This is a genomic window from Sphingobacteriales bacterium, from assembly GCA_016700115.1.
GTDB lineage: Bacteria > Bacteroidota > Bacteroidia > Chitinophagales > UBA2359 > UBA2359.
The window spans coordinates 1,153,427-1,211,097 of the sequence record CP064999.1 but is presented as its reverse complement, the minus strand read 5'-3'; the positions used below and the strand labels follow the sequence as shown (position 1 = coordinate 1,211,097).

Below are 57,671 nucleotides of genomic sequence, written 5' to 3'. Positions count from 1 at the left end.
GATAGATGCGGATAAAGATACCAACACCTCCCGCACCAAAAAAGCAGATCCGGTTATAAAAGAATAATTCCTTTTTTTGATGGAAACCCTTAGTGAGTTGCAGAAAACTATTCGGGCAAAGTGGTTTTTTGTGCTAATCGTTTAAGATTTACCCCCCAATTTAGATAATAGCCGGTCTTTAGCTATTGATACGGGCTTAATGTGGTAATAATTTTAATCTGCCTATCTAAAAACAGATTGGGTTGCCTATTTTTACCGCATAAATCCGTTTTTATGCTTATCTCTTCTCCCATAACCACCGATAACAACTGGGATACTCTGTTTGAGGACAAGGCTTTGGTTGCCCATCTCAACGAAATTGTATTTCCGGCCTATTTGCAGGAACGCCGTTGGTTTGCTGCCAAAACCAGTACTTTAAAACAAGTAGGAATAGATAAGTTGTTGCCTTTTCCTTTTCCTGAAGCTAAAGAGGTTTATTTGTTGGTGATTGAAGTAATACCGGATACCGGTTTGGCGCAACAATATTTTCTCCCTATCATGTTTGTTTATAAACAAGACGAAGCGCAACAAGACCCCCAGTCCCTTATTACGCCGATTATAGTAAATGGCGAAAATGGATGGCTTGCAGATGCCTTGTATTCTGATGCTTTCCGGCAGCAATTGTTCTTCCACCTGCTACACAACGATGAAGTCAATGTAGGAAACGGTGCGTTAAAATTTTTAAAAGGCTCTGTTCTAAAGCAGTTAGATGATGTCTCCGACTATCGCCCGACTTCAAAACTGCTGGGAGTTGACCAAAGCAATACCTCTATTGTCTATGACAACCGGTTTTTTCTCAAAATCTACCGCCGTTTGTTTCGCGACCCGAACCCCGACTCAGAAATCACCTATTTCCTTACCGAACGGGCAGGGTTTAAATATTCCCCCCGTTTTGCAGGCAGCATTACCTGGAAACGTAAAAAAACTTACGATGTGTCGGTCGCTTTGATGCAGGAACGAATTGAAAACAAGGGCGATGCTTGGCCCTTTATGCTCAACCATATTTTGAGCTTCTTTAAGCGGTTAGAAGAAAAGCAGATTGACCCCGAATCAATAGAGCAGATAAAGTTGTTGCGCCCGCTGAAAATAAGCCGGTTTAGTGAAAACCTGATTGAACTGATAGGCTTTGATGTGCTAAAAAGCATTCAACTGCTTTCCCTTCGCACTGCACAAATGCACATTGCGCTTTCGTCCGATATGCAGGATGTCCGGTTTACCCCTTCAGACTTTAATGGAGATTATACAGTTTGGCTTAAAAACAGATTGCTTTATCAATTTGATACCCGTTGCACCTTGGTCGAACAAAGTCTGAGCCGTTTGAGTGGTTTGGCATTAGAGCATGCCCGCGAATTTTTACGACTTAAAACAGATATTATAAACCGTATCCTCAGCTTTGACGAACTGTATCTGACAAGTCGCCGCATTCGCATTCATGGCGATTATCACCTTGGTCAAGTGTTGGTAACGCCTGACAACGATTTTTGTATTCTTGACTTTGAAGGAGAACCTGAAAATACCATTCACGACCGAAAGGTTAAACAATCCCCTCTAAAAGATGTGGCCGGAATGTTGCGCTCTTTCCACTATGCCATATACGCCACTATTTTTAATGAACAAAGCGGTTTAACCTACCCTCGCAAACAACTATTTGCTGCCGGCGAAAAATACTATGCCGCATTGGTAGCTGTTTTTATGAACACATACCTCCATACAGCCCATAAAAACCGACTTGACATTGGATATCTTCCCGAAGTAAAATACCTGTTAGAATATTGCCTGCTCGAAAAAGCAGTTTATGAACTGGGCTATGAACTTAATTTCCGTCCTACCTGGGCTATTATTCCCTTGCAGGGTGTGATGCAGTTGCTTAAAAAGTAGCGGATAACACTGACAGCCTTGCAATTATATCGTACTATATTGCCCGCTTTGTCTTTTAATATTTAATCAACCTCATTTCTACCCTTCTGTTTTTTGCCCGGTTGGTTTCAGTGTCATTTGGGGCTACCGGCCTGTCAGGGCCATAACCTATGGCAACGATTCTGCCCGAATCTATTCCATTTGATACGATGTAATCTTTACAGGCTTTTACCCTTCGATATGACAGAGAGCGGTTATATTCAGCCTCACCTTCAGAAGAGGTATGGCCCGAAAGTTCTATTTCGGCAGTGGGGTTTGCTTTAAGTAGTGCGACAACTTTGTCTAACTCAGGTTTTGACGCAGGTTTAATATCGGCTTTAGCTAAATCGAACATAATATTTTTTAAACTTACCGCTTCGCCGATTGCTATTTTTTGATTGTCAAACAGAATGGTGGTTCCTCCTTTTTGCAAATAAATAGTTACTTCTGCGTTGTCATCTCCTTCGCCGATATCTGCCATTCCAGTACCGTCTGCGTAACCATTGGCAGAGGCAGTGAGTATCTCAAATCCGGCGGGTATGTCTTTCAACTCAAAATTGCCGTTTGAATTGGTGGTCGAAGCCGTATAGTTGCTGCTCCATACTTTTGCGCCTGCCACCGGGTTGCCGGATTCCTGGTCCAATACAACACCACGAACGTTTCCTTTACAGGTATTTTCATACTTTCGATTGACCAACAACCGAATAAAATCAAGAGCAAAGCCATCGCCTGCTCCGTTGATTTCGTCAATTAAAAACCTCAGTGATTTGCCCTCTGTTATTAAAGCGTAAAAATCTTCAGGAACAGGTATGCTGATTAACTTTCCGACAGGTCCGGTCTGATCAATGGCGTTGATGATTTTTTCAGCTTCATTAAAGCGGTTGCCGTTTATGGTTACCTGAAAGCGGGAACAAAAAGAGGGCGACTGAAAATCGTCAATAAACAACTGAACCCATGCGTTTTTAACGACCGTTCCTTTGGCTATATCTGTGGGCAGATTAAATACAACCGGTTTTGAGGTGTTGGAATCATACGAAATAGTATAGCCGTCGGTGCCGCAAGTCTGTTCTTTAGATGGGTTAAACTTTGAAGACAATAATATACGGTCAAATCCCGGTAAGTCATTTGGGTTTATTTCCCAGGGATAGCTATGTGCTTCGGTCATGCGTCCGCAAAAAGGGTCAAACCCTTCCGGCCATCCAAAACCAAGATTGTCCACATCTCCTATCCGAATAATGATTTCAGCTTCGTAGGAACCGGACAGAAATGCTTGTTGTTTTTCCCAATCCGTGTCTGATGAAACGGTGCTGACCTGAGCAATCAAAGGAATAAATACAATGAAAAATAATACAATAGAGACAAACACTTTTCTCATTTGGTTAAATTTGGTTGATTACTTCTCAAACAGAAAGCATATAAGAAAAGTTGTACTGTTTGAATAAAACGGAGGACTGTTAATTGGGGCAAAACGCTTATCTTGCACTACTCAAACGGGAAATATAGCCCATTCTTCCATAGTTTGGATACTAAATTCCGGTTAAGACATTGAGTATTATATCTTTTGTTCAACCCAAAACCAACTATTTCATCTATGCGAAACAAAGATATTGCCGCTAAATTTAAGTTGCTTGCCGGACTGATGGAGCTTCACGGGGACAACCCGTTTAAAATCAGGTCTTATGAAAACGCCGCCCGAACCATTGAACAGCAACCGGCTACATTAAACAGCATGTCCGAAGCCGAGTTAGAAGACATCCCCGGAATCGGCAAAGCAATAGCCTCCAAAATTATAAGCCTGCTTCATACCGGAAGTTTCGATTTGATGGACAAACTGTTGCAGACTACCCCGGCGGGCGTTGTCGAGATGTTGCGCATCAAAGGTCTTGGCCCCAAGAAAGTAAAATCTATTTGGAAAGAACTTGAGGTTGATACCGTAGGAGAATTGCTCTATGCCTGTGAAGAAAACAGGCTGCTCCGGTTAAAGGGCTTTGGTGAAAAAGTACAGGAAACCATCAGGAAAAGCATTGAATATTATTTAGCCAATGCAAAACGGTACCGTTATGGGGATATTGAGACAGAAGCCATGCAAATTTGCGAATCCTTTGCCAAACTGCCCGAAGTTGGACAAGTCATGCTGACCGGTCAGTTTCGCAGGCGTTGCGAGGTGATTGATCAGGTGGAACTGCTGATAGAAGGTAATTGGAACCGACTCGAAGATTGGTGTCAAACACTCGGGTTAACCTTGATTTCGGAAGATGAAAACGCGGCTCATCTACAAACTGCTGCGGGGATTCCACTCATTCTGTACCGGATGAATTCGAAAGAGAGCGCTTCATACCAGTTATTGAAAACTACGGCTACGCACACCCATTGGGAACAACTTGTCGCTATTGGTCCTCCCAACAAAAAGGCAACCACCGAATTTGGCGTGTATCAAAGCCTTGGATTGCAATATATAGAAACTGAACTGAGAGAGGGATTAGGTGAAGTAGAAAAGGCCAAAAATGGCCGAATTCCGGAATTGTTGAGTATTGAAGACATTACCGGCATTATTCACGCCCATAGTACCTACTCTGACGGACGAGATTCGTTGGAAGTGATGGCACAAGCCTGTAAAGATTTGGGCTACCGTTATTTGGGCATTACCGACCATTCAAAAGCAGCCTTTTATGCCAACGGACTTTCGGAACAAGACATCATCAGACAACACGAGGAGATTGACCAACTAAACTTAACGCTTGCCCCGTTTAAAATTTTTAAAGGAATTGAGGCTGATATTTTGAGCGATGGCAGCCTCGATTATAACGATGATGTGCTTAACTCTTTCGATTTTGTCATAGCTTCTGTTCATTCAAACCTGAACATGGACGAAGAAAAAGCCAACCGAAGGCTATTAAAAGCAATCGAAAACCCGCATACCGTTATTTTAGGACACATGACCGGACGCTTATTGCTGACAAGAGCAGGGTATCCGGTCAATCACCATAAAATTATTGATGCCTGTGCTGCCAATAAAGTCGTCATAGAAATCAATGCCAACCCTTATCGTTTGGATATAGACTGGCGATGGATTCCGTATTGTCTCGAAAAAGGGGTATTACTTTCGGTAAATCCCGATGCACACAACACCCAAGGGTTAGGGCATGTGAAATATGGGGTGTATGCTGCCCGTAAAGGGGGATTGCACAAAACCTTTACCCTCAACACCCGAAATGTTGAGCAAGTAGCACTTGCACTGTCGAAAAAATGGTAGGTTATGGATAATCAGTTGTATGAAAAATTGGGCAAGTATCATTACAATTGTGAAACCTGCCCTACCCGTTGTGACGGAAAAAGCAAAGAGCAATATCTGTTTGAAAACGACAGCAGGTTATCGGAAAAATACGAACAAGCACTGATTAGACATATCAACCGGCATAACCGTTACTTTGCTCAAAAAAGCACAACCTCGGGTTATCCCGATTTGGAATTGTATCATCCTAACAATCCGGATACCGGGGCAGTTACCGGTTTTATAGAGGTTAAAGTGCAGCAACGCACTTTTATGTCGGTCAGAAGTTCTTTGCCAAACGGTGATTTATATGCCTCTGAAACTGTTGCCCTCAACCTGAGCGATTTGTTGCGTTATTTTGAAGTGAAAAACACCACCAATCTTCCGCTTTACATTGTTTGGGCTTTATTGAACAGGCCTTGCGTGTTGGGAAAAAGCAATTTCCGTTTGTTTTATCAGGAAATTGATGTCTTGCAAGTTATATATGACAAGTATCTGAACAAAAGAAGGTTCAGACGAAAATCAGGCCTCGGCGATATTGTTGATGGCGAACATAAAGGAGTAGTTGTCAACTATCATTTTAGTTTAGCCGAGTTGATTCCCGGATTGCCCTTTGATTTGCCCGAAGCCGGTTAACCACCCTTTGAAACAATAAATTTAAAAGGCAAAACATCCTTTGAGAAAACTGCCCATTAAAAGCCTATTTTGACTAAAGCAAACAACAAGGTTAGTATTATGGATAAATCGTGCTTAAATTTGCACTTCTAACTTAATCTTTCTTTACTCATCACAGTCAGTAGTCTCATCAGAAAACAAATCGGAATCATCATCATGGCTAAAATAACCCCTGTCATTTCCCTGTCTCTTTTAATCGTCTTTCTCTTGTTGGGTATTGGCGCTACAAACAAATCGAGTTGGCAACTTGCCAAAGAAAAAGATGCCATCAAAGTATTTACCCGCCCCTCGTCGCTTGGCAACCTTAAAGATTCTAAAGGAGTCGTTCAAGTAAAAGCCTCAGTGGACGATGTCGTTGAGTTACTCCGCAAGTTTGACGGCTACACCAAATGGATGTATAAATGTTCGGAAAGCAAGTTATTAAAACAAGTTTCTGAAACGGAATACTATGTTTATACCGTTACCGATGCTCCTTGGCCGGTAAGCGATCGAGATTTAATCAGCAAGGTAATTGCCGAAAAAAAGGCAGATGGTACTGTATCTTTTAAACTAACCGGCGTAAAAGATTTTATTCCGGAAAAATCGGACAAAGTTCGGGTTCCGAGATTTAGCGGGTTGTGGCAGGCAAGCCCTAAGCCCAACGGAATGGTAGAAATTATTTACCAGTTAGAATCCGATCCGGGAGGCTCCCTTCCCGATTGGTTGGCAAACTCCACCGCTACCGATATTCCTTATTATACCTTGCTTGAAATGAAAAAACTGTTGGCAAAATAACCACCCAACAACCTCCCGTTTTCAGTATCTGTATGGATGGTTGGGTCAAAACATACCGTTTTCGTTAACACAATCAGCCGGAACTTCCTGCCCAAAATCCCACGCTTCGACTATTTTGTTGTTTTCGTCAAACCGCAAAATGTGCATGACCGCATAACCCAATTCGCCGGGTTGCTGCACTATATGAGAATGAACAGCAACCAGATCCCCGTCTTCCAAAGCCCTTAACATGGTAAATATTTTATCGGGATTTGTGTTTGCCGATTCTTCCATTGCCACCATCAAAGTTTCGGCATCACCTTTAAAGTAAACATTGTGATGCTTAAAATCCTGACTGACATAAAGCCCGAATGCCTTGCGAGAATCTCCCTTTGCACATAGAGATAAAAAATGCTGTGCTATTTCTTTTTTAGTTGCCATACTGATTAAGTTTTGTTGTGCGAATTGCTAAATGAATTTTGCGCTAAATCAATTTTTAGCTAAAAAGCTAACCCGACTTTGCTGTCAACCGGAATTCTTGTGCAATTATGATAACTGCCAAACAGCGGTTCAATCATTTTCCTTATTACCGGAATCCAACCCGCAGACTTCCTCATCAATTTCCGTTTCGATGGTATAATGCTCGAATGGATATTTCCGCATAATTGTTTTCAATTGATTTTTGACTGCAAGCAAGTCTTTGAAACTCTCGATAATCCCTAATTTTACGTGGGTGGTAAAGACATGATGTTCACCGTCGAGCGACCAAATATGTGTATGATGCACAGACTGAACATGTTTGATACTGAGAATTTCCTTTTCGACTTCTTCCCGGCTGACATCTTTCGGATGCCCCTGTAAAAACAGAAACAGCGTTTCCTTTAACCGTTTCATCACATTCCATAAAATAAACAAGGTGATGAGCAGAGACAACACCGGGTCGAGATATAGATTATCGGTAAAATACAGAACCACCGACACCACCAAAATTGCCGCCCATCCCAGCACATCTTCCATCAAATGCCAGGTGATAACCCGTTCATTCAGGGTTTTACCCGTACTTGTTTTCCATGCTGCATACCCATTAACCAAAACACCGACAATGGCAAATACAAACATTCCTTTTGCATCCGAAATTTCAGGTTCGATTATTCTTCCAATGGCTGAATGGATGACAAACACAGCACCTACTATCAGCACAATACTGTTGATTAAAGCCCCAAGCAAAGAAAATCGTTTATACCCAAAAGAAAAAGACCGGTCAGCAGCTTGTTTGGATTTGACTTCTAAATACCAAGCCGTACCCAATGAAAGACTATCGCCGAGATCGTGAATAGCATCTGAAATAATGGCAATGCTGTTGGTATAAATTCCGCCGATTAATTCAAAAACAGTAAAAAAAGCATTGAGAAAAAAAGCCGTTCTCAAATTTTTACCGGAGTGGTGGTCGTGATGATGATGATGGTGATGGTTTGTCATGGATTAACGATTGCCCCAAGATATTCTTTTGGTGTTGCTAAAGTAGCAATATCTTTTTACTGAAAGGGAGAGATGGCTTTCAGCTCTACCTGTATGGTATTATGAACGAAAGAATAAGGAGGAACGCTTTTTGTCAGCCAAACATTACCTCCGATCACCGAATGGTGTCCTACTAAAGTTTCACCGCCCAAAACGGTCGAGCCGGCATAAATAATCACATGGTCTTCGATAGTCGGATGCCGTTTTGTGTTGGCCTTGTCTTTGCTTACCGACAATGCACCGAGGGTAACCCCTTGATAAATCTTCACATGGTTACCGATAATGGTTGTTTCGCCAATGACCACTCCGGTACCGTGGTCTATAAAAAAAGATTCACCGATTGAAGCGGCAGGGTGAATGTCAATCCCTGTTTTGCGGTGGGCGAGTTCTGTAAATATTCGGGGTAGCCATTTTATTTTTTGTTGTAACAGGTGGTGGGCAATGCGGTAAACAGCAATTGCATAAAAACCCGGATAGGCCACAATAACTTCTTCAATAGAGTTGGCAGCGGGGTCAAACAACAAGATGGCCTGTGCATCTTTCAATAAGAATTCATAAATTGAAGGTAAGCCGGAAAAAAAACGATGAACCGTTTCCTCCACTTCGTTTTCAGTCAATGTGTCGAGGTCTTTTAAAAGGTCAAACAAATTGGCTTCCAACTGTTTTTGCCTCGCTTCGAGTTGTATGAACGAGATGTTTGCATCTTCCCTGCTCGGAAACAACAGGTGAAACATGTCTTCAATAAACTGTTCCGATTTGATTTTTGATGGAAAAAAAGCAAACCTCGTTTGGTACTGATGATGCAGATGTTTCAAAAAAGTATGGTAGCGCATCGGGTTTTTGTTTGTTTATGGGATTACTTCAAAAGAATGGGTAATTTCGACAGAATGTCGCAACATGGCAGTTACAGAACAATATTTGTCTATCGAAAGAGCGATGGCGCGGCTCACCTTATTGAGCGGCAACTCCCCTTTTATCACAAAGTGAACATGAATTTTTTTAAACACTGACGGAATTTCGTCTGGTACTCTTTCTGCCTTAACCTTGATGTCAATATCTTCCATTTCGAGTTTTTGTTTTCTCAAAATCTGGATCACATCAATGGCGCTGCATCCGGCTAAACCCATCAGGATAAGTTCCATCGGACGAGCACCGGCTTCGTGTCCGCCAATGTTAGACGAAGCGTCAATATTAACCAAAACCCCCGAAGAGCCTTTGGCCTGAAAATGAAAATCTGAATCTATCCGGCTCATTTCGACTTGCATTACTGAAAACTGAACTTTTAACGATTAAAGAATAAAGGTATAACCACAAAAAAATTATCCGAAAAGGGTGCCCGAAAGGTAGCGGTCACCCCGGTCGCAAATAATACAAACCACTGTTCCTTCTTCAAGTTGCTCTATGAGTTTTAAGGCAACCGCTACTGCTCCTCCGCTGCTCATGCCGCAGAATATGCCTTCTTCTTTAGCCAACCGGCGGGTGGTTTTTACAGCTTCTTCTTCCGACACATCAATGATATGATCAACACGATGAGGTTCAAAAATTTTAGGCAGGTATTCAATTGGCCAACGGCGAATGCCGGGAATTCTTGACCCGTCGGTGGGCTGTGCGCCGACTATCTGAATGTCCGGATTTTTTTCTTTCAAAAACCGCGAAACCCCCATAATCGTACCGGTTGTTCCCATCGAAGAAACAAAGTGGGTAATATTGCCGCTTGTGTCGTTCCAGATTTCCGGCCCGGTATGGCGGTAATGGGCAAGATAGTTGTCGGGATTGGCAAACTGATTGAGCATGAGATATCCCCCGCTTGCAACCTGATTGTGCGCATAATCAATAGCTGCTTCCATCGAACCCTGCGCCGAAGTCAGGGTAACTGCTGCGCCAAAAGCTTTCATGGTAAGTATCCGCTCTTGAGTAGAATTTTCGGGCATGACCAGTTCTATGTTTACGCCGCAAAGATTGGCAATCATAGCCAGTGCGATTCCGGTATTTCCGCTTGTTGCTTCAATCAGTTTCATGCCCGGCTTTAATTCCCCGCGGTCAAGTGCGCCTTTGATCATGCTGTAGGCGGGCCGGTCTTTCACGCTTCCACCCGGGTTGTGACCTTCCAGTTTTCCAACCAATTTTACCCTTTTGTTTGGGTTAAGGTTGTTCAGGGCGACAAGCGGGGTGTTTCCAATGAGGGAGAGTAAAGAAGACATGGAAAGTGAAAAGTTAAAAGTGAAAAACTAAAAGTGAAAAACTAAAAGTGAAAAGTTTATTTAGATTTCAAGGTTTTTACCGGATAACTCATAACTGAGTGATTTTGGTTTAAAACAGACTCATTTGTTCTAAATGGTCTTTGGCATATTCTCCCGGAAACGGGGGAATATTGCCGACTGGAAAAGAGACTATCTGTTTGGAAAGCAACTGATGAAAAAGCCGGCATGTTTGCGGAGCAAGTTCATCACCGGGGGTATGAATAAACAGATAGGGTTGTTTTCCTTCAGAAATCCAATTGGCCACAATACCGGCAATTAACGTGAGCCTTTCTTGATTTTCAGGTGGAAGTGAATGTCCGCAAAAACGCAGAAAAGGATGACCGGCAGTGGCGACAAACCTTTCGGGCATTTTGGGTTTTTTCCGTTGTGCTTCTTTGGTGATGTCGTCTTTGGCCTCGATATTGTGCAAAGAGGAGGTATCAAATATGGCCCGGTTGATGTTGTTGTCTTCTAAAAGCCGGTTAAAATGAAGCTCGGTTTCATCGTTCATAAAAAAATCGGGATGTCGAACTTCTGCAGCGTAGGTAAATTCTTTGGGCAGTTGTTGAATGAATGTTTTTAGTGCCGGCAGTCCTTTTCTGTTAAAAGACGGGGGCAACTGTATAAAATAAGTGCCGATAAGGGATTGAAGGGGTTCCATGGTTTTGAAAAACCGGGTAACCTCTTCCTGTGTGCGATGAAGTTTATGAATGTGTGTGATGGTTTGCGGGAACTTAAAACTGAACCTGAACCCGGAAGGCGTATCAGAATACCAGCGCAATACCTGCTCTTTGTTGGGAAGGGCATAAAAAGTATTACTGCCTTCAACGGAGTTGAAAACTTGTGCGTATTGACGCAAATAGTCTTTGGGTTTGGCTTTGGCAGTGAACAATGAGCCGACCCAATCTTTATTTGCCCATATCGGGCAGCCGAGATAATAGTTTTGAATTTGCGACATAACAACAGATAAACTTCCTGCTAAGAAGGTAAACTTAAAGTTCTAATTCCTTCCGGGCATTGAAAAACTTTTGATTGATGCTGTTGTATTGGTTTTGCAAGTGGGTAAACTTTTGTTGCTGTCCGCTGATAAAAGAATCAAATTCGAGAAAATTGTTGTCAATTTTGGTTCTGATTTCTTTGATATAGGTATCGAGTTTCTCGGCAACCTGCTCTTTGAGTTTGTTGCGGCCTTTATCTATTTCGGCGGCAAATTCTGAAATAATTTTACCGCGTTGTGTAAGGGTTACTACCCCTGCACCTAATATGCCGACCGCCGAAAGTATGCCGCCGGTTATGTCAAACACAGCACCGTGAGTAACGGTCATCAGAATAACCCCAATGACCGCAATACTTCCGCCGGTTGCCAAGCCCGGAACGAGGGCTGAGCTTTTTTGAAACATATCGTTGCTCACATATTCTTCGGTTTCTGTAACTAATGCTTCGATTCCGCTATGCAGTTTTTCTAACTTGTCCTGCCGCTTGTTTGCAATATCAGTGAAGACTTCGTTGTTGCTTTTTATGCTTGCTTTATTCTTTCGTATTTCGGCATCAATAATTTCGGCCATCTGCCTCACACTGTCTGCAATATTCAGCACTCCTTCGCGCATTCTCCTTTCGAGCGCAGGTTTCAGGGCATATTCTAACTGTTGTACCAATTCTTTAATCCATGCCTTCAGCCCTTCTTTTTCATTGAATATGGACAGGAAAGATTTGCGCAGCAGGGTAAACAGCCCGAGTCCTTCTTCAAACTGACGCTGTATGTCTCCCGTAACTTTGTCGTATTCTTTGATGAGCAGGTCAATCATGTTTTGAATTTGATTGTCTGTTTTTGTTTCAGCACTGTCTAACAGTGAATTTACCTTTACCCTGAATTCGGTATCAGCATCTAATTGTTGTTTGGTAGTGTCTATTCCTTCTTCAATACTGCTCATTACGTTTTTAGACGTGTTCAACAAACTTTGCAGTTTTAAACGGAGGTTGTTTTTTCCGGTGATTGAATCGTAAATATAATTTCGGATTTCATCAAACCCGCTGCCCGGAAGCCCGTTTTGTTCTAATTTGGCAGACACACAAAATACTTGAGGGTTGGTAATTCCGTATTTATTGGCATATTGAATAACTCCATTTTTGTTGACTTCCAAATCGGCAGGCTCTATTAAATCGGATTGTTGGAGTACGAAAATGACTTTTTTGCGCCATTCATTGCTGATAAAATCCAAAAATTGCCATGCCGACTGACGGTAAGGGTTTTTGGCTTCAAACACAAATACAATCAAATCGCTGACCGGAATAAACTTTTCGGTAATTTCGTTATGATGACTGATGATGGTATTGGTGCCGGGAGTATCAACAATGGCTATTTTTTGCAAAATATCAATGGGAAGTATCAATTTTGTGAGATGCTCGTTGATGTGGATGGTTTGTTCCTCTTCTCCGTAAACAATTTGTTGGATGACATCGGTACAGGGGTCAGGGGCAACCCGACAAACATCTTTTTCGGTTTGCAGCAAGGCATTGACAAAACTGCTTTTCCCAACCTTTACTTCTCCGACAATCACAAACAAAAATGGCTCATGCAGCCGTCCACGGATATTACTCACCGTTTCCGACATTTTTTTGTTGTTCAACTCCACCGTAAGCCCGTGCAGGTCGCTGAAAATATCGTCTATTAAGGTGATGTAGTGGTCAAAGTTTTTGTCTATGATGTTTGCCATACCGACATGAAATTTGGTTGATAAAACCCTGTAAACAGAGGTTGTTGTATATTTAGGATGGTAAAGATACGATTGTGAGGGATATATATAGTAAAACTTGGGGGAGAAATTATCTGTCTGTAAAAGCTAAGCCGGAACAAAATGGGGAAATAGCCGGACAGCAACATTTTCAAGCGAATCGATTTTCACCCACCCCTAACCCTCCGAGGAGGGGAATTTCTATCGTCGGAGTTTGCATGCAACTCCTCTCTGAGGTAGCGAATTACATTCATCAGTGTTTGGAACAATTCCACTTCTCGCCAGAGACTATCAAATCACTCAAAACCGGCAGGTTTTACTCCCCCCTTCGAACAGAGATAGTCAATTCATCCCAAACCGGCAGGTCTTATTCCCCTCCTCGGAGGGGCGAGGGGCAGGGAAAACGCATCTGGAAAAATTTATTGTTAAATAGTTGTAATTTAAGTATTTTGGACTTAAAACTTTGTTTTACAGCCAATCAAGACGATTTTGGATTTTCGAGTTTTCAAATGCATCAACAGCTATGATAAAACGCCAATCAGGCATAGTGTATTTATCTCCCGGGTTGAGTTAAGGAACATGAAAACCGGATAATTTTTCGGACAATTTTCATTTTACGACTACTTTTTTAGGTGCTTTTTTGGTATTTTGTTCTTTACTTTGCGGTTGCAGTTCTTTTGAAGAGATATCCGACTTTGGTCAGCTTAAGTTGGATTGGCTCCGCAAACACTTACCATACAAGAAAGGTATTCCCAGTCACGACACGATCAATCGTTTGTTGAGCATCTTGAATACCAAGCAATTAGAAAAAGTGTTATCCGGTATATGTCAATATTCTATTCATCTGACAAATGGCTCGATAGTGAATATAGACGGTAAAAGGTTGTCGGGAAGTGCAACGATAAAGGAGCAGCAAACCAAGAATACGGAGGGCGGTCGTCATGCTGTCGTGATGGTAAATGTCTATTGTGATGCCGTTAAAGCCTGTTTGGCGAGTATCGAGGTATCGGGTAAGGCAGGAGAGAAGAACGCAATAACGGAGATATTGGAAGTGTTGGATTTAAGCAATTGCATTTTAACTTTAGATGCGGGCTATTGCTACACTGATGTAGCCAAGGAGATTATTGAAGCACAAGCCGACTATGTGATGGGAGTAAAAAGAATCAACCAAAATTGCTTGCAGCAGCAGAGCAACTTCTTTCACAAGACAGTAATACCGAAACTTATGCAGGGAAAGAAGAAGACAGTCATGGTCGTTTGGAGCAGCGAACCTGCAAAGTGGTCAATTTATCAAAAATTGACCAATCCCTAATTGAGCCGCACAAGGCGGTATTGGATAAATGGGAAGGGTTGATGTGTTTAATCATGATATGCAGCTTCAGAAAAGTAAAAGCAACCGGCAAAAGCACTTCGGAAAAGCGTTATTACATAGCAAGTATAGAGATGATTCCGAGCGGGCATGCAGGATAACACGAGAACATTGGGGGATAGAAAACAAACTGCATTGGGTTTTAGATGCCGTTATGGGAGAGGATAAGAGTAAAAAACGTGCCGGAAATACCGGTGCCAATTTTTCTGTTCTACAAAAAATAGCTCTCAACATCATTAAAAATCACGATGACCCAAAAGCCAACACAAAACGAAAATTCAGAAAATGCCTGTTTAGTGATGCATATCTCGAAAGCACATTAAAGATTTCCTGATGCGTTTTCCCTGGGGGGAAGGGGGATTTTGATTTCATCAAGCATATATCTTGTTACCTGATTAATCATTGTATTTTCGCCACCGCTAATCTGTTTTTTAAATTCGTCAGTTTTGAAAAACCATAATAAGTAAGGTGAAAACTCACTTCTAATTATCATCATAAAAGTGCCAAAAGTCATCGGCTTTGGTAAATTCAAAATTGGAGCAGTTTTACCAACAAGCCGTTGACTTCCATTTCGACTACACATCAAAATGTCACCTTCTTTTAAAAACAATTTTTCTTTTATATCAACATTTACTCTAACTATATCTGAAAAATCTAATTCATCATTTTGTATGTTAGAGGAACGCAATACAATTGTTCCATTATCGCTGACATCTTTTGGCGAGTATGTTAATCCATTAAAGTATTCAGCTACTTCCCCCAACTTCCTTATTTCCCAACCCTTCGGCAGGCTCAGTGTATCACCTTTCTTCATATCAGTTCCAAAATTGAGTTAAGGATTTCGGCACTTTCTTCATCCAATGCTTTCATTTCTTCCAATATGGCTTGCGGTTGGCGTAGTGCGGTTTCTTCTTTTTTGTTTGGGTTCTTTACGCTGAGGTCGTAGGTGGTGGTTGTGTCTTGGGACTTGGGGGACGAGTTTGTTAGCCAATGACTGACATCAACTGACCAGGAGTTGGGGCTGTCGGCTTTTGTTTTCTGGAGTTCTACGAACTCGGCAAGGTCTGCTTCGTTGAGTGGGTTGGTCTTGCCCAGATTGCGGTCGAGGTTCAACTGGTAAAACCAAACCTTTTGTGTGGGTTTGCCTTTTTCAAAAAACAGGACAACGGTTTTTACCCCTGCACCGGTAAAGGTGCCACCCGGCAAATCCAACACGGTATGCAGGTTGCAGTTTTCCAACAAGGTTTTGCGTATGGCAACGGTGGCATTGTCTGTATTGCTCAGAAATGTGTTTTTAATAACCACACCTGCCTTGCCGCCAGCTTTCAGTATTTTAATGAAGTGCTGCAAAAAGAGCGAAGCGGTTTCGCCTGTTTTAATCGGGAAGTTTTGTTGCACTTCGGCACGTTCCTTTCCACCAAAAGGCGGATTGGCAAGCACCACATCATAGCGGTCTTTTTCCTGTATGTCGGCAAGGTTTTCGGCAAGCGTGTTGGTGTGTATAATATTGGGAGCCTCTATCCCGTGCAAAATCATATTCATTATGCCGATGATATAGGCCAATGATTTTTTCTCTTTGCCGTAGAAGGTGCGTTTTTGCAGTATCTCGGTTTCTTTGGTGCTTAGTCCTGTGTTTGTGTGGGGGACAGGTAGGACGTGGGGGACGCTGCCGTTGGCAGCGAGATGTTTGGAGTTTTTTAGGTAGTTGAATGCTTCGCATAAGAAGCCCGCAGAACCACAGGCACCGTCATAAATTTTGTCGCCAATATTTGGGGCAACCACTTTTACAATGGTCGTAATGAGCGGACGAGGCGTGTAGTATTCGCCACCGTTTCGCCCTGCGTTGCCCATATTTTTGATTTTGTCTTCATACAAGTGACTCATTTCGTGCTTTTCTGCGTGGGTGCGAAAACGCAACTGGTCAATAAGGTTGATGACTTCCCGTAAGTTGTAGCCGCTTTGTATGCGGTTTTTCAGTTCGCTGAAAATTTCGCCAATCTTGTATTCAATGGTGTCGGCACTTTCGGCGCTTTGCTTAAACTTTTTGAGGTAGTTAAAGAGTTTGCCGTTTACAAAGTCGGTGAGGTCGTCACCTGTCAGGGCTTGGTGGTGGTCAAATTTGCCGTCTTTACCTTTTGGAGTTGCCCAAACTGTCCATTGAAATTCCTGATCAATGATAGGCGTATATGTCTTGCCTGTCAATTCTGCTGCGGTGGCGCGGTCTTTCTCTAAATCGTCCAAATATTTAAGGAACAAAATCCAAGAGGTTTGCTCCACATAGTCCAATTCACTGCCGCAGCCTGCGTCTTTGTGAAGGATGTCGTCAATGTTTTTAAAGGTCTGCTCGTACATTATTTAAGTCTGTTTTAATTTCGACCCGCTCAAATACAGTCAATTTGTAAATTTACCATTCTTGTCGGTTCTTTGGCAAAAAATGACGCTTTTAGTTTTGCTGAAGGGTTGGGTTGTGGGTGGGGTATAACCCAATTTGCTATTTGCACGCAACATTTTTATCCGTTTTTGTCCGGTCTTAACACATGCACCCAAACGGTGAAATAAAAGCGAAGTGCAGAATTACGAAGCATTTACTTTCCATTTTACCGGTTTAGTTGATCAAAGTTCATAAGTTTAAATTCATCACTTTCGCCGACATAATGCTTTTAAAATGTTGTAGTGAGGTTTTCTTTAATCAAAAATTTTGTCATACCATTTTGAAACATCCTCTCTGATAAATTCATGATATTCATATAAAACTTCGACAAGGTCAAATTCAGCCCTTTTTGACTTGTATTTATTTGTAGTGAAATAACCATAGAATCCACCGTCCTTGTCAACAACAACCGGCGGATCATTAGAATAAGCGTTCCACGGACAGTAAGTGTTGTATTTTGATCCGTATGTTCCATAGGCATTCCATATAGAGTTTGAATTATACTTTGAGCCATAAGTTCCGTATGTATTCCATATAGAATTCTGATCGTATTTACTACAGTTCAAACATCCTAAATAAACATCGTGGTCGGCTCCTCCATAAATATGAAGAGTTTGACTGAAAGCGGCTGTTGAGATCACGACACTCAACAAAACCGAAAATAAAAAATTTGTCATGTTCATTCCTTTTTTAAATATGCTAAAACATCTGTATAAACGCATCCATAGTGTTTGTTACCGCCTAATCCGCAGGTTTGTCAACACTCAACACCAAAATAAAAATGGCAATTTTTTACAGGAGCAAACTTAGATTTACAACCTGATAAATGGCACATTCAAAAACGCAGACAAAGTTAAATATTCGATATTAAATATCCAAACTATCTAATGTACTTTTTATTTGGTCTAATTATTTGGTGGTTACGTGTGTATAACCTTTGTGATTTTTAGAGGTAACTTACGCTAACAAAATTTTCACCAACAAAATATTTTGTTACCCCACCCATTGCCTTACTGCTCTTTTGAAGGTTTGTAGTAACACACAATTGCTCCCGAACTGAGTGAAAAGTGAAAAGTGAAAAGTGGCTGGCTTTAACCGATAGAAACTGCCTTGTTTTCAACCCTGTCGGCGTTGGCAACACTGACAGGGTTTGCAAGGAAGATATTTAATTGAAAAATATTACCTATCTTTCGGTTGGAAAAACAGATAAACCGAGTTCATCTTCAAAATTCCGTAAATCATGGTTCGGACGATATTACCCGCTCTTGCGTTAATGATGCCACATCCTGCCAAACAGCTGACCGCCACCTACGAAAGCGAAATGAAACCGAACAGCGCATGGATATACCTGCAGCAGATATCGGACGACGACACCGAAAACATTGATTTTGTAACCCTGTATCTGGAGATGTTAAGCGGCATTCAACCTCCTGCCGGCACGGGCAAAACAAAGGAAAAACAAGAAATCCTGCTCCGGAACATGGCAAACAATACGGGCTGTTCTCAGAGTGTGCTGGCACAAAGCCTAATAGCAAAACATTATGCAGAGCCTTTTGACAAAACGCCTATGGTGCCGCCGCAACTTAGATTAAATGCAACTTTTCCGGTTTCCGGCATACATTTATATCCCAACCCCGCCAAAAATGAAGTACAGTTATTCCTGACGATACCGGAAATGCTTAATGGCACAAAACTATATGTTTCAGACATGAGCGGCAGACTAATAGACCAATTGACAGTAAACCAAGCTCAATTTACGCTCCAAACAACAAACTACCCTAACGGTTTTTACTTGCTATACGTTAAAACAACAAGCGGAAAAGTTTATACCCAAAAATTAGCGGTCATACACTAAGATTTAAATAAAGCCTTGTTTACCTGAACTTTGTACTGTTTGGGCAAACAAGGCTTTTATGTTTTCTTAACCCCACAAAAGCAAAATACAATGAAAAATATAATTGCCTCAATCATACTCATCGCTTGTTGTTACCAATATATACTAGCCCAATTAGTTTATTTTAACCAGGTCTATCAGGCAGACAGTATAAGCATGGGGTCTGTATCTGTCAAGCCTGTAGAAAACGGCTATTTAGTCGTTGGAGATTTTAACGGATCCGGCGGATATTCAGCCACTTATTTGCGCAAAATCAATCTGTTTGGGGAAACGGAATGGGTGAAAATATTGGACGGGGCGGTGCAAACCAGCTCAATTATATTTGGCAACTCTATGATTAGAACGGGTGAAAATCAAAACATTGTGGTTTTTACGAAAGGAGAGAGTGCCGTCAATAAAGATTTTGCTTTAATTCAATTTGACGATACAGGAACGATACTTCAAAACCATGTTTATAGCAGTCCCGATGATTTGGATGGTAACGCACAAATCATCGCAACGCAAGATAATGGATATTTGATTGCCGGATGGTCGTCAAATCAGGTAACGGGTACAGGAAGCAAGTATTTTATGATGAAATTGGATGCCGGTTTTAATAAGATATGGAGTGCCGTTTACGGCACTTGGGCCACCATTATTCATGCTGAACAGACACAGGACGGGGGTTTTGTTTTATCGGGCTACCGGTACAGCAACAGCACCGGCTACGACATGTATGTGGTCAAAACAGACAGCACCGGCACGCTGCAATGGCAAAAAAACTATGGCACCAACGAAGACGACGGCGGGTGCTATGTTTTTCAGTTATCCGATGGAAATTTAATGTTGCTGGGATTAATTAAAAGCGAAATTCCCGATAAAAAGGGGTTGTATGTAGCCAAACTTAGTGTTTCAAACGGAGCAATCATCGGACAAGCCAAAACGTACTTCAAGAATAATTCTTATAGTCCACAGACATATAACTACTCTCCCGAAACAGATATCGTTAGAGTTCTTACCATAGGCTATAATCCGCCCCCTAAATGGGAAATTGCCATTACAGCCATCTCTGAGGAGGGCGATATACTTTGGGAAACTCCCATCAGCAGCGGGTTAGCGGCTAATAAGGATTATATCAGGGATATAGAGCCTACGCCCGATGGCGGATATGTTTTGGCAGGCTTCAACTATGCTTCTCCCGCAAGCAGTTGGGTACTAAAAACAGATAGTCTTGGTCATGGCTGTAGTCCCGCCCCCTGTTACGGCATAGAATATCCCATAGGTATCAATCCGGTTTCTTTAACCGAACCCATATCGCCGACACAGGTATATCCCAACCCCGCCAAAGGCAGTACAACAATCACCTATTCCCTCCCCCCGCAGTTGCCCTTTGGGGTATTGGAGTTGTACGACTTGCAGGGGCAAAAGGTGCGGTATCAGGTGTTGCCGGCGGGTGGCTCACCTTTTACGCAGACACTCGATTTATCGGGGTTGCCTTCGGGCATGTATGTATGGCGGTTGGCATTTCCGGGCGGGTATGAGCGGTACGAGGTGGATGGGAAGTTGGTGGTGGATTAGCCCGGCGGCCCCAATCTTTGGCAGTATCCTTTTGATTATTCGCCAATGTTTTGGTGCTTTTCTTTGTCTAAACCGCAAAGCCGTACCATTTGTTTAATGCACGGTTTAACCTGCGCCTGAGCCATGCCTTGTATGGCTGCCGAAAAAGCAAGGTACTCTCTTACCGGTATAACCAAATAAAGTGAGATGTTTTCGGGCGGGTAGCCAATGCGTTTTTTGAGTGTTTCGGCATCGGTAAAAAAAAGAGTACTCACCCATGTATGTGTACATCGCCCTTATTGGGAGCTATAAAACAGGTAATAATTTTTATGGGAGTGGTTTTGCCTGCCCCGTTTGGACCTGGAAAACGTAAAAATTATCCACTTTTTACTTCAAACGAAATGTTATTTACGGCAAACTGTGGAGCCGTATAGTTTTGATAAACGATCTACCTTAATAATCATGCACTGAATGAATTTGGTTTGGCGACAAGATTACAACCAAATATGTAAACAATGCAGCCGTTTGCTTTAAATGGTGATTAATATAAGAGTTTGGAATTTTTCCTTTTTGTGGAATTTTTTTTCAAAAAGATTAAACAAAAGTTGAGCGAACATGTTGTTAGTCTATTCTTAAATCAATCACCTTTCAAAACAGACTAACAAATGAACAAGTTTTTTTGGATTTTTGCTTTAGTTTTCAGCGTAGCCAGCACTTTGTTTACTACCGGCTGCGATGACGATGACGATGACAATGAAGACCCCAAAGCAAGGGTAATGGTTATTCATGCCTCGCCCGATGCTCCCGGAGTAGATGTATTGGTTGATGACACTAAAGTAAACAGCACTCCCCTCACCTTTCCTAACAACAGCGCTTACTTAGACGTTATGCCCGGGGTACGTAATGTAAAGGTAAATGTAGCCGGTTCAAACCCTGTGGTTACTGCACTCAACTTTAACACGCCCAATTTGGAAGCCGGAAAAAGTTATTCTGCTTTTGCAGGCAACGCTGTTGCCAACATTGAGCCTATCTTATTTAGCGATGACCTAACGGTGCCGGCTCAGGGCAAAGCACATGTTCGTTTTATTCACCTAAGCCCCGATGCTCCTGCGGTAGATATAGCAGTAGCCGGCGGTGGAGCGGTTGTTTTTTCTAACGTAGCGTTTAAAGAATCTTCTACTTTTTCTCCGTTAGATGCCGGCTCCTATAATTTAGAAGTACGGGTTGCCGGTACGCAAACGGTCGCTCTTACTTTGCCTGCCATTACGCTTGAAGCGGGTAAAATTTACACTGTATTTGCCAAAGGTTTCTTAGCCGGTACCGATGCACAGGCACTGGGCGCACAAATTATTGTAAACAACTAAGCAAGTAGTTTTTTTCTGCTTAGTATATTTAGTTCAGGTATTATCAACTGCGGCTATCGGGAATATTTCTCGATAGCCGTTTTCTTTTGAATTACTCACTAATGGTATGTTGCCGGCTAATCGGAAACATTACTAACCCAATTAAAAGCAGTAATAGCCAACTTAGTATTTGGGAGGTTGTATTTACCATCCTTGCATCTGACGGGACTATCCTCCACCCGCCCCCATCATCAGCGGCTTTTCGGGCAAGGATTATATACGGGATATAGAACCCACTCCCGATGTCGTCTATTTGTTGGTAGGTTTCAATTATAGTTCGCCTTCCAAAAGCTGGGTGCTGAAAGTGGACAGCCTGGGCATTACCTGTGGTGTAGCCCCCTGCGATAGCATTGCCTATCCTATTGGCATAGCCGTTTCCCACCCGCAAATGGTGCAAACTTCTTTAAATCTCAATCCGGTGCCTGTGGGCAGTGGGGTGTGGGAGTTGTATTTTGTGCAGGGACATAAGGTGCAGGTTCAGGTGTTGGTGAATGAATGTAAACCATAAATTGCCGCCGGATAAAAGGCATGAATAGCTGCCGGTTTTAACCGTAGAAAACCATCAACGCAGTATTGACAATTTACCGGTAGTAGCAAGTGTTCCGTTTTGATGGCTAACCCTGTAGGTATAAATCCCATCCTTTAGGGTTGAAATATCTATGTTGTTGGTGCCTTCGGTCAAAGCTATGGTTGCTGTCCGTTGTCCGGTCAGGTTGTAAATTTCGAGTTTGGTAAATTGCCCCGTGGGATTGTCGAGAAAACAGGAATTACCGGCGGGCATTGGGTATAAAGCGACTTGTGTAGATGGGTTGGCTGTTGATGAACTGCTTACCGGAAAATCGTTTTCAAACGATAGGTCGTCTATGAGTAAGGTGCTGTTTGCCACCCCGTTCTCTCCTGCACTGCTCAACAGAACAATGGAAGCGGTATCGGGTATTTCGCTGCTAAAGTAGATGATGGGTATCCAAAAACGGGTGTATTCATTTACGGTTGATGCTTCTGAAATGCCTCCTTCTCCTACGACTTCGGTTGTTTGTGTTTGCACATTCCAACGGGTCAGGCTAATTCCGATAGAGGCCGTATCCATTCCGGCAGGAGCGTATTGATACCAACCACTCAAAAACACAGGACGTTGATCGAAGGCAAACCCGCCCTCAACCGATTGAGTGGTGGGGTTGATAGTTCCGGTAGCGGCAATACCCGGAGCGACTTGGCCAAAGATGGCAATAGAGCGCAGGCGTATGGCCGAAGAGCCGGAATGGGCATCGGCACCTGTTGCTTGCAAGGCGGTAGCACTGCCGCCTAAGATGGTTAAAGCGTTGATTGTAAACCATCCCTCAGGGTCTTTGTATCCCCCGTATTGAATCCAATTTTCAAAACTCGGATTGGGGATGTTTTGTGCATAAGATAGTGTGTAGGTAAAGACCGTCAAACAGCAAAGTAATTTTTTGAGCATAAGGTTAATGGCAAAATTTGAGTAAAAAAAATATAGGTATTGTTAGCAATAACTAAATTAGCTACTTTTGTCGAAACATTATCAAAACCACTCTAAAGGTATTTCTGATGGACAAAGTTATACTTGTTTTTCTTTCTTGTTTCACATTAGTTGCAACTGTGCTGCCTGTAAAAGCACAAACGCCCGAAGATACCTACCTGACAGTTTACAATTTGTTGGCGACCCGGTGCGGAGGTTGTCATGGAGGAACATCTCCCGATGGATTGCTCAATCTTACTGCCAGCCCCGAAGTGGTTTATAATAATCTGGTCTATGCCAATCCGGTCAATCCCGTTGCATTGGGAAAAGGGCATAAGCGAGTTTCTCCCGGTTATCCGGGCAGAAGTTTTTTAATGCGCAAACTAAACCAAGGTTTAGACCCTCAAAACAATCCCACAGCGGGCGAAGGCGGCACGATGCCTCCGTTTCCAAACCCGGCATTAAACAATGAAGAAAAAGAATTAGTCCGCCAATGGATATTAATGGGCGCGCCACAAACAGGCTATGTTGCCGACTTGCAGCTTATCCACGATTTTTACAATGGCGATGGCCTTTTGGGAGTACCCGAACCGCTTGCCCCACCACCGGCAGGCGAGGGTTTTCAGATTTATATAGGTCGTTATTTTATCCCTCCATTTACCGAAGCCGAAAACTTTATTAAATACGACCCCCAATTTTCTTCGGCAGTTGAAATTCATAAAATAGGGGTGTCAACGGTTCCTCAAAACCATCATTTTGTGATTTACAAATATTACCCCGGACAGGCGCAGTTCTTTCCTGAGGGCGTGCGCGATACCAGTTTTTCCTCTCACGGAAGTGCAGATATTGCAGTGGGCGTAGCACCGCAGGTGAACGAAATCAATCTGCCGCAAGGAACGGCTTATCGTTGGGAACAGAGCACCATTTTAGATTTTAATTATCATGTGGTAAACTCCAGCTACTTTGTTCTGGGAGTAGATGCCTATGTGAACTTTTACACCCAGCCGGTAGGTACTGCTCCCAAGGTGATGTATAGCCGCTTTTTCCCTAATTTTGACATGTCTGTTCCTTGGGACAATACCGACCACACCATTGAAGCATTATGCCAGGATGAGGCGGAAACCAATTATTGGTTGATTTGGATATTGTATTCACATACCCACCGCTACGGCAAAGACTACGATCTGTTTTTGCGCAACCCCGATGGTAGCGCGGGCGAGCAGATTTACGAAGGCTTTTACAACTTCGATTATACTTTTAACCAAGGCTATTATAGTTGGGGAGTAGAAGCCCCACAGCGAATGTTCGACACGTTGATTCAAGTAGATCCCCGATTGGGCATTATTCAGCGGGCGGTCTATAACAATTATGCCGGACCTGACCCTATAGGGTTTGGCTTAACCTCGCTCGATGAAATGATGGTAGCGGGTTTTCAGTTTGCTTATGGCGATCCGCTCCCTCCATTAACAGGCATCGCCGAACCGGTTGCTCCTAACGCGAATCAGTTGCAGTTTTACCCCAACCCGACAGATCGGAGCGCTACCTTACAAATGCCCGATGTTTATTCAGACCGACCGGTTACACTCTACTTTTATAATTTGAGCGGCAAACTGCTACATCAGGTAACAGCCGATGCAGGGCAAAAAAACGTTGCCATCGAAAAAGGCAACCTGCCGCCGGGTTTGTATATCTTTAAAGCATTTTCGGATACCGACTTTATCGGGTCGGGTAAATTATTGATACATTAGAGGGGGAAACGCCTATTTTGATAGTACTTTTATTAAAGCGACAAAGGGAGATAAAACACTAAGAACAGGAGTTCTTTTGGTGTTTTACCTCCCTAATACGAAGTACTGATTAGCGAATGTATCTTTCCTTAAAGCAAAAGATAGCGCAAACCAAAAAACCTTGTTAATTTGTCTGCATATAAAAATTAAGGGTGTTGTCGTTATTCAGCATATAAAGCCGGCCTTTTTCGACCCGGATAGCCTTGGCATTATCACTTCCCGGAACTGCAATGGCTTCCTGTTGACGAGTGGCGATGTCATAAATAAACAGGTATTCATCTCTAAAATAGACGACTTTGTGATCTACTACCTGAAATCCGGTGAGTTGGTCTGTGCCGAGGTCCGAATTTGAAATGGCAGTGTAAAAAGTGCCGAAAATGTCGAACATCATAATTCCCATTCCGGGCACATTCAAATACAACAGCCCGTTGCTTTCGACCAAAAAATTGGGTTCGATGGTTTCACCCAACAATTGAGGCATGCTCAGACTTTGGACTATAATCTGATAATTGTGGTCAATTTTTTTAAGCTTGCCGTCGTTCATGTCATACACCCAAATATAGTTATCGTTGGCCAGACATACTGCAGCCACATTGGTCAGCCCCAAAGTCGAAAGTTTATACAACCGCTTGGTGTTTAAGCGCATATCGGTGGTAATCAGGGTTGAAAAATCTTTGTAAAACATGACCACATTAAAGGGGCTTGTCGCATCAATGGAAGTCAGTTTTCCATAACGCTCTTCGTTAAAAGTGTTCAGCACGTTGCCGGTAGAATCATATTTAACAACCTGATTTTTGTTGTTGATGACGTATGCACTCTTCAGAAAATCGGAGGTCAGAAAGTTGGCATTCACCGGAACAGAGTTCACAAGTTTGTAGTTTCCCTTTGGCAATGGCATAAAGGAAACGAAAGCAATCAGGCAGACTGACAGCAGGCTAATCAGGGTTAAAGTAGTAAATTTCAATTTGTTGTTGTTGATAAATTGCATAAGAATTGTATTTTATCCAGTCTCCTGAATTGATGTATAAACTGTTTTGAATTGGTATTTTAAGTGGGAGATGTCTGTGCCCGAACACAAAGATATCAATTGCCTGTGTTTGTAGTTTTCGTTTGGCATAAGTGATGAGCCATTCGTTTTCTTCGCCCAAAAAGTGTTCGTCGGTGGTGCCGGTGGCCAAACGGCTTTTTTTAGAAAAATAGTTGGCCAGTCCGATTCCCAAATCAGGATGCAGGATGCTAAGCAGTTTTTGACAAAAACGGTTGGTAAAAAAATATTTTTTCAAAATTTTATATCCTTTATCGTTGGGACCTAATCCGTCTCCATGCCCTATCATAAACATTTTCCCTTCGATTTCAACACATACCGGACGATGGTAAACAGGTATGCCTAATTCTTGTTCAAAATATCCAAACATCCACAAGTCGTGATTTCCGGTAAAAAAGTAAATCGGCAACCCTCCATCCGCCAATTCGGCAAGTTTGCCTAACACACGTACATATCCCTTAGGAACTACTTTCTTATATTCAAACCAAAAGTCGAACAAATCGCCGAGGATGTATAAACGAGTGGCATCGTATTGAATGTTGTTTAAAAACCGGACAAATTTTTTCTCTCTAACCAAACTCTGACTGCTGTCGGGTGCTCCCAGATGAAAGTCGGAAACAAAATAGACTTTTTCGTTAGGGGGGCTGCTTAGTACCGGTTGTACATCCATATTACAAAGTTACGCAAATTTGTTTTCATTGGTTTCTTTTTACCTTCATTCAAACACAACCCGCTTAAACCGATTCGGAAAGCCCCTGCTAATCAGTCTGGTTTTAAACAGCCGTTGTATTAGAATATTTCAGGACGTTATGGTTTAACGATGTATATTGGAAAAAAGCAATCATCGGATTATTTCTGAAAAAACGGCCGGTGCCAAAATGCAGGTGAATAGTTATTACCTTTGTAGCAGTTACCTTTCAAATTTCAGGAATCATAAAAACATGAATTTAGATTTATCCGGTAAAAATGCGTTGGTATGCGGCAGCAGTCAGGGCATAGGGAAAGCGGCTGCCGAAGAGCTTGCCTTGTTGGGGGCAAACGTTACTTTGTTGGCCCGTAACGAACAGCGTTTAAAGGAAGTATTGCCGGTTTTAGATGTATCGAAAGGGCAACAACATCACTACCTTTGTGCCGATTTCGGTCTGCCCGAAGTAGTAAGGCAAATTGTTGAAAGCGAACTTAAAACCACCAACAAAGCATTTCATATTTTGGTCAACAATACCGGAGGCCCTCCCGGCGGACCTATTACCAATGCCACGGCGGATGCGTTTTTGCAAGCCTATCATCACCACCTGATTTGCAATCAATTGTTGTCTCAAACAGTTTTGCCGGGCATGAAGGCTGCCGGATACGGACGTATCATTAACGTCATATCCACTTCGGTCAAAGCCCCTATTCCGGGTTTGGGTGTTTCGAACACCACCCGATGGGCAGTTGCAGGATGGTCAAAAACCTGGGCAAACGAAGTAGGACAGTTTGGAATAACGGTCAATAATGTGTTGCCGGGATATACCGCCACGCAACGATTGCAAAGCATCATCAACACGCGGGCCGCCAACAGCCAAACCACTCCCGAAGCTATTGAAACCGAAATGTTCAGCACCATACCTGCCCGCCGTTTTGGTCAGGCCGGAGAAATAGCTGCCGCTATTGCGTTTCTGGCATCTCCGGCAGCCGCCTATATCAATGGAATCAACCTTCCTGTTGACGGGGGCAGAACCGATACCTTGTAACCCGATTTTGATTGTTTTATTCATCAGCCAATCATCGTTCACATGATAACCATTCATACCGACCAATATTTCAGGAATTATATCAATGGAACCCTTAACCCTCCCGTATCCAATAGTTATATAGACAATTTCAATCCGGCTATTGGCGAGGTCTATTCTTATATTCCCGATTCGGACGAGCGGGATGTCGAACTGGCAGTTGCCGCCGCAAAAAAAGCCTTCCCTGTCTGGTCAAACACCTCATTGGATGAACGGTCAAGGATTTTGTTGCGAATTTCTACCCTGATTGAAGAAAACATACATATTCTGGCGGCAGCCGAAACCGAGGATTCCGGTAAACCACTCACCTTGTCCACAGAATTAGATATTCCCCGTTCTTCTTCCAATTTCCGGTTTTTTGCTACTGCTGCTCCTCATTTTGCCTCTGAATCTCATTATATGCCGGGTGTTGCCATCAACTATACCCTGCGCCGTCCTTTGGGGGTTGTAGGATGTATTTCTCCCTGGAATTTACCACTTTACCTTTTTACATGGAAGATAGCACCGGCATTGGCAGCCGGAAACTGTGTGGTAGCCAAACCCTCTGAAATTACCCCTAAAACGGCTTATCTGTTGTCTGAAATCTGCATGATGGCAGGGCTGCCTGCCGGAGTATTGAATATTGTTCATGGATACGGACCCAAAGTGGGCAGTGCTATGGTCGCCCATCCCGGTATCAAGGCTATATCGTTTACCGGTGGCACTAAAACAGGGGCTGAAATTGCCCGCATAGCTGCACCCATGTTTAAAAAACTATCCTTAGAATTGGGAGGAAAAAACCCCAATCTCATTTTTGCCGACTGCAACTTTGAAGAAATGCTGAACACAACGGTACGCTCATCTTTCAGCAATCAGGGGCAAATCTGTTTGTGCGGTTCCCGAATATATGTGCAACGTCCTGTTTACGAGAAATTTAAGTCCGCCTTTATCGAAAAAGTCCGTGCCTTACAAGTTGGTGACCCGATGAAGCTGAACACCAATACAGGTGCCGTGGTTTCTAAACAACATTCCGAAAAAATCCTTTCCTATATAGCACTCGCAAAACAGGAAGGCGGAACAATTCTGACAGGAGGACATGCTGTCAACCTCCAGGGCTCGTGCAGCAAGGGTTGGTTCATCGCTCCAACGGTGATCGAAGGGCTTGATTACGCCTGCCGAACCAATCAGGAAGAAATTTTTGGCCCCGTCGTTACCATGACCCCTTTTGATACCGAAGAAGAGGTCTTGCAATATGCCAACAGCACCCCTTACGGACTTTCGGCAACCGTATGGACTCAAAACCTAAACCGCGCACATCGGCTGGCTGAGAAATTAGAATGTGGCATTGTCTGGATAAACTGCTGGTTGCTTCGCGATTTACGCACCCCCTTTGGTGGGGTGAAAAACTCGGGCGTAGGGCGTGAAGGCGGATGGGAGGTGTTTCGGTTTTTTACAGAAGCCAAAAACGTCTGCATCAAATCATTTCCCGATATGACGGACTAACATAACGGGAGAGGTAAGGTGTATGATGGAAGTCCCGGCATACATCGGGATATGATGACCCTTATTGCATTAGTAATAAAATGGAAATAAAAAATTTCAAAAACCTTACTACCTAATTTAACTTGAGGGTTGTACGAAAGAATATCAGACAAGTGTGGAGTGAAAAAGAAAGCGTTAATTGCCGGATACCGAAAATTGCTTTGTTTGATGTGCTCGATGGAAAAAACAAAAAAGATTTTGATATTAATTACCATCAAAAACGTGTGGAAGAAACCTGTCCGAAACCGAATAAGCTTGCACAAGCAACTTTATAAAAAATTAGAAGACAAAAAGGGCGGCAATGAGTTTGCGAAGCTGAATCCTAATATCAATCACAATTTAAAAAGTAATGCACATTCCGCCCTTTACCGAAGGAGCGCAATGCTCCGATTTCCGACAGATGTTGCAAGTCTCGGGTGGAGGTGGCTTTTGAGGCACGGGTGATGCCGATGTATTTTTTTGTTGTCATTCCGCCTTCAAAACCCATGTATCCGGCATCAAACATTTTGTTGATGGCTTTGAGTTGGCGTTGATTTAAAACATCTCCGTAAATATCAAAAAAAACTGTTTTTTGCAATGAAAAACGAACCATCTTAACAGCTTTCGATTTTGCTTCCAATATAACATCAATAAAATAGGCAATCCATTCGGAAATTTCTAAGGTGCGCTGTGCCGTTTTCAATGAATTGTAATACAGCTTTTTGTTCTTTTCAATAATGCCGGAAATGCCGAAAAAAACAGGTTTTCCAAATGATTGCGCAAGGCATTTTTCGGCTAATGCCCTTCCAATTCTGCCGTTTCCGTCTTCAAAAGGGTGAATGCTCTCAAAATAGAGGTGCGTAACAGCCGTTTTAATCAGGGCTTGTGCAGGGGTTGGGGTTTCAAATTGATTGTACCAGGCAACAAATTGTTTCATTTCCTGCGGCACCTGTTCACTTGGCGGGGCTTCAAAATGTACGGTTTCTCTGCCTGGAATACCCGAAACTACCTGCATCGGAAAGTCTGCTTTGCGATACTTGCCTGCCCGAACTGTTTTTGAATCTCCCAAAAGCAACTTATGCCAGTTTTTGAGGGTTGCTTCGGTTAATTTGCGTTTATATGAATGTCGCACATCCAATAGCATGGCTGCAATGGCATTTGCTCGTTTATCCTTCACTTCTGCGGGGTTTGGGCTGATTCCCAACTTATTTTTCACGGACGACATTAAATCTTCCCGGCTGATATATTCGCCTTCGATTTCGGAAGTTTTCTGGGCTTCGTCAATTAAAAAGCGAACCATTCCCTCTTCGTTTTTGATACCGTCTGCGTCTGTCAAAATACGCTGTACTTCGTCTGAAAAGTTCTTAACTTTATCGTTTAACTCGTCAATGTTCAACGATTTATAAGAAAATCCTGCCCAATCTTTATGCTGCCAATTATACATTTTGGGGGAAATTTTGAGCCGATTAGCACGAATAATCGGCTCACAAAAATACAAATTTTGAGCCGATTAACAAGATTAATCGGCTCAATACTCTTCGGTGTTTGCATTTTTCGGTTTAACTTTGTATATGCTTACAAGTGCATTTACACAAGATGCCACTGATGAAGGTTGCGATATTGTCTTGTTTAAATTCAAAGAAAATGGCGATACATTATACCGGCAGGCAGGTTGCTGCGGCAACTTTAACCGGCAACAGCGGCTTGAGGAGATTTCGGTGGCACATGTTCCGGCGGGGGTATATTATTACCGGGTGGTGGAGGGGAAGTGAAAAGTGAAAAGCTAAATGTGGTTAGTTGTGCTTAGGTGGCGGCGATACTTGTATCGGAGGGGATATCATTTAAGCAATATAAGTTTAGCTGCTGCCAGCCCCCGTTTTCAACCCTTCCAGTGTCCGGATCGGATATTGCGTTTCTTGCGGCTATCGTTTCCGGGCAGGTTGGAGCGATGTGGATGTCCGTAATTTCCTAAACCCCTTAAACCAATTCCTCAGGTTGTTTGTTGTGCAGCATCTGCAGGTTTGAAATTATGTCAATAATGCGTTACCTTTGCAGGCTTATTTAGAAAAATAAAACAACTATGTTCTACATTCAAGATATTGATCAATACGAAGGACAGGAAATTACCCTGAAAGGATGGGTAGAAAGCAAAAGAACCGGAGGAAAGGTCGCTTTTATCACCCTTCGCGATGGAACCGGATTTATGGAATGTATTTTTAGTTTGGATTCAGTAGGTGAGGTGATACTCGAAACCGCCAAACGCCTAACCCAGGAATCTTCATTGCAAATTACCGGAAAAGTGGTAAAAAACGAACAGCAGGACTTTGGTTATGAAATTCATGCCACAGGGCTGCAAGTTTACCAAATAGCTGCCGAATATCCCATTTCGCGCAAAGAACACGGCGTTGATTTTTTAATGAACAACCGGCATCTATGGTTGCGAAGCCGCAGGCAGTGGGCAGTTTTGCGGGTTAGAGACAGCCTGAAGTTTGCTATTCACCGGTTTTTTCACGAAAACGGATTTACCCAGACCGATGCCCCCCTGCTGACCGGAAATGCCTGTGAAGGGACAACCACGTTGTTTGAAACCGAGTTTTACGAAAAAGATGTGGCCTATCTTTCTCAATCAGGACAACTCTATGCCGAAGCTATCGTGATGGCATTGGGCAAAGTATATACATTTGGCCCTACTTTCCGCGCCGAACGGTCATCCACCCCCCGCCACTTGTCCGAGTTTTGGATGATAGAACCCGAAATGGCTTTCTATGATCTGGATATGGACATGGAACTGATAGAATCGTTTGTCAAATACATTGTCAATGCAGTGTATGCCGAATGTAAAACCGAACTTAAAATTTTGGAGCGCGACACCGTTTTGTTCGAAAATATCAACAAACCATTTCCGCGAATTACCTACACTGATGCTGTCAAAATTATTCAGGGCAAAAAAGAATGGAACGGCCGGAACGCTATTGACACCCTTCGCAGTCAGTTAGCACAGGTGTTAGCCGACCTCGAAGCCAAAAACGCCGAAATTGCCGAAACCGAAGCCTTGATGGCCGGAGGACAGGTCAGCAAAGGACAAGCCAACTACTACCAAAACAAGATTGACCGATTAAAAGGCGAAACCCGAAAGCTGGAAGACAAATCAAAAGAAATCCCCGAATGGATTGAAGCATCCTTGAATTTTCCGGATGGTGAAGATTTCGGTTCACCACAAGAAAAAGCCCTCACCAGTTTGTTCGATACTCCGGTAATGGTCTATAAATGGCCGCGCGCCATCAAAGCCTTTTATATGAAACGCTATGAAGACGACCCCGAGTTTGTCAAAGGGGTTGATTTATTAGCACCTGAAGGGTTTGGCGAAATAGTGGGCGGCTCGGAGCGTGAAACCGACCTGCAAACATTGGTGGATGCCATTCACCATCACGAACTGCCGATGGAAGCATTTGAATGGTATTTAGACTTGCGCAGGTTTGGTTCTGTACCTCATGCAGGGTTTGGATTGGGATTTGAGCGGGTGGTCATGTGGTTGACTGGTGTGAGTCATATCCGCGAAACCATTCCTTTTCCGAGATATTACGGGCGGTTGTTTCCGTAATCCGTAAATTTTAAGGTGTTTAGGGCAAGTAAAATCCATCCCTTGCCCTTTCGAGGAGAGGTATAATATTGGTATGTCTAACAACTTACAACTCATACCGATTGCACATTCAATTTAGTCTGCTCCAACTATAGGCGCTTGCTACTATTTGATTGGAATCGTTGCGTTTGGCGATTTAAGCGACAAAAAGAACAGTACATTTTAAAGCATTCACCGGTATTACACAGAAGTTTATTATTTCCTCTGTGGTTCTCTGTGCTATTCTTTTCACAGAGGTTCACAGAGGCAGCACAGAGTTACACAGAGGTTTATTATATCCTCTGTGGTTCTCCGTGCAAAAAAATCTCTGTGGTTCTCCGTGCAAAAAAATCTCTGTGGCTCTCTGTGCAAAAAAATCTCTGTGGCTCTCTGTGCAAAAAAAATCTCTGTGGCTCTCTGTGCTATTCTTTTCACAGAGGTTCACAGAGGCAGCACAGAGTTACACAGAGGTTTATTATATCCTCTGTGGTTCTCTGTGCAAAATAATCTCTGTGGTTCTCTGTGCAAAAAAATTCTCTGTGGTTCTCTGTGCAAAATAATCCCTGTGGTTCTCCGTGCAATAAAAATCTCTGTGGTTCTCCGTGCAATAAAAATCTCTGTGGTTCTCCTTTCAAATTTTTCACAGAGGCAGCACAGAGTTACACAGAGGTTTATTATTCCCTCTGTGGTTCTCCTTGCAAAAAAATTCTCTGTGGTTCTCTGTGCAATAAAAATCTCTGTGGTTCTCTGTGCAATAAAAATCTCTGTGGTTCTCTGTGCAAAAAAATCTCTGTGGTTCTCTGTGCAAAAAAATCTCTGTGGCTCTCTGTGCAAAAAAAATCTCTGTGGTTCTCTGTGCAAAATAATCTCTGTGGTTCTCTGTGCAAAATAATCTCTGTGGTTCTCTGTGCAAAAAAATCTCTGTGGTTCTCCGTGCAAAAAAATCTCTGTGGTTCTCCGTGCAAAAAAATCTCTGTGGTTCTCCGTGCAAAAAAATCTCTGTGGTTCTCCGTGCAAAAAAATCTCTGTGGCTCTCTGTGCAATAAAATCTCTGTGGTTCTCCATGCAAAAAAATTCTCTGTGGTTCTCCGTGCAATAAAAATCTCTGTGGTTCTCTGTGCTATTCTTTTCACAGGGTTATATCTGTTGCTCTTTCAATTTAATCTAAATAAATTTAACTATGGGATTATGCTGTTATTTGATTGGAGGAGTTACATTGGCGATTTAAGCGACAAAAAGAACAGCTCTTTTTCAAAGTAAATTTGATATCATAACAAAAGTCCCATATCTATCCATCCTCCGGTTTTCTGTTATTTTCTATTACAACGCCTTCAATTGCAGCAGCGCCTCCTTCGCGTTGTTCCAAAGAATGTAAAAAGCGGTTGTAATATCCTATGATTACAGAGGTGAGCGGCAAGGCTATAATCAGTCCCAAAATGCCCAGCAATTTTCCCCATATAGAAAGGGATAGTAAAATTATTGCAGGATTTAACCCCGTGGCATTGCCCATAATTTTTGGCACCAAAATAACATCCTGAATCACCTGTACAATGGCCTGTACCAAGATCACCAAACCAATCATCACCCAAAAACTGCCCCCTGTTTCTAAAGAATAGAGTAATGCAAAAAACGAAGCCGGTATAAATCCTACAATTTGCAGATATGGCACTAAATTGAGAAAACCGATAAACAAACCCAACGCAATACCCATAGGGAGCCCGATGATAGAAAAACCGGTAGCAATTAAAATGCCCACTATCAATGCAATAGAAGCCTGAGCGCGAAAGTAAGTATTCATTGAACGCTCCATATCACTCACTGCCGATACCACCATTGTCCTGTATTGGGAGGGGATCATTTTTTTCCAATGGGTGGTGATCAGATCGTAGTCTTTCAAAATAAAAATAAGGTATAGCCCAATGATGGTAATCCCTAAAATGGTAATTAATATGCTCAGAGAGCCGGAAAACACCCCCCAGGCACCGGGTAAAATCTTTTGCGCCAACATGTCAATGGTGGTCTCCAGGTTTTCAAACTTTAAAAACTCTTCAATATTTACTTTACGCGTAAATTCATCTAATTTTTCCTGTATGCCTTTCGGAAAATAAGACTCGATCTTATACCTAAGTGCGCTGTTATTGACATAATTGCCGACTAAAAACCCCATTTGTTTGGTATCCCGAACCAATCGCGGGATGAGCAGGGTAAGCAACAAGGTCAAGGAGCCAAACACCAGCAACAACGTAATAATCACAGAAGCAATCCGGTTTTTTACCCGTAGCCTATGTTGGATAAACACCACTAACGGATTGAGCAAATAAGCCAACACCAATGCAACTGCAAAAGGAATCAGCACATCGCTCAGGTAGTTGAGCAATTTAAGTACCCCCCAGATAATGGCTACAAAAATGATCAACCGGACTGTTCTGTCAAAGGTATAAGGTTTGCTGGTACTAAACGACATAGTGATTCAGGAGTTTGGAGGAGTTTTTTAGCTGAAAATTGTAGCAGGAATAACAAAGGTAAAACATCACAAATTTTCGTTGTAACAAACCGTAATATTTTTATTTTAATGGCTACAAATTTATCTCATCACCAACCGAATATCACCGGTTTGATAGCCCCTTGTTCCATCTTTTGGGTATAAATCTCGTCAAATTGTTAGCAAATTGCAAAAAACGCAAAAAACTTTGGAAACTTTAAAACCTTTGAGCGTTTCCAGTGTTTATGGATGTATCTTTGCATTTCCTAACTTCAATTATGGACGAAACACAAAAAAAGATTTTACAGCAGGCATTTACCCTGTTCACCAAATTTGGCATCCGCAACGTAAGTATGGACGATATTGCCGCACATCTTGGCGTTTCAAAAAAAACTCTTTACCAACACATTGACAACAAAGCCGAGCTAATACATAAAGCGATGGAACTGCACTTAGCCAATGAGTGCAATGTAACCAATGAGTTGTATGAATCTGCCCCAAATGCCATCGAAGAAATGCTCAGTATTGCTGACCATGTTTGCCGGCAATTGAGCATGATGCACCCATCAGCAATTTATGAACTCAAAAAATATTACCCCGAAAGCTGGGAACTGCTCGAACAGCACCGGATCGAGCATATTTATGGATGTATTGTTCAAAACATCAATAAAGGTATCAAACAGGGGTTATATCGCAACGACCTGAAACCCGAACTCATCGCCGGTTTCTATATCGCCAAAACCAGAACCCTGATTGGCGATAACTTTTTTACCAAAACCAGTTATAAGCCCACCGAAATTTTGCTGGAGATGATGCAATACCATATCTACGGAATTGCTACTCCTGACGGTGTTGAATATTTCCGTAAAAACGTCGAAAAAATTAAATCCCAAAAATATGCCCCGTATTTTTAAGATATTACTACTTGTCATCTCTGCGTTTGCTTTAGCCTATACTCCGCTTGCCTCGCAGAACGCTTCTTCAGATACGCTGAGGTTAACCTTATCCGAAGCTATTAGCCGAGGGCTTCAAAACAACCTGACCAAAAAAAATGCTGAGTTAGATGTCTTATCCGCTCATAAACAGGTCAATGTTTTAGTAGCAACCGGATTGCCACAAGTCAACGCATCGGTTGATTATAACCGCTATTTGCAATTACCCATCAGTTTGGTGCCTGCCGAGTTTTTTGGCGGAAACCCCGGTGAGTTTGCCGAACTTGCCTTTGGAACCAATAACAATTTAACGATAGGCGGTTCCGTCAATCAATTGTTATTCAGCGGAAGTTTTTTTGTTGCGCTCAAAGCCACCCAAAAATTGATTGAACAGGTTGAGCTACAGGTCGAAGCTTCCGATCTTCAAATACGCGATGCCATTACCCGCACCTACTTTTCCGCACTCATTATTCAGGAGAATATAGCCATTTTTCAAAAAAATATCCAGGTTTTGACTAAGGTTTTGAATGAAACAACCGCATTATACGAAGCCGGATTTGTAGAAAATATTGATGTTGACCGTTTAAAACTACAACTGTCAAATCTCCAAACTCAACAAAGCGCACTAAACAGGCAATTAGAAAGCGTCTATAACTTGTTGAAATTGCAGTTGGTGATGGATTTGAACCAACCTGTTTCCCTGTCACAATCACTGAAAGATTTTATTGACCTCAATAATGTTGCAGCTCAGATAGAATCGCTTTCTCCGAAAAGCCGGATAGAGTTAAGACAATTGTCAATGTCCGAATACCTCAACGATTTAGGCATCAAACAAATTAATGCCTCCCGTTTGCCCACCGTTACCGCTTTTTTATCCTACGAGCGTCGTTTTCAAAGTAATGATTTTGATTTCTTTACCGATAAATGGTTTCCTACATCCATGGCAGGCGTTCAGATTTCTGTTCCGATTTTTGATGGACTTGGCAAAAGAAATCAGATTGCACAACGCCTCATCAACAAAAAGAAAATTCAAAACGGACGAAGCCAGTTGCTGCAAAGCATAGACCTCGAAATTGCACAGGCAAAAATTTCCTATCAAAACGCTTTGGAACAACTCAAAAGCCAGGAAGACAATATGGCGCTGGCTCAAAAAATCTATAACCTGAGTCTGGTTAAATATAAAGAAGGAGTGGGGTCGAGTTTGGAACTGACTGATGCAGAATCTAAGCTGTTTCAAAATCAGGGACTTTACCTCCAGGCGTTTTACAATCTGCTCATTGCCCAAACCGATTTGCGCAAATCAATGGGTATTTATTACTAAATTACTAACCAACAAATCAACTACCACAAACAAAATATACATGAAACAATCCATCCTAATTTCAACTATAAGTTTTATTTTATTGCTGTTTGGGGCTTGTCAAGCCACAACCGGAGATAAAGCAACTGAATTAAAAACACTAAAAGAACAGCAAAATAAGCTGAACGAACAAATTGCCGCCCTTGAAAAAGAAGTCGGTAATCCATCCACTTCAACAACCCAGCCTTCAAAAGAAACTGCCGTTGAGGTCATGGAGTTGCGGCCACGACCCTTTAGCCATTTTCTGGAAGTACAGGGCAAAGTAGAATGTAATGATAATATAGCCGTTAGCCCCAAACAACCCGGAATTGTAACTCAGGTTTTTGTGGTCAGAGGGCAATCGGTAGCAAAAGGCGATATTTTAGCCACATTAGACGATGCGGTTTTTCAGCAAAGTTTGCAAGAGTTGCAAACCAATATTTCGTTCGCAAAAACGATATTTGAAAAGCAAAAAGCCCTTTGGGATCAAAAAATAGGCACCGAAGTTCAGTATTTAACCGCAAAAAACAATGTTGAAACTTTAGAGTATAAAATGGCAACTCTTCAAAAACAAGCCGATTTATACAATGTACGTGCACCAATTAGCGGAACAGTCGAGGAGGTTAATATCAAAGTGGGCGAAGGCGCAATGGTAGGTTCGCCCGTACCTCCGTTCAGAATTGTCAATCTTAGCAGCATGAAGGTATTGGCAGATTTGGCCGAAACCTATGTGAGTAAAGTAAAAGTAGGCGATAATGCCGAAGTGTTGTTGCCGGATCTGGGAAAAACGGTCAACTGTAAAATCAAAACCGTAGGAAACATCATCAACAATGCCGGACGCACCTTTCAGGTTGAATTGAAACTGCCCAATATTCCCGGAATCAGAACCAATATGGTGGCTTTGGTAAAAATTCAGGATTACTCGACAGGAAGCACAATCGTTGCACCTATTAATGCTATCCAAAATTCAGACGAAGGAAACTACGTTTTCATTGCCGAAAAAGCCGAGGATAAATTTGTAGCAAAAAAACAAATTGTTACCATGGGCGTTTCGGGCGGTAACGAAGTAGAAATAAAAAATGGCTTAAAACCGGGTGATATGTTGATTATCACCGGATTCCAAAATCTCAATACCGGACAATTAGTCAAATTTTAAGCCTTAGAAACTGTCCTCTTTCTAAAAACATAACTTTTGTTTTCCATTTACCCGGGGTTTTGGCTTTTGGTATCAAACAGCAGGTATGATTTTACCCCGTTCATTGTTTAACACTCACGCTCCGACATTTATAATATGAAACCTTTCAAAGAGTTTGGACCTACCAGTTGGTCTATTGATAATAGAACAAGTATTTTTGTAGTAACGGCTATTGTTGCCATTTTTGGTATTTCTACTTATATCAGCCTGCCCAAAAATCAGTTCCCGGATATAGTTATCCCTACTATTTATATCAGCACCATATACCCCGGTACCTCTCCGGCAGATATGGAGAACTTAGTTACCCGGCCTATCGAAAAACAAGTCAAATCTATTTCAGGAGTAAAAAAAATAACAAGCAACTCCTTACAAGATTTTTCAAACGTTGTGGTCGAGTTTAATACCGATGTGCAGGTAGATGTGGCCAAACAAAAAGTGAAAGATGCCGTTGACCGCGCTACCACCGACCTTCCCAAAGACCTACCCAATGCGCCGACCGTTCTGGAGGTAGATTTTTCGGAAATCCCGATCATGAACATCAACATATCGGGAGAGTTTGACCTTACCAAGTTGAAAAATTATGCCGAAGACATTAAGGATGAAATAGAACAACTTTCGGAAATTACCCGCGTGGACATGGTCGGCGCTTTAGAACGAGAAATCCAAATCAATGTGGACATGTTCAAACTTCAAAGTGCCAATGTAACCTTTGGAGACATTGAACGGGCTGTTTCAACCGAAAATATGACCATTTCCGGTGGGTTGATCAATATGTCGGAAATGAAACGGGCACTCCGCGTAAAAGGTCAGTTTGCCAATGCCATGCAAATTGGCGATATTGTAGTTAAAAGTATGTCGGGCACTCCGGTTTACCTTAAAGACATTGCAGATATTAAAGACACTTTTAAGGAAAAAGAAAGTTATGCGCGTTATAACGGTAAAAACGTGATTACCTTAAATGTAATCAAACGCAGCGGTGAAAATCTCGTGGAAGCTTCGGACAAGATACATGCTTTGGTAAATACGCTCATATCAGAAAAATTACCCCAGGACCTGAATGTAACCATTTCTGCCGACCAGTCGGAACTGACCCGTACCACACTGAACGACCTGATAAACTCTATCATCATCGGGTTTATTCTGGTTACCATTGTTCTCATGTTTTTTATGGGTGTTACCAATGCGTTTTTTGTTGGACTTTCTGTTCCTTTATCCATATTTTTAGCCTTTATGGTCATGCCGGCCATCGGGTTTGAGTTGAACATGATCGTGTTGTTTGCGCTGCTGTTTGCTTTAGGCATCATTGTGGATGATGCTATTGTGGTCATTGAAAATACCTACCGGTTGTTCAGAAACGGTCAAATTCCAATCGGTACCGCAGCAAAAATGGCAGCCGGGGAAATTTTTATTCCGGTCCTGGCAGGAACCTTGACCACCCTTGCGCCTTTTGTTCCGTTGGCGTTTTGGGGCGGAATCGTAGGTAAGTTTATGATGTACCTGCCAATTACCCTCATCCTTACCTTAGTTGCTTCGCTGATTGTGGCCTTTATCATCAATCCCGTGTTTGCTGCTTCTTTTATGAAGGCAGAAAACCCGTTTCCTACAAGCGAAGAAAAACGCAAACGGTTGCGCTCTTTTATCTCCACGGCTATTGTGATGGCAGTTATATCGGGCATTTCCTACATGATTGCTCCCAAAGGAGTGGGCAACTTTTTCCTCATTGCCTTAGTTCTGTATCTGTCGTACAAACTGTTTATCAAGTATTTGGTAATTGGGTTTGAACATAAGTTGCTGCCCGTATTGATGGATGCCTATGAATCTGTCCTGACATTTCTGCTCAAATCCTGGCGGCCTTATGCCGTGTTGTTGTTTACCGTTTTCCTCCTATTCTTCTCGTTCTTTCTGGTAAGAGTCAGAACCCCGCCTGTTGAGTTTTTCCCCAAAGGCGATCCCAATTTTATCTATGTTTATATGAACCTCCCGGTCGGAACTCATCAAAGCTATACCGACTCAATTACCCGTATTGTGGAAGGAAAAGTAGAAAAAATAATGGGTAAAGACAATCCGATTGTAGAGGCTATCAGCAGTAATGTTGCCGTTGGAGCTACCGATCCTTCGAGCGGCGACAGAAGCGCCTCTTCCAACCGCAGTAAAGTGGGCATTTCTTTTGTGAAATTTGCTGAAAGAAACGGGCAGTCAACCCAGGAATATATGGACAAAATAAGGGCAGAAGTGAAAGACATTCCGGGTGTTCAGGTAACCGTTGATCAGGAACAAAACGGGCCTCCGACCGGAGCGCCGATTAATATCGAAATCAGTGGAGAAAATTTGGAAGAACTGATTGACGTGTCTTCGCGGTTTAAATACTATTTGCAGGACTCCCTACAAATTCCGGGAATAGAAGAACTAAAATCGGATTTTGTCAACAACAACCCCGAAATTATTGTCAGTGTAAACCGGGAGCGCGCTAACCGCGAAGGGGTTTCTACCGCATTTATCGGATCTGAACTGCGCACCGCCGTTTTTGGCAAAGAGGTTTCAAAACTGAAAGACAACGAAGACGAATATCCCATTCAGTTGCGTTACAAGTATGAGCAGCGCAACGATGTTGATGCCCTGCTGAATACAAAACTGACGTTTCGTTCTGAAACCGGGCAGGTTAAAAACCTTCCTCTTGCCGCCGTTGCCGATGTAAAATATACCAATACTTATGGAGGTATTAAACGCAAAAACCTGAAAAGGGTAATCACCCTCAGTTCCAATGTTTTAAGCGGCTATACCGCAAATGAGGTGAATGAAAACATACGTCTGGCAGCCACCAAATTCCAACTCCCCGAAAGTATGGATATCAATCTGACCGGCGAACAGGAAGAACAGGCAGAAACAGCAGCCTTTTTGTTCCGCTCCTTATTGATTTCTTTAGGGTTAATATTTTTGATTTTGGTAACTCAGTTCAATTCGGTGAGCAAAACCTTAATCATCCTGAGTGAAATCATTTTCAGTATTACCGGCGTTTTGCTTGGTTTCAGTCTTTTTAATATGAAAATCTCCATCGTAATGGTGGGCATCGGAATTGTCGGACTTGCGGGAATTGTGGTTAAAAACGGGATTCTCATTGTAGAATTTGCAGACCTGATGCGAAGCAAAGGGATTGGCCTTCATAAGTCGGTGTCTATGTCCGGTAAAATCAGGATAAAGCCGGTTTTGCTGACCGCAGCTTCCACTATGCTCGGATTGATTCCCCTCGCTTTGGGTATGAATATCAACTTTTATACCCTGTTCACCGATTTTAATCCGCAGTTTTTCCTTGGGGGCGACAGCGTCGTTTTTTGGGGTCCTTTATCCTGGACCATCATCTTCGGTTTGTCTTTCGCAACATTCCTGACCCTGTTGGTTTTACCGGCTATGTATGTCATCAGATATGACCTTGGAGACCGGTTTAAAAAACTCATAGGCAAAAAACCGGAACCCATTCAAACGGAAACTCAGGAAGCCGAAACCCCGGTTGATACGGCTTTGCCGGTGTAAATTAGCTTAACATTTAACAGAACATTACCGGCATCTTAACGGTGTCGGTAGTGTTAGTCACTATTTTCCCGGCTTTAATTTTTTGGCTTGGATATCGCGCGCTTCTCCAAGCCGTTCCATCATCTCATCCATCCATATATTTGTATTATCTGCCTTTATCATGGTTATACATTCCTATACATTGAATAGATGCAAAAAAGTTCCATTAGGTGTTTAATCCCACCGAAAAATATAAAATCTGAAAACTCTTACTAAAATTGACGATTATTTGCATTTGCCTTGCAAACATAAGGCAATAAACACTGGGGGCATTTTTCTACAACTTTGTAAATATAGATAGCTTCCTTTACCCGTGGTTGAGCAAGGTATGTTCCAGATATTTTCAAAAAAATTTAAGGCTAAGTTGACGGCTTAAGGTACTCCTTGTCAGACAACAGGCATGCCCCGATTATGTGGTATTGATTATCGCCACAAGATTTTTATGGTCGTGAATAACCACCCATTACTCCTCTTCTTCTTTTTCGGCTTTCTCTATATTTTGAGCAGAACCGGAGGGTCTTCCGGAAATGGTTCCGAGATAGGTTTCTAAAATGAGGATAAAATTGATAAACAGGTCGCTGATTTGTTTCATCATCATTGCCCTTTTGCGTTTGCGTTTGGCAATGGCTTTCAGTTCTGTTTCGCTTGCTTCACCCGAAGCCAGAACAGCATTGTCGTCAACCGATTCAAAAAACATGCGGCCGGCATACTGAAGCGGGCTGAAAGCGGCTTTAAGCTGCAACAGGCTTTTTTTGATTTCCAACTCCTGTTCTTTCATCTTGAGTTTCAGGCGTTGTTTTTCGAGGTCTAATTTATAGGCGTTCCTGCTTTTAATCATTTTTTTCGTTTTCTTCTATGCTTTCTAAAATAAAGGCAAAAAAGCGGTGGTCAATAAAGCGTTTGATGCGTTTCCAGAATAAGATGATAATCAGGGTAAAAAACAGGTAAGAACCTGCAAAAATACCAAATCCCAAGGGCAGGGATTGGAATGTATGGGCAATGAGTATCGCCACAAATATATTGGCAAACAGGAAGGTAAAAAACAAAAACAAAATAATAATCAGCGATAACAAGATAAAAGAAGAAGTTGACGCTGCCCGTTCCAACCCGCTGATGCGGTAATATTCAAGCCGCAGTTCAACATACTTTTGTATGTCTTTGAGCAATTGCTCTGCTGCCGATAAATTTCCTGTTTCCAAATTTCTTGTTTTTAGTAAGTAAGTATTGATGTTAAAATGCTCTAAGAGTGTCTAATGGTCAGGATTACAAGTGGTGTTATCTGAATTTCAATCCGTTAACATAGTTTTGTTTGGTATTATTCAAGAAATTCGTTCAGTATTTTATCTAAATGATTGTCTAAATCTCCTTCAAATTCTTTATGTGGGATGGCAAGTTCTCCTAAAACTTTTCCAAACTTTTTATATCCATCTTCATCGCGAAGTTCAACCCATTTTACATTTAGTTTATCAGCTTGTTGTTTGTTCAAATCAGAAAGTTTATCAGCGACAAAAACATTACTTTCTCTTGCAAAAATTGCATCTGCGCTTTCAGGATTACCTCGCCCCATTAGTTTTACTTCACAGCGATAATATGTTTCATTGTTTATCAAGTAAAAATCTACTTCCCGCATACTTGGCGGAATCTTGCTTTGGTCGAAGTGCTCAAATGGAACGGAATAAACTTTGCAAAGTGTTGCCATTAAATACTTTTCAACACGCTTTCCGGCAGTACTCCAAAGCCCTCCACGAAGTGCCGAACGCTTTACCGCAAGAGTATTGATTACAATTAAACTTTCATTAATGTTCAATTCTACACTAATGCCTCTAAATTTAATTGTTATTATTAAATCTATGTCCTGTTGATTTTCTATCAAACTACTTATAGTTTGGTACAATATATCGTAATGTTCGTTTGAAGCATCAATGACAATTCCCTTTGATGCAGAATTATACATATTGGTGATTGTCTTTTTGTTAAGACCGGAATTAATAGCAATTTCATCCGAACTTAATTCGTTATTCAAAAAAATCTTCTTGTACCAATCTATTGATACATCTTGATTTAAAAGCTTCGCTTCTATAACTTTTTTGAAAAAATCAATAGCAAATTGTAAAAATTCGGCATTAATCAAGGCAATCACCTCTATTCTGTAATCCAGTCCTTTTATTAGTCGTTTAATTATGTTTTTTACTACATGGTTAGTTAATGTCATTTGCGATAGTTTTAAATTCTTCCAAACTTACAAATTTTGTTTGACGGTTATTAAAAATCTCATCCGGCTTTGCCTTAGTTTTCATATATTCAAAATACTTCGGCTCTTTTTCTGTTAAAAAAAACAATCTATCCAAAGCTTTTGCTGTTCTGCCGACCGTTCCGCTTCCGCTAAACGGATCAAAAACCAAATCTCCTTTGTAAGAGTAATATTGTATTACTCTTTTACACAACTCAACAGGAAAAATAGCGGAATGTACTTTGTCAAAGCAGGGGTCAATTTTCCAAACGTTGGTCGTTTCATAGCCATCCGCAACCTTACTGCTTTCGACAGTCTGCCAGTCATAGCTTCTGATGTTCCAATCCAATAGCTTTTCTGTTGATTTCCTGTAAACCATTAAGTATTCCGTTACCGCATTAGGTTTGTAGCCCAGGGGTTTACGATGTTGCATAAACCCACCAATTCTGTTTTTAACGCTTGCTTCGGGTTTCAACCAGATAATATCGTCTATAAACTCCCAACCATTTTTAACTAAATAAGGATGTAGATCAAAAGGAATACCATAGCGTTTGCTTGAATGTGAGCGGCTTACTCTCGGAATAATAACAGGCGATGTATTTACAATTAAAAATCGACCTTCTTTTGTAATTCGGTGTGTTTCCAAGAAAACTTCTTCCAAAAATTCCAAATAGGCCTTATAACTGGGATAAATTGAATAATCCCTTGCATTATAATAGGGCGGTGAAGTGAATGTAAGATGTATGCTTTCTTCCGGTACATACTTTAATGCTTGCAGGACATCAGCATTTACGACAACATTTTTAAGAAACTCGTAGGTTTCTTGGTGAGGTATTGTACCGGTATTCGGGATAGTAACCGCATAATACTCTTTGTATATAACAGTCCTAACCATTTCGTTAGGATGATTTAACAAAGGTTTTAAATAAGCCTCCACTTCTTTGTCTTTTTCAAATACCAAAAGTCCGCGAATAGCTTGACAAACTATTTTAGGATCTCCGTCGTTTAAAAATTTTAACAGAAGTGGTTTGTTTACGATATTTCTCTGTCTACCTATTGAAGATACTATTTCACGTTTAACGGAAGTGTCTGTTTCAGTTTCGTAAAGTTCGTAAAGTTTGGAAATATCTGTATTGCCATTGAGTTTACCGATATTTTTAACGGCATTTAACCGTACCTGATGATGTTTATGGGTTAAAAGTTCATACAAGAACGAACTGTCAAAGTTATAAGGAAGTTGTCCCAAACTTTGAAGGATAAAGTTAATTGTTCCAGAGTCGCGCTGATTTTTTATTAAATCACCTATCTCTCCGTTCCCTTTATGTTTCAGTTCCTTTATTAAGTCTTTTGTTATCATTTATCCTGACTGTTATTGTTTAACCCGATAACGTACTGTAACCCAACTCAACGTCTTGTATAGCAAAAGAAAAGTTAAAACTTATCCGTTCTTTCAGAAAACGTTCAACCCATAAAAAAGCAGGCGGCAACCTATCTTCAGGATAAAACCATCTGAAGCCGTATTAAAAAGAAAGCCTAAAATCGGCATAACTTAACCAGTTTAGTGAAGCAGTCCATAGACACACCCCTCCCCTTAGCGTTCGATTAAACGATATTCTTCCGAAAGAAAAACCCTTACCCCTGCCCTCTCAGGCATTTGCACCACTGATGCTGTCCACATCTAATTTGCCGTTTCCGTTCATTTGTTTGGCGGCATCTTCGGCGAGTTCTTCGACCGTTACTTTCCAGTCGTTCAGGGCATCCATGCTTTTTTCGGCTTTAGCTTCCAGTTCCAAGCGGATTTTTTTGGCCTGACGAAGCAGTTTTTTGCGGGTTTTTTTACCGCTTTGCGGAGCAAACAACATCGCAATAGCAGCACCCAAGGCAAATACAATTAAAAACCACAATAACCTTTTCATGATTTAAGTTTCTGAGTGTAATTTTTAAAAATAAATAATATTGCAAAGTTAACAATAAACCTGCGAAATTGAACTATTTTGGCAAACTGTTTTAAAACCTCCTGCCTGTTCTTATGTTGTAAGTTTTGACAGGTTCATTTCACATATATAATAATCTGTTTTGCCCTGAGTTTGTTGACAGGGCGAGGGATGCTTTTTTTGTTTAATTTACCCCTTTGCTTATGGATTTATTGGTAATAGACAATGTGGTTAAGGTGTTTGGTAATACAAATGCGGTGGACCATATCAGTCTTTGTGTGCCCGAACAAACAATTTTCGGACTTTTGGGACCGAATGGAGCAGGAAAAACCACGCTAATCAGGATGATTACCGATATTTTGTATCAGGACAGCGGCTTCATTACCCTCCACAATATTCCCGACAATTCGAACAGGAGTTTGTATATCGGATATATGCCCGAAGAACGGGGATTGTACAAAAAAATGAAAGTGGGCGAACATTTGCTTTACCTCGCCCAACTGAAAAATCTTTCTGCAAAACAAGCCAAAGAAAAACTGAGTTACTGGTCTGAAAAATTTTCAATTTCCGATTGGTGGAACAAACAAGTGGGGGAATTGTCGAAGGGAATGCAGCAAAAAGTGCAGTTTATTGCTACCGTTATCCACGAACCTAAACTTATAATTCTGGATGAGCCTTTTTCAGGATTAGACCCCATCAACACCAATCTTATAAAAGACGAGATTTACAACCTGAAGCAAAAAGGCGCTACTATCCTTTTTTCTACCCACAGAATGGAACAGGTAGAAGAAATTTGTGAACGGATTGTATTGGTCAATAAAGGCAAAGTGATTTTAGAGGGCGGAGTGCAGGAATTAAAAAGCCGGTTTAAGGAAAATAAATTTCAATTGGATTACGAAGGAACGTTGCCACAAAATTTGCCTGATACGTTACCCTTTGAAGTGCTGAATCAATCCGAACAACAATTTATACTACATATCAAAGACGGGTTTACCGCCAATCATATTTTGCAGTTTTTTATCGAAAACGGGCTTTCGGTCAAGGCCTTTAATGAAATTCTGCCCTCCATCAATGAGATTTTTATCTCGCAGGTTCACGAAAATGCACAAGCTGTATCGCAATAGCAGACACTGAAACATTAGGTAATGAAAATAACTGAAAAACTCTTTAAAATATTTCTTACCCTTCAAGGCATCCTGTTTTTACTATTGGCCTTTCACAACAGTGTCCGTCCAATCGGAAATCTGTTGGCTTATTCCGTTATACTGCTTTTGTTTTCCAGTCCCGTATTGCTGACTGTCAGCGTCCTACAATTGTTTTCAAAAACGGGTCATTTGCCCCACCCACAAATCATCGTTCATAAAACCTCAGCAATTGTCGGAATAGTAGCCGGTATGCTTGGTTTGTCTTTGATAGTTATGTTTTATCTTGCTTTAAACAGTTTTCTTGAATCTTTTTAATTTGGTCATCCGGCTAAAACTTCAAACTTATTGGTATTTATGCGAAAAATTGGGCTTATCATAAAAAGAGAATATCTGAGCAGGGTGAAAAAGAAATCTTTTATTTTAACCACCCTGCTTGTCCCCATCGGATTTTTATTGTTGTTTGCGGTTCAGTTTATATTGATTGCGTTTAACTCTGATACGCTTAGAATTGTGGTCAAAGATGATACGGGAAATTTTGCCCACCGCATTAAAGACACAGAAACGCTGTATTTTAAAAAGTCCAATGAAACGCTGGAACAATTACAATCTAATTATATTGAGCAGGGGTACGATGGGGTCTTGTATATCCCACAACTCAATTTGGACAATCCCAACGGCATTACCTATTTTTCGGACAAACTACTGGGGCTTTCTGCAAAGTCATATATCCAAAACGAACTGAAAGACGAATTGCGAAAGCTGAAACTGGCAGAGTTGGGAGTGAATGACGAGGTTTATAACCGGGTTCAGAAAATACAGGTGAATGTTTCGGAAAAGGCTTCGGGAGGAAGCACCGGAAACACCGGATTGGCAACGGCGGTGGGCTTTATTATGGGATTTTTGATGTACATGATCATATTTATCTACGGAGCGATGGTGATGCGCGGGGTGATGGAAGAAAAAACAAACCGCATTGTGGAGGTGTTGCTCTCTTCGGTTCGCCCGTTTCAGTTGATGATTGGTAAAATAGTAGGCATCGGAGCAGTGGGCTTAACCCAGTTTGTTATTTGGGTTGTTTTGATGTTTTTAATCAACCTCGGTTTGGGCTTTTTAGTCGGAGGAAGTGTTGGCGGTATGTCCGGAACCTTTGGCAGTGGCGGTGGAATTGGGGGGAATGAACAACAGATGGAACAAGCCATGCAAATAGCGCAAAGCATACAAGAGCAGATAAGCAACCTTCCGGTTGGAATGTTAGTAATCGGCTTTATCTTTTACTTTTTGTTTGGCTATATCATGTATGCCGCTTTGTTTGCTGCTGTCGGGTCGGCTGTCAACGATGAAAGTGAAACCCAGTCGCTTACTTTTCCGGTCAGTTTGCCCATCATCATTTCTATTTTTATTTTAAGTGCCGTCATGGAATCTCCCAATAGCGGGCTGGCTTTCTGGTCTTCGCTCATTCCGCTGTTTTCGCCCATCATCATGCCTTTTCGCATTGCATTTGGTGTTCCGGTATGGGAATTACTGTTGTCAATGGTATTGTTGATAGCAGGTTCTTTGGCGATGGTCTGGCTGTCTGCAAAAATTTACCGCACCGGCATTTTGCTCTACGGAAAAAAAGTAACCCTTTCTGAAATTGCCCGATGGATGGTCCGAAGTGCTACCTGATGACCTGTTTGTTTAATTTTTATTCCGTCATCTGTCGGCTATGTTTTTTTGTTATGTTTTTTACGCCCGCTGATTACGCGGATGTTCGCAGACAGGTTAATAGTATTGGGGATAAAAACCCGTAGGGATTGCTGCCTATTCTAAAATAAAAATCTTCGTCAAAATTCATGTTTACCGGCATTATCGAAATACTCGGAACGGTTTATGCCCTCGAAAAAGAGGGAACAAACCTGCATCTGACCATTCAATCAGACATCAGTCCCGAACTAAAAATTGACCAAAGTGTCGCCCATAACGGTGTTTGTCTCACTGTGGTAGAGGTCAACGCTCAGGAACGCCTGCATCGGGTTACCGCTATTTATGAAACTTTGTCGAAAACAAATCTGAGCCGGTTAAAGGTGGGGCATCCGGTCAATTTAGAACGATGTATGCAGGTAAATGACCGCATTGACGGACATTTTGTGCAAGGGCATGTGGATCAAACCGCCTTATGCACCAAAATTGAAGAATTAGACGGCAGCCGTTATTTTACCTTTTCCTACGAACCCCTGACCGATAATATTCTGGTGGACAAAGGCTCCGTTTGTGTGGACGGCACAAGCCTGACCATTGTCAGGGCAACCGAACGGGAATTTACCGTTGCCATTATTCCTTACACCTATCAACATACCGTTTTTCATACTTACCGTCCCGGAACATTGGTCAACCTTGAGTTCGATATAATTGGAAAATACATAACCGCCCTGTTTAACCGGTATCACCGCAACGAAAAAAACGGGTAATTTCGCCCCAACTCTAACTGCCCGACTCGCTTTTCCAAACATGACAGACAGCCAGTTATCCGAATTGCTCGAAAGCAAATTTGCTCAGTTTAACCACCCTTCGTTTATCGAAAACGACCCCATCTCAATACCCCACCGTTTTTCACGACTACCCGATATTGAAATTTCAGCCTTTATCAGCGCCATCCTGTCCTGGGGAAGCCGAAAAGCTATCATCAAAAGTGCCTCCAATTTTCTCCGATTGATGGATAACAGCCCTTGCGATTTTGTGCTAAATTGCACAGATTCAGACCTGAAACCATTTGTCCACTTCAAACACCGGACATTTAACCCCACCGATGCACTCTATTTTATTGCTTTTTTCAAACAATACTACCAACAATACCTTTCTTTGGAACAGGCCTTTGCCCAAAACCTGCTTCCTGAAGACGAACATACCGGAAAGGCATTAGCCGGTTTTCACAATTTGTTTTTCGGTTTGCCTTTTGCCCCGCTCAGAACCAGAAAACATATTTCCACCCCGGTTAAAAATTCGGCGTGTAAACGGTTGAATATGTTTTTGAGGTGGATGGTCAGAACAGATTCTGCCGGAATAGATTTCGGGCTTTGGAAACAAATTCTTCCTTCGCAACTACTGTGCCCGCTCGATGTGCATGTTGACCGCATTGCGCGAAACCTCGGTTTGCTTACCCGCAAACAAACCGACTGGAAAGCCACTTTGGAACTGACCCAAAACTTAAAAAAGTTTGACCCGTCAGACCCCGTCAAATACGATTTTGCCCTGTTCGGAATGGGCGTTTTGGGAAAAAACGAAATCTGGTAATAACGGGATTTTCATTTTTCGGCATGTTTTAAACAACCATGAAAGGATGGAATAACTATAAGCGCTTTAAATATTGTACAATCAATATCGTCCAATATTTTTTTAGCAACTATTTAAACCGTTGAACAATCGTTACCATTGTCGGTAGTTCGGAATTTTACAGCTATTCATGTGGATTAGGCATTGATTTTTCTAACAAAATTTCCCGTTGTTCAACATTTATCTTCCATTCTTGTAAGACAAGTTTTGTTTCAACATTAGAATAAAATTTATTCTTCATCGCGCCTGTATTGTTTATGCTGATGCCTCCGGAAGTGAACAATTGTTCAGTAGTTTCATGATTTTCGTACTTAAACAGATATTGAAATAACTCTTCCTTCTTTTTATTGTATCCGTAAATTTCCACAAAATGCCCATTGCATGAAGCATATTGATACAGTATAAATATTTTGTTGTTTAGTACCTCCTGTGTGGTTATCGTCTTACTATGGAGTTTATTGCCCTGACAAAATGATTGACTACCTATATTAAGCATTGATTTACCAAATTTCAAGGCATATTCTCCTTCAAAAATTGTCATTCCTACCTCACATCCACACCAAAGATTTTTTTCTACACCTACCTTTTCATTTATAGTAATTAACTGTATCGTATCCGGGTATTCTCCAAGCTGTTTATTACTTATTTCTGAGGTGGGGGAATTTTCTTCTTCTTTATTATCTGTTTTTCTCTCCTTATCATTTGTAACAATACTTGTACATCCGAAAAAGCTTATAAGCAACAGGTGTAGTGTGAGACTATAAATTAGTTTCCATCCTTTTAATTCCATTATTAAGCCTTGATATGTTTAATTTTCACTTGCCATCAATATATAGAGAGTGTTGCACCACTCAACCAAAACTCTACCGGTTTCAGCCTGATAACTTGTAAATAAACTCTTCGATTTCCGTTTGTCGTGAATTTGCAAACCCTTTGTCTGTTCCTACTTTAACAAAGCCGTTTTTTTCTAAAACCTTTTGCGAGCCAAAATTATCAAAAGCCACCCTTCCAAATATAGGCCTTGTATTTTCAATAGTCAGGAATTTTTTAAGCGCAAACGTAGCAATCCCTTTGCCCCAAAATTTTTTATCTATCCAATAGGTAATTTCTGCTTCGCCTTCCATCATAAATTTTGAAATGCTGCCTGCAACTACATTATTCACTTTGATTGTCTGCAAATTTTTAGTGGGGTCTTTTAAGTATTTTGCATATCTTTCAATATAGGCAGTTTTGTCGTTTGAGTCTTTTGCCGTAAAAGCCGCTAAATAGTTGGCTTCTTTGTCAAGTTGAAATTGAAAAAAAGCATTTAAGTCGTCCAAAACTGTTATGGTCAATTCAATGTTTTCAGGGCTCATTATTTTGAAGTTTTTATGCGTTTTTCTGAATAATAAACGTTTTTGAGGTGCCGTTTATCGCTTTGGGGCTGACTGTAAATTTATAGCTGAAACTTTGAACAATGCCGTCATACTACCAACTTTTAAAACGGCACAAACCTCTATAAAATCGCCAAACCTTGTTATTCAGAAACCCGACCGAGTTCTTTGATACATTATTCCAATTCTGTTTCATGGGTTCTAAAAACAAAAAATCAGCCGGCATGCAAAATAATGCACCGTTTAATCGAAAACAGGGGGGGCTTACCTAAAAAAATAACGACCTTTACCTCAGTTTTACCCCATCGTCATCCAAATGTTGAAAAACAGGTTGAAAACAGGGCTAAAAAACATGTCAATTTTAACCTAAAAAATTGACATTTTAAAGAATAAAATTGCAATTTTAAAGCTTCAAAAGTCAATTTGAGAGAAGGAAATTATAATTTTAAAGTTTCAAAAGTCAATTTGAGAGAAGAAAATTACAATTTTAAAGTTTCAAAAGTCAATTTGAGAGAAGAAAATTACAATTTTAAAGTTTCAAAAGTCAATTTAAACGAAGATAATTGCAATTTTAAAGAGGAAAATTGCAATTAAAAAGTTTTTTGAAACAGGTTTTGGGGCATTTCTAACTTCAAAACCGGCTTTTTTTGAAGAAGCTATGGTTGTTTTTCGTTATTTTTTGGTTTAAACGTCAGAGGGAGGTTGATTCCATTCATTTTGATGTACAAAATTGCCGATGGGCAGTCGGGTTCTTGGGTTTAATTCCCGGGTTTTGAAGGGTTCGACCAGCGATTCCGGAATGCCTTTGTAGCCTAATGCTATAAAAACGAGGGGTACATAACCGTCCGGCAGGTTAAAATCGGTTTTTGCTTTGGCGGCATCAAATCCTCCCATCGGATGACCGTATAAACCGTTGGCTGTAGCTTCCAACATCAGGCACATATTGGCGGACCCTAAATCATGATAAGCCCATGGGAGTGGTTTTCCATCTTCTGTTTGGGTTTTGGCAACAGCCATTATCAAAACGGCGGCATTGCCGGCCCAGGCGCGGTTTCCGCCGGTCAGACATTCAAACAGTTTGCCGAAGGCTTCGGCATCTTCGCGATGCGCATAAACATAGTTCCAGGGTTGGGAATTTCCGGAACTAAAACTCCACGATGCGGCTTCGAACAACTGCATGAGTAGGGTTTGAGATACAGGCTGTTCGGTAAAAGCTCTTGGGCTCCAGCGTTTTTTGATTTGTTCGAGCACGGGGTACCGGGTGATGGCTTCTTTGGTCATTTTACAAAGCAAGAGATTATGTTCCGGTCAATATTGATTTTGAAAGTATTGCCGGGTAAAAAATTTAAATATAGTTTCAATTACACAGTCATAGGAACATCCATCAACAGGATTTCGGCATTTGGGGTCAAGGCCGTTAGTTCAACGGTTTCCGTATTCCAGATTCCCAAACCGTCCCGTTGTTCGAGGGTTTGATTGTTGAGGGTAAAACTGCCTTTGATGACAAAGGCATATACGCCGTTGCCTGATGTTTTTACCTTGTATTGGGCAGAATTACTTTTGTCGAAACTGCCGAGGTGGAACCATGCGTTTTGATGAATCCAAACTCCTGCATCTTCAGGATTGGGCGAAAGAATTTGCTGTAGTTTGTTTTTGCGATCTGCAGGGTTCAGAGAAATTTGGTCGTACCGGGGTTTGACGTTTTTCTTGTTTGGGAATACCCATATTTGCAAAAACTTCACTTCCTTGTCTGCATTGTTGTTAAACTCGCTATGGGTAATGCCCGAACCGGCACTCATAACCTGAATATCCCCTTTTTTAATGACCTGCACATTTCCCATGCTGTCTTTGTGCTGAAGGTCTCCGTCGAGCGGAATACTGATGATTTCCATATTGTCGTGCGGATGTTTGCCAAACCCCATCGAAGGGGCAACGGTATCGTCATTCAATACTCTGAGAACGCCAAAGTGCATCCTTTCGGGGTTGTAATAGTTGGCAAAACTAAAAGAATGGTAAGAATCGAGCCATCCATGATTGGCACGGCCTCTGGTATTGGCTTTGTGCAGGACAATATTGTTCATGATGGTAGATTGTGTGTTGGGGATGTGGTTAAATCCGAGAACGTCCAAAGGGGCTAATTCGTCAATTTTGTTGTGAATCACGTTGCCCAAAACGGTATTGGCTGCAAAAATACCGGTACCGAGCAGTCCTTTTTTGAGAAATTCTTTCCGGTTCATAATCATTAGTTTTGTTGATTAACAATTGAAGGTGAAGTTGGTTGTTGGAAAGGGGAAAAAAGTAAAAAACCTGCTGGATAAAAACAGGAATGTTGACCGGAATGACAAATATGGAATTGGTGAAAGAGTTTCCCGAATGCTTTTTTAAACCGGCGAAGTATTGTGGTTTAAACCGGATTTCAGAGCAAACTTAAGATTAAGTTTGCAGCTTCGTGGAGGGTTATAACTAAACAAAAAACAATAAAAGTAATTCGGATGGTTTTGGGGGTATGGTATTGAGAAACTGCCACACCTAAGGGAGAAGCTACCAGAGAACCCACCAAAACCGGCAGGGAAAGCAACATAGAAATGCCTCCGAAAGTATAAGGCAGGGTGGTGCTTACGTTGTAAAACAGCATGTAATAAATGGTGGTAAACAGGGAAGTGATGAATAAAACCCCCAACGAAATGGAAGTAACTTTTCTGATTTTGATATTAAACAGGCTGTTCAGTAAAGGAATGAGGACAAAACCGGTGCCCAATCCGGACAAAGCAGTTAGAACGCCGCTTAATGCGCCTGCTGCGTTCAGAAAAACCACTTTGATTCGATAAGGGTGGTTGAAGACTTTTTTATGCGTGTCGTCAATCACCATTTTATACAACAAAGGGATAAACATGGCGATGAACACAATAGAAAACACGGTTTTTGAATAGTTGGCTTTTGCCAGAATATGGGTAAAAAACAACGAAAACAGGGTTGCGGGAATGGCAATGGTGATGACGGTACGGGTATAGAAATTGTGATTGACCACATGTTTCCAACATCCGGCAAGGCTGGCCAAAGTACGGGCAAAAACGGTATTCGCTATGGTTAATTGCAATACTTCCTCGCTGCTAAGTTGTCCGCCATAAAAGTGAAGCAAGAAAAAATTAAAGACCACGATATAAACAGGCGAACCGCCGATACCCAGATATCCGCCAATAAATCCACCGATAATGCCCGATAGTAGAAGTAATAATATATCTGCTATGGTAAGAATGATCGTAAGTATTTAGCAGTTTAAAATAATAATATAGAACATTTAATGACAATAAAACAATCTGTTTGTCAAATAGTGCGGTAAATGTATCAATCTGCGGTTGATTTAAAAAACGTTGGAGTCAGAATAAATTGTTTTACCAATAAACTTTACACAATCGCCCATATTAAATTGTACCTATTTAGGTAAAGTTTAAATGTAGATCTGTATTAGATTCTTAGGCGTTGCATTTTTAAACGATAAAAATTTTTAGATATTTATTGGTTAAGAAGTCAGAGCTACGCCCCTGAGGTTTCTTGGTTTTTCTATGCTGCGAAGATTACAGGACTATGCCCCCTTTATTTCTTTCAAATCTATTAGGTATGCCAAAACTTATAGGTTTTGTAAAAATAAGGACTAAATATATTTGACCTTAGTAATTTTCTCCTACACCTCCCAAAAAAAAAGCCCGATAAGGCAAATATGCTTTATCAGGCTTTTTAAATTATTTGGAACAGTGGCTGACTAAAAACCGAAAGAATCGATAATTATTTCCTCTTTATGTCCTTTGTTTCCTTTATAGCCGGTGGTCAAAGAACAAGTACCGGTGCAATTGCCCGAACAACCTTCAACGCCCATGCTTGAGGAATAAGTACAAGTGCCTTCGGTACAGGAACAAGTGCCTCTGCCTAATAGAACAATGCCTTTGTTGTCGGTAACAAATTTCTTTGGCAACTCCATCATACCAATACGACCGGCGATACTGACTAATGTATATACTTTATCACCGCTTGAAGAGGCAGGAATTTTTGCTTTAAATTCATTAATGGCCGTTTGCGCTTTTTCAGTTTGCAATAAAGCGTTAAAGACCAGGGCACCTTTTTTTGCCTGTTCAACACTTGCAAACTCTACCTTCACTTTTTTCAGAGCGAACCCTCCGTTGCTGACTGTTTGTTCAGAATGTCCTCCTGTCGGGTTTAATGCTTTGACAGAAACAGTTCCGCTACAACTCGTACATCCATCCATCGAACAGCCTTTGTGTCCGTGTCCGGAAAAAGGATTACATCCGCTGCCGGCAGTACAGGTACACGATATTTTAGCACTTTTTGCAGGCGGCAGTAAAAGACCGGTTTCACTAATGGCAAGGTATTCATAGGCCTGACCTCCGGTAACTTCTACGGTATGACTGTTTATCGTTTTTGTGGTCGCATTTTCAGGTGTCCACATCAATTTTTTAGGATTAGCCGGGCTTTTTTCTGCCATATATATATAACTGAAAGCAGAAGCTGCCAAGAATACAGTGAGCAGAAAAGCAAGAAAAGAGTACTTTTTCATTTCATTTGTTTTTAGATGTTAAAAAAGAAAAAAAACACATTCATTTTAGAAAGGAGGCTGTTTTTCGGTTGGTTACGCATTTTTAAAAGGCAACAACAATCGTCCCTTTTTGGTGGTAGTGTAAGTACCGGCTTTTAATTTGCGTTTACCGGTAATGTTGTATTTTTTTAACCAGTTTTGAGGAATGGGAATATCAATATTGTAAGTCATCGTTAAACCGGATTTGCAGGTTTCGGTTTGTGGCGGATATTGCAGGACAACCCCTTCTTTGGTTATCGTAGCACCTTCAAAGTAATTGGCAATCTGATCTAAATGTTTTTCAAAAGAACTGGATTGGCTGGTGGATTCAGTTCCTTCACCACTTCCACCGTCTCCACCTCCGGGAGTTTCACCACCATCTCCACCGGGAGTTTCTGTTTCAGTTCCGCCGCCATCACCTTCTCCGCCGCCACCGTCATCACCACCACCCTCTTTTTTCTTGAAAATTCCTCCCAAAAAATCCAGAATATCGTCAACGATTTCTGCAATAGGACCTTTTTTCCCTTCCTGACTGATTTCATTATTATCGCCTGTAACAATGGTGATGTCGCAATCTCCGGTTGGACAGTTTACTTCTATAGTAACCGGTGGTGGACAGGCCT

Annotated in this window: 55 protein-coding genes and 1 pseudogene (2 of these 56 running past the window's edge); 25 read left to right on the top strand and 31 right to left on the bottom strand. The window is 41.6% G+C overall.

What is annotated here, in order from left to right; all coding sequences use genetic code 11:
* Nucleotides 1-67 carry the end of a twin-arginine translocase TatA/TatE family subunit gene (tatA, locus tag IPM47_04120; GenBank protein ID QQS30144.1) on the top strand. It extends 176 nt beyond the left edge of the window, so 67 of the gene's 243 nt are visible here — the last part of the coding sequence; its start codon lies beyond the left edge, outside the window; the stop codon is at nt 65-67.
* A 206-nt stretch (nt 68-273) separates the two neighbouring features.
* Nucleotides 274-1,917, top strand: a complete 1,644-nt coding sequence (locus IPM47_04115; GenBank protein QQS30143.1) for a trehalose synthase — start codon at nt 274-276, stop codon at nt 1,915-1,917.
* A gap of 55 nt (nt 1,918-1,972) precedes the next feature.
* On the opposite strand, the gene IPM47_04110 is transcribed toward IPM47_04115, so the two are convergent.
* On the bottom strand, nt 1,973-3,310 hold the full coding sequence (locus tag IPM47_04110; GenBank protein QQS30142.1) for an OmpA family protein: 1,338 nt from the start codon (nt 3,308-3,310) through the stop codon (nt 1,973-1,975).
* Nucleotides 3,311-3,526: 216 nt separating this feature from the next.
* Here IPM47_04110 and IPM47_04105 point away from each other — a divergent pair, with 216 nt between their 5' ends.
* From IPM47_04105 to IPM47_04095, 3 genes are all read left to right on the top strand, one after another.
* Entirely contained in the window at nt 3,527-5,188 is a 1,662-nt protein-coding gene (locus IPM47_04105; protein QQS30141.1) for a DNA polymerase/3'-5' exonuclease PolX, read from the top strand.
* Nucleotides 5,189-5,215: 27 nt separating this feature from the next.
* Nucleotides 5,216-5,842 (top strand): hypothetical protein, encoded by a 627-nt coding sequence (locus tag IPM47_04100; GenBank protein ID QQS31378.1) that lies wholly within the window; start codon nt 5,216-5,218, stop codon nt 5,840-5,842.
* A 195-nt stretch (nt 5,843-6,037) separates the two neighbouring features.
* On the top strand, nt 6,038-6,655 hold the full coding sequence (locus tag IPM47_04095) for an START domain-containing protein (protein ID QQS30140.1): 618 nt from the start codon (nt 6,038-6,040) through the stop codon (nt 6,653-6,655).
* Between the two features lie 45 nt (nt 6,656-6,700).
* On the opposite strand, the gene IPM47_04090 is transcribed toward IPM47_04095, so the two are convergent.
* The 7 genes from IPM47_04090 to IPM47_04060 form a co-directional block, all read right to left on the bottom strand.
* Nucleotides 6,701-7,075, bottom strand: a complete 375-nt coding sequence (locus IPM47_04090) for a nuclear transport factor 2 family protein (protein QQS30139.1) — start codon at nt 7,073-7,075, stop codon at nt 6,701-6,703.
* 129 nt (nt 7,076-7,204) lie between these two features.
* The gene (locus tag IPM47_04085; protein QQS30138.1) at nt 7,205-8,113 is read right to left on the bottom strand and encodes a cation transporter; all 909 of its coding nucleotides are present in this window, start codon (nt 8,111-8,113) and stop codon (nt 7,205-7,207) included.
* A gap of 56 nt (nt 8,114-8,169) precedes the next feature.
* The gene (locus IPM47_04080) at nt 8,170-8,985 is read right to left on the bottom strand and encodes a serine acetyltransferase (GenBank protein ID QQS30137.1); all 816 of its coding nucleotides are present in this window, start codon (nt 8,983-8,985) and stop codon (nt 8,170-8,172) included.
* A gap of 15 nt (nt 8,986-9,000) precedes the next feature.
* Nucleotides 9,001-9,417: an OsmC family protein gene (locus IPM47_04075; protein ID QQS30136.1), complete on the bottom strand. Its 417-nt coding sequence runs from the start codon at nt 9,415-9,417 to the stop codon at nt 9,001-9,003.
* 54 nt (nt 9,418-9,471) lie between these two features.
* Nucleotides 9,472-10,353 (bottom strand): cysteine synthase CysM, encoded by an 882-nt coding sequence (gene cysM / locus IPM47_04070; protein ID QQS30135.1) that lies wholly within the window; start codon nt 10,351-10,353, stop codon nt 9,472-9,474.
* A gap of 109 nt (nt 10,354-10,462) precedes the next feature.
* Entirely contained in the window at nt 10,463-11,350 is an 888-nt protein-coding gene (locus IPM47_04065) for a DUF72 domain-containing protein (protein QQS30134.1), read from the bottom strand.
* Between the two features lie 34 nt (nt 11,351-11,384).
* On the bottom strand, nt 11,385-13,106 hold the full coding sequence (locus tag IPM47_04060) for a dynamin family protein (GenBank protein QQS30133.1): 1,722 nt from the start codon (nt 13,104-13,106) through the stop codon (nt 11,385-11,387).
* A gap of 658 nt (nt 13,107-13,764) precedes the next feature.
* On the opposite strand from IPM47_04060, the gene IPM47_04055 reads away from it, so the two are divergent.
* Both IPM47_04055 and IPM47_04050 read left to right on the top strand, forming a co-directional pair.
* Nucleotides 13,765-14,436, top strand: coding sequence for an ISAs1 family transposase (locus IPM47_04055; protein QQS30132.1), 672 nt, complete (start codon nt 13,765-13,767; stop codon nt 14,434-14,436).
* Between the two features lie 58 nt (nt 14,437-14,494).
* On the top strand, nt 14,495-14,827 hold the full coding sequence (locus tag IPM47_04050) for a transposase (protein ID QQS30131.1): 333 nt from the start codon (nt 14,495-14,497) through the stop codon (nt 14,825-14,827).
* Here IPM47_04050 and IPM47_04045 read toward each other — a convergent pair.
* The 3 genes from IPM47_04045 to IPM47_04035 all read right to left on the bottom strand — a co-directional run bounded on the left by IPM47_04045 (nt 14,813) and on the right by IPM47_04035 (nt 17,607).
* Entirely contained in the window at nt 14,813-15,307 is a 495-nt protein-coding gene (locus IPM47_04045) for a restriction endonuclease subunit S (protein ID QQS30130.1), read from the bottom strand. The genes IPM47_04050 and IPM47_04045 overlap by 15 nt on opposite strands.
* Complete coding sequence (locus IPM47_04040; GenBank protein ID QQS30129.1) at nt 15,304-16,845, bottom strand: SAM-dependent DNA methyltransferase; 1,542 nt, start codon at nt 16,843-16,845, stop codon at nt 15,304-15,306. The genes IPM47_04045 and IPM47_04040 overlap by 4 nt, the downstream gene beginning before the upstream one ends.
* A gap of 333 nt (nt 16,846-17,178) precedes the next feature.
* The gene (locus IPM47_04035) at nt 17,179-17,607 is read right to left on the bottom strand and encodes a hypothetical protein (protein ID QQS31377.1); all 429 of its coding nucleotides are present in this window, start codon (nt 17,605-17,607) and stop codon (nt 17,179-17,181) included.
* Between the two features lie 557 nt (nt 17,608-18,164).
* Here IPM47_04035 and IPM47_04030 point away from each other — a divergent pair.
* Both IPM47_04030 and IPM47_04025 read left to right on the top strand, forming a co-directional pair.
* Nucleotides 18,165-18,779: a T9SS type A sorting domain-containing protein gene (locus IPM47_04030; protein ID QQS30128.1), complete on the top strand. Its 615-nt coding sequence runs from the start codon at nt 18,165-18,167 to the stop codon at nt 18,777-18,779.
* Between the two features lie 90 nt (nt 18,780-18,869).
* Nucleotides 18,870-20,375: a T9SS type A sorting domain-containing protein gene (locus IPM47_04025; protein QQS30127.1), complete on the top strand. Its 1,506-nt coding sequence runs from the start codon at nt 18,870-18,872 to the stop codon at nt 20,373-20,375.
* Between the two features lie 35 nt (nt 20,376-20,410).
* Here IPM47_04025 and IPM47_04020 read toward each other — a convergent pair whose 3' ends face one another.
* Together IPM47_04020 and IPM47_04015 are read right to left on the bottom strand one after the other, a co-directional pair.
* Complete coding sequence (locus IPM47_04020; GenBank protein QQS30126.1) at nt 20,411-20,629, bottom strand: hypothetical protein; 219 nt, start codon at nt 20,627-20,629, stop codon at nt 20,411-20,413.
* Nucleotides 20,626-20,718, bottom strand: a pseudogene (locus tag IPM47_04015) (ATP-binding cassette domain-containing protein). The gene IPM47_04020 and the pseudogene IPM47_04015 overlap by 4 nt, the downstream one beginning before the upstream one ends.
* 301 nt (nt 20,719-21,019) lie before the next feature.
* Between IPM47_04015 and IPM47_04010 the strand changes: the two are divergent.
* Nucleotides 21,020-21,718: a DUF4397 domain-containing protein gene (locus tag IPM47_04010; GenBank protein ID QQS30125.1), complete on the top strand. Its 699-nt coding sequence runs from the start codon at nt 21,020-21,022 to the stop codon at nt 21,716-21,718.
* 91 nt (nt 21,719-21,809) lie between these two features.
* Here the strand turns inward: IPM47_04010 and IPM47_04005 are convergent, their stop codons facing one another.
* Both IPM47_04005 and IPM47_04000 read right to left on the bottom strand, forming a co-directional pair.
* Nucleotides 21,810-22,154 (bottom strand): hypothetical protein, encoded by a 345-nt coding sequence (locus IPM47_04005; protein QQS30124.1) that lies wholly within the window; start codon nt 22,152-22,154, stop codon nt 21,810-21,812.
* A 165-nt stretch (nt 22,155-22,319) separates the two neighbouring features.
* The gene (locus tag IPM47_04000) at nt 22,320-23,213 is read right to left on the bottom strand and encodes a T9SS type A sorting domain-containing protein (protein QQS30123.1); all 894 of its coding nucleotides are present in this window, start codon (nt 23,211-23,213) and stop codon (nt 22,320-22,322) included.
* Nucleotides 23,214-23,320: 107 nt separating this feature from the next.
* On the opposite strand from IPM47_04000, the gene IPM47_03995 reads away from it, so the two are divergent.
* On the top strand, nt 23,321-24,979 hold the full coding sequence (locus IPM47_03995; GenBank protein QQS30122.1) for a T9SS type A sorting domain-containing protein: 1,659 nt from the start codon (nt 23,321-23,323) through the stop codon (nt 24,977-24,979).
* 163 nt (nt 24,980-25,142) lie between these two features.
* Here IPM47_03995 and IPM47_03990 read toward each other — a convergent pair whose 3' ends face one another.
* Nucleotides 25,143-26,006 carry a hypothetical protein gene (locus IPM47_03990; protein ID QQS30121.1) on the bottom strand — a complete coding sequence of 288 codons (864 nt, stop codon included), beginning with the start codon at nt 26,004-26,006 and terminating at the stop codon, nt 25,143-25,145.
* On the bottom strand, nt 25,954-26,733 hold the full coding sequence (locus IPM47_03985; protein ID QQS30120.1) for a UDP-2,3-diacylglucosamine diphosphatase: 780 nt from the start codon (nt 26,731-26,733) through the stop codon (nt 25,954-25,956). Before IPM47_03985 ends, IPM47_03990 begins: the two co-directional genes overlap by 53 nt.
* 271 nt (nt 26,734-27,004) lie before the next feature.
* On the opposite strand from IPM47_03985, the gene IPM47_03980 reads away from it, so the two are divergent.
* Complete coding sequence (locus IPM47_03980) at nt 27,005-27,796, top strand: SDR family oxidoreductase (GenBank protein ID QQS30119.1); 792 nt, start codon at nt 27,005-27,007, stop codon at nt 27,794-27,796.
* A gap of 42 nt (nt 27,797-27,838) precedes the next feature.
* Complete coding sequence (locus IPM47_03975; protein QQS30118.1) at nt 27,839-29,317, top strand: aldehyde dehydrogenase; 1,479 nt, start codon at nt 27,839-27,841, stop codon at nt 29,315-29,317.
* Between the two features lie 367 nt (nt 29,318-29,684).
* Here the strand turns inward: IPM47_03975 and IPM47_03970 are convergent, their stop codons facing one another.
* Nucleotides 29,685-30,779, bottom strand: a complete 1,095-nt coding sequence (locus IPM47_03970; protein QQS30117.1) for a Fic family protein — start codon at nt 30,777-30,779, stop codon at nt 29,685-29,687.
* Nucleotides 30,780-30,906: 127 nt separating this feature from the next.
* Between IPM47_03970 and IPM47_03965 the strand changes: the two genes are divergently transcribed.
* The 3 genes from IPM47_03965 (at nt 30,907) to IPM47_03955 (ending at nt 33,846) form a co-directional block, all read left to right on the top strand.
* On the top strand, nt 30,907-31,107 hold the full coding sequence (locus tag IPM47_03965) for a hypothetical protein (protein ID QQS30116.1): 201 nt from the start codon (nt 30,907-30,909) through the stop codon (nt 31,105-31,107).
* A gap of 308 nt (nt 31,108-31,415) precedes the next feature.
* Nucleotides 31,416-32,936, top strand: a complete 1,521-nt coding sequence (locus IPM47_03960; protein QQS30115.1) for an asparagine--tRNA ligase — start codon at nt 31,416-31,418, stop codon at nt 32,934-32,936.
* 358 nt (nt 32,937-33,294) lie between these two features.
* The gene (locus tag IPM47_03955; protein QQS30114.1) at nt 33,295-33,846 is read left to right on the top strand and encodes a hypothetical protein; all 552 of its coding nucleotides are present in this window, start codon (nt 33,295-33,297) and stop codon (nt 33,844-33,846) included.
* Between the two features lie 396 nt (nt 33,847-34,242).
* On the opposite strand, the gene IPM47_03950 is transcribed toward IPM47_03955, so the two are convergent.
* Nucleotides 34,243-35,418 carry an AI-2E family transporter gene (locus IPM47_03950; GenBank protein ID QQS30113.1) on the bottom strand — a complete coding sequence of 392 codons (1,176 nt, stop codon included), beginning with the start codon at nt 35,416-35,418 and terminating at the stop codon, nt 34,243-34,245.
* 296 nt (nt 35,419-35,714) lie between these two features.
* Between IPM47_03950 and IPM47_03945 the strand changes: the two genes are divergently transcribed.
* The 4 genes from IPM47_03945 (at nt 35,715) to IPM47_03930 (ending at nt 42,430) form a co-directional block, all read left to right on the top strand.
* Nucleotides 35,715-36,350, top strand: a complete 636-nt coding sequence (locus tag IPM47_03945; GenBank protein ID QQS30112.1) for a TetR/AcrR family transcriptional regulator — start codon at nt 35,715-35,717, stop codon at nt 36,348-36,350.
* On the top strand, nt 36,334-37,689 hold the full coding sequence (locus IPM47_03940) for a TolC family protein (protein ID QQS30111.1): 1,356 nt from the start codon (nt 36,334-36,336) through the stop codon (nt 37,687-37,689). Before IPM47_03945 ends, IPM47_03940 begins: the two co-directional genes overlap by 17 nt.
* A gap of 40 nt (nt 37,690-37,729) precedes the next feature.
* Nucleotides 37,730-38,863 carry an efflux RND transporter periplasmic adaptor subunit gene (locus IPM47_03935; GenBank protein QQS30110.1) on the top strand — a complete coding sequence of 378 codons (1,134 nt, stop codon included), beginning with the start codon at nt 37,730-37,732 and terminating at the stop codon, nt 38,861-38,863.
* Between the two features lie 135 nt (nt 38,864-38,998).
* Nucleotides 38,999-42,430 carry an efflux RND transporter permease subunit gene (locus tag IPM47_03930; GenBank protein ID QQS30109.1) on the top strand — a complete coding sequence of 1,144 codons (3,432 nt, stop codon included), beginning with the start codon at nt 38,999-39,001 and terminating at the stop codon, nt 42,428-42,430.
* 502 nt (nt 42,431-42,932) lie between these two features.
* On the opposite strand, the gene IPM47_03925 is transcribed toward IPM47_03930, so the two are convergent.
* From IPM47_03925 to IPM47_03905, 5 genes are all read right to left on the bottom strand, one after another.
* Nucleotides 42,933-43,307, bottom strand: coding sequence for a hypothetical protein (locus IPM47_03925; GenBank protein ID QQS30108.1), 375 nt, complete (start codon nt 43,305-43,307; stop codon nt 42,933-42,935).
* Nucleotides 43,300-43,668: a hypothetical protein gene (locus tag IPM47_03920; protein QQS30107.1), complete on the bottom strand. Its 369-nt coding sequence runs from the start codon at nt 43,666-43,668 to the stop codon at nt 43,300-43,302. The genes IPM47_03925 and IPM47_03920 overlap by 8 nt, the downstream gene beginning before the upstream one ends.
* Nucleotides 43,669-43,784: 116 nt before the next feature.
* Nucleotides 43,785-44,681 carry a CfrBI family restriction endonuclease gene (locus IPM47_03915; protein ID QQS30106.1) on the bottom strand — a complete coding sequence of 299 codons (897 nt, stop codon included), beginning with the start codon at nt 44,679-44,681 and terminating at the stop codon, nt 43,785-43,787.
* On the bottom strand, nt 44,668-46,056 hold the full coding sequence (locus IPM47_03910) for a restriction endonuclease subunit M (protein QQS30105.1): 1,389 nt from the start codon (nt 46,054-46,056) through the stop codon (nt 44,668-44,670). Before IPM47_03910 ends, IPM47_03915 begins: the two co-directional genes overlap by 14 nt.
* Before the next feature lie 289 nt (nt 46,057-46,345).
* Complete coding sequence (locus IPM47_03905; protein QQS30104.1) at nt 46,346-46,615, bottom strand: YtxH domain-containing protein; 270 nt, start codon at nt 46,613-46,615, stop codon at nt 46,346-46,348.
* A gap of 221 nt (nt 46,616-46,836) precedes the next feature.
* Between IPM47_03905 and IPM47_03900 the strand changes: the two genes are divergently transcribed.
* From IPM47_03900 to IPM47_03880, 5 genes are all read left to right on the top strand, one after another.
* Nucleotides 46,837-47,757: an ATP-binding cassette domain-containing protein gene (locus tag IPM47_03900; GenBank protein QQS30103.1), complete on the top strand. Its 921-nt coding sequence runs from the start codon at nt 46,837-46,839 to the stop codon at nt 47,755-47,757.
* Between the two features lie 21 nt (nt 47,758-47,778).
* Complete coding sequence (locus tag IPM47_03895; protein ID QQS30102.1) at nt 47,779-48,093, top strand: hypothetical protein; 315 nt, start codon at nt 47,779-47,781, stop codon at nt 48,091-48,093.
* Between the two features lie 39 nt (nt 48,094-48,132).
* The gene (locus IPM47_03890) at nt 48,133-49,443 is read left to right on the top strand and encodes an ABC transporter permease (protein QQS30101.1); all 1,311 of its coding nucleotides are present in this window, start codon (nt 48,133-48,135) and stop codon (nt 49,441-49,443) included.
* A 167-nt stretch (nt 49,444-49,610) separates the two neighbouring features.
* Nucleotides 49,611-50,225, top strand: a complete 615-nt coding sequence (locus IPM47_03885; protein ID QQS30100.1) for a riboflavin synthase — start codon at nt 49,611-49,613, stop codon at nt 50,223-50,225.
* A 40-nt stretch (nt 50,226-50,265) separates the two neighbouring features.
* Complete coding sequence (locus IPM47_03880; protein QQS30099.1) at nt 50,266-51,048, top strand: TIGR02757 family protein; 783 nt, start codon at nt 50,266-50,268, stop codon at nt 51,046-51,048.
* Between the two features lie 163 nt (nt 51,049-51,211).
* Here IPM47_03880 and IPM47_03875 read toward each other — a convergent pair whose 3' ends face one another.
* The 7 genes from IPM47_03875 to IPM47_03845 form a co-directional block, all read right to left on the bottom strand.
* The gene (locus IPM47_03875) at nt 51,212-51,877 is read right to left on the bottom strand and encodes a hypothetical protein (protein QQS30098.1); all 666 of its coding nucleotides are present in this window, start codon (nt 51,875-51,877) and stop codon (nt 51,212-51,214) included.
* Nucleotides 51,878-51,959: 82 nt separating this feature from the next.
* Nucleotides 51,960-52,442, bottom strand: coding sequence for a GNAT family N-acetyltransferase (locus IPM47_03870; protein ID QQS30097.1), 483 nt, complete (start codon nt 52,440-52,442; stop codon nt 51,960-51,962).
* Between the two features lie 702 nt (nt 52,443-53,144).
* The gene (locus IPM47_03865) at nt 53,145-53,741 is read right to left on the bottom strand and encodes a nitroreductase family protein (protein QQS30096.1); all 597 of its coding nucleotides are present in this window, start codon (nt 53,739-53,741) and stop codon (nt 53,145-53,147) included.
* Between the two features lie 80 nt (nt 53,742-53,821).
* Nucleotides 53,822-54,697 (bottom strand): pirin family protein, encoded by an 876-nt coding sequence (locus IPM47_03860; protein ID QQS30095.1) that lies wholly within the window; start codon nt 54,695-54,697, stop codon nt 53,822-53,824.
* Nucleotides 54,698-54,876: 179 nt separating this feature from the next.
* Complete coding sequence (locus IPM47_03855) at nt 54,877-55,728, bottom strand: sulfite exporter TauE/SafE family protein (GenBank protein QQS31376.1); 852 nt, start codon at nt 55,726-55,728, stop codon at nt 54,877-54,879.
* 492 nt (nt 55,729-56,220) lie between these two features.
* Complete coding sequence (locus tag IPM47_03850; protein QQS30094.1) at nt 56,221-57,030, bottom strand: hypothetical protein; 810 nt, start codon at nt 57,028-57,030, stop codon at nt 56,221-56,223.
* Nucleotides 57,031-57,102: 72 nt separating this feature from the next.
* Nucleotides 57,103-57,671, bottom strand: the 3' portion of a protein-coding gene (locus IPM47_03845) for a hypothetical protein (GenBank protein ID QQS30093.1). It continues 58 nt past the right edge of the window; the window shows 569 of its 627 coding nt (coding positions 59-627); its start codon lies beyond the right edge, outside the window — the gene reads right to left on this strand; it ends in the stop codon at nt 57,103-57,105.

Excerpts from the sequence above, each read along its gene's own strand:
- IPM47_04115 (QQS30143.1), top strand. The coding sequence starts at position 274 with ATGCTTATCTCTTCTCCCATAACCACCGATAACAACTGGGATACTCTG.
- IPM47_04110 (QQS30142.1), bottom strand. The coding sequence starts at position 3,310 with ATGAGAAAAGTGTTTGTCTCTATTGTATTATTTTTCATTGTATTTATT.
- IPM47_04105 (QQS30141.1), top strand. The coding sequence starts at position 3,527 with ATGCGAAACAAAGATATTGCCGCTAAATTTAAGTTGCTTGCCGGACTG.
- IPM47_04095 (QQS30140.1), top strand. The coding sequence starts at position 6,038 with ATGGCTAAAATAACCCCTGTCATTTCCCTGTCTCTTTTAATCGTCTTT.
- IPM47_04090 (QQS30139.1), bottom strand. The coding sequence starts at position 7,075 with ATGGCAACTAAAAAAGAAATAGCACAGCATTTTTTATCTCTATGTGCA.
- IPM47_04085 (QQS30138.1), bottom strand. The coding sequence starts at position 8,113 with ATGACAAACCATCACCATCATCATCATCACGACCACCACTCCGGTAAA.
- IPM47_04080 (QQS30137.1), bottom strand. The coding sequence starts at position 8,985 with ATGCGCTACCATACTTTTTTGAAACATCTGCATCATCAGTACCAAACG.
- IPM47_04075 (QQS30136.1), bottom strand. The coding sequence starts at position 9,417 with ATGCAAGTCGAAATGAGCCGGATAGATTCAGATTTTCATTTTCAGGCC.
- cysM (QQS30135.1), bottom strand. The coding sequence starts at position 10,353 with ATGTCTTCTTTACTCTCCCTCATTGGAAACACCCCGCTTGTCGCCCTG.
- IPM47_04065 (QQS30134.1), bottom strand. The coding sequence starts at position 11,350 with ATGTCGCAAATTCAAAACTATTATCTCGGCTGCCCGATATGGGCAAAT.
- IPM47_04060 (QQS30133.1), bottom strand. The coding sequence starts at position 13,106 with ATGGCAAACATCATAGACAAAAACTTTGACCACTACATCACCTTAATA.
- IPM47_04050 (QQS30131.1), top strand. The coding sequence starts at position 14,495 with ATGCAGCTTCAGAAAAGTAAAAGCAACCGGCAAAAGCACTTCGGAAAA.
- IPM47_04045 (QQS30130.1), bottom strand. The coding sequence starts at position 15,307 with ATGAAGAAAGGTGATACACTGAGCCTGCCGAAGGGTTGGGAAATAAGG.
- IPM47_04040 (QQS30129.1), bottom strand. The coding sequence starts at position 16,845 with ATGTACGAGCAGACCTTTAAAAACATTGACGACATCCTTCACAAAGAC.
- IPM47_04035 (QQS31377.1), bottom strand. The coding sequence starts at position 17,607 with ATGAACATGACAAATTTTTTATTTTCGGTTTTGTTGAGTGTCGTGATC.
- IPM47_04030 (QQS30128.1), top strand. The coding sequence starts at position 18,165 with ATGGTTCGGACGATATTACCCGCTCTTGCGTTAATGATGCCACATCCT.
- IPM47_04025 (QQS30127.1), top strand. The coding sequence starts at position 18,870 with ATGAAAAATATAATTGCCTCAATCATACTCATCGCTTGTTGTTACCAA.
- IPM47_04010 (QQS30125.1), top strand. The coding sequence starts at position 21,020 with ATGAACAAGTTTTTTTGGATTTTTGCTTTAGTTTTCAGCGTAGCCAGC.
- IPM47_04000 (QQS30123.1), bottom strand. The coding sequence starts at position 23,213 with ATGCTCAAAAAATTACTTTGCTGTTTGACGGTCTTTACCTACACACTA.
- IPM47_03995 (QQS30122.1), top strand. The coding sequence starts at position 23,321 with ATGGACAAAGTTATACTTGTTTTTCTTTCTTGTTTCACATTAGTTGCA.
- IPM47_03990 (QQS30121.1), bottom strand. The coding sequence starts at position 26,006 with ATGCAATTTATCAACAACAACAAATTGAAATTTACTACTTTAACCCTG.
- IPM47_03985 (QQS30120.1), bottom strand. The coding sequence starts at position 26,733 with ATGGATGTACAACCGGTACTAAGCAGCCCCCCTAACGAAAAAGTCTAT.
- IPM47_03980 (QQS30119.1), top strand. The coding sequence starts at position 27,005 with ATGAATTTAGATTTATCCGGTAAAAATGCGTTGGTATGCGGCAGCAGT.
- IPM47_03975 (QQS30118.1), top strand. The coding sequence starts at position 27,839 with ATGATAACCATTCATACCGACCAATATTTCAGGAATTATATCAATGGA.
- IPM47_03970 (QQS30117.1), bottom strand. The coding sequence starts at position 30,779 with ATGTATAATTGGCAGCATAAAGATTGGGCAGGATTTTCTTATAAATCG.
- IPM47_03965 (QQS30116.1), top strand. The coding sequence starts at position 30,907 with ATGCTTACAAGTGCATTTACACAAGATGCCACTGATGAAGGTTGCGAT.
- IPM47_03960 (QQS30115.1), top strand. The coding sequence starts at position 31,416 with ATGTTCTACATTCAAGATATTGATCAATACGAAGGACAGGAAATTACC.
- IPM47_03950 (QQS30113.1), bottom strand. The coding sequence starts at position 35,418 with ATGTCGTTTAGTACCAGCAAACCTTATACCTTTGACAGAACAGTCCGG.
- IPM47_03945 (QQS30112.1), top strand. The coding sequence starts at position 35,715 with ATGGACGAAACACAAAAAAAGATTTTACAGCAGGCATTTACCCTGTTC.
- IPM47_03940 (QQS30111.1), top strand. The coding sequence starts at position 36,334 with ATGCCCCGTATTTTTAAGATATTACTACTTGTCATCTCTGCGTTTGCT.
- IPM47_03935 (QQS30110.1), top strand. The coding sequence starts at position 37,730 with ATGAAACAATCCATCCTAATTTCAACTATAAGTTTTATTTTATTGCTG.
- IPM47_03930 (QQS30109.1), top strand. The coding sequence starts at position 38,999 with ATGAAACCTTTCAAAGAGTTTGGACCTACCAGTTGGTCTATTGATAAT.
- IPM47_03925 (QQS30108.1), bottom strand. The coding sequence starts at position 43,307 with ATGATTAAAAGCAGGAACGCCTATAAATTAGACCTCGAAAAACAACGC.
- IPM47_03915 (QQS30106.1), bottom strand. The coding sequence starts at position 44,681 with ATGACATTAACTAACCATGTAGTAAAAAACATAATTAAACGACTAATA.
- IPM47_03910 (QQS30105.1), bottom strand. The coding sequence starts at position 46,056 with ATGATAACAAAAGACTTAATAAAGGAACTGAAACATAAAGGGAACGGA.
- IPM47_03905 (QQS30104.1), bottom strand. The coding sequence starts at position 46,615 with ATGAAAAGGTTATTGTGGTTTTTAATTGTATTTGCCTTGGGTGCTGCT.
- IPM47_03900 (QQS30103.1), top strand. The coding sequence starts at position 46,837 with ATGGATTTATTGGTAATAGACAATGTGGTTAAGGTGTTTGGTAATACA.
- IPM47_03895 (QQS30102.1), top strand. The coding sequence starts at position 47,779 with ATGAAAATAACTGAAAAACTCTTTAAAATATTTCTTACCCTTCAAGGC.
- IPM47_03890 (QQS30101.1), top strand. The coding sequence starts at position 48,133 with ATGCGAAAAATTGGGCTTATCATAAAAAGAGAATATCTGAGCAGGGTG.
- IPM47_03885 (QQS30100.1), top strand. The coding sequence starts at position 49,611 with ATGTTTACCGGCATTATCGAAATACTCGGAACGGTTTATGCCCTCGAA.
- IPM47_03880 (QQS30099.1), top strand. The coding sequence starts at position 50,266 with ATGACAGACAGCCAGTTATCCGAATTGCTCGAAAGCAAATTTGCTCAG.
- IPM47_03875 (QQS30098.1), bottom strand. The coding sequence starts at position 51,877 with ATGGAATTAAAAGGATGGAAACTAATTTATAGTCTCACACTACACCTG.
- IPM47_03870 (QQS30097.1), bottom strand. The coding sequence starts at position 52,442 with ATGAGCCCTGAAAACATTGAATTGACCATAACAGTTTTGGACGACTTA.
- IPM47_03865 (QQS30096.1), bottom strand. The coding sequence starts at position 53,741 with ATGACCAAAGAAGCCATCACCCGGTACCCCGTGCTCGAACAAATCAAA.
- IPM47_03860 (QQS30095.1), bottom strand. The coding sequence starts at position 54,697 with ATGAACCGGAAAGAATTTCTCAAAAAAGGACTGCTCGGTACCGGTATT.
- IPM47_03850 (QQS30094.1), bottom strand. The coding sequence starts at position 57,030 with ATGAAAAAGTACTCTTTTCTTGCTTTTCTGCTCACTGTATTCTTGGCA.